Here is a 56131-nt window from a genome sequence, read left to right on the forward strand (position 1 = left end):
TCCACCATCATCAGTGACGAACGGGGACGCCTGTTGTGGTGCGGGGCCACCCGCCCGGGACGGATGCACGACGTCACCGCGCTGCGCACCGAAGGTGTGGAAGACCTGCTGCGGCAGTACCCGAAGGTCAAGGCCCAGGTGGACTCCGGCTACCAGGGCCTGGCCCGGGACTTCCCCGACCAGGTCAGCGCCCCACCGAAGCGACCACGCAAGGACGCCGACGAAACCCAACACGCCGAGTACAACATCGCCCGGCACGCCCAGTCATCACAACGGATCTGCGTGGAACACGCCATCGCGGAACCGAAGCAGTGGCGACCGCTGCAACGCTACATCGGACGCCGAGAACACTTCGAAGACACCATCCTCGCCATCGCGGGACTGGTATCCGACCGCTGCGCGGAGCGGTGACCCCAACCAACCGAACCGCCCAGACAAGCACGCCCCGGCCTCAATCGTGCATCACGTCGTAACCGGTCGGCCCCGACGCTAACCGGTCGGCCGGCGGCCGGCCCGCCCGGCACGTCCCGCGTACGGATCCGCGGCGGGACCGCCCGGCGGGTTCGCTCCCGGCCCGTCCGCGTGCCACGATCTCTTCCATGGGTCAGGTGCTGCTCCTGCTGGTCGTCGCCCTCACGGTCGCGGCGGTGGTGTTCGGGGTGACGGTGCTGGTCACCGGCCGTGATCCCGGCCTCGTGCCGGCCGAGCCCGACGGGCGGGCGGTTCCCCTGCCGGCCAGCCGACCGTTGCACGAGTCGGACATCGGGGGCGTTCGTTTCGACACGACGCTGCGCGGGTACCGGATGGCCCAGGTCGACCAGGCGCTGCGCCGGGCGGCCTACGACATCGGGTACAAGTCGGAGCTGATCGGCGTGCTGGAGGCGGAGGTCACCGCGTTGCGCGAGGGGCGTGTCGCGGACGCCGACGCGCTGCGCCGCACCCGCGAGCAGGCGGCAGCCGTCGCCGAACCCGCCGCCCCCGCCCCCGCCCCCGCCCCCGCCCCCGCCCCCGCCGCCGTGGCGGACGCGGCCGGGGCCGACCGGCGGGACGCCGGGTTGGCCGCCGAGACATCCGCGGACCGGGAGGCGAACGCCGCCGACGTGCCCGCCGGGGCCGAGACGCCGCCGGGTGCGGAGGCGAACGCCGTGGCCGAGGCGCGGCCGGCTGCGGAGGCGACCGCCGTCGCCGAGACGCGGCCGGGTGCGGAAGCCGACGTGCCCGCCGGGACCGAGGCGCGGCCGGGTGCGGAGGCGAACCCCGTGGCCGAGGCGCCGCCGGGTGCGGAGACGAGGGTTGCGACCGGGACGCCCGCCGAGGCGGAGGCGCCTGCCGTGACCGAGACGGCCGCCGGTGCGGAGGCGCCAGCCGAGGGCGTGTCCGACGCGGCGGGCGGGCGCGGGCCGGCGGTCCGGCCGGAGCCGGCGTGACGGGGCCGGCCGACGCCGACGGCCTCGGCGAGGCCGCCCATCCCGGGGCCGGCGAGGTCACCGCCACGGTGATCGTCAACGCCCCGGCAGACCGGGTCTTCGCCGCCCTCACGGCCTGGGAGCGGCAGTCCGACTGGATCCCGTTCACCACCGTCCGAGTGGTCGAGGGGGACGGCGGTGAGGGCAGCATCGTGGAGGCGGTCACCGCGATCGGTCCCGCCGTCCTGCGGGACGAGATGCGGGTGGTCCGCGTCGACGTGCCCTACGAGGTCGGCGTGGTGCACTGCGGCAAGCTGCTGCGCGGGCCCGGCGTGCTGCGCTGCACCCCGATCGAGGGCGGTCGCACCCAGGTGGTCTGGCACGAGTGGTTCCACCTGCCAGGGGGCACGGCCGGGCGGGTGGCCTGGCCGGTGCTGTGGCCCGGCTCCAAGATCAGCCTGAACCAGGCGCTGCGGAAGTTCGGCCGGCTCGTCGAACAGGGCCGCCTGCCCTGACGGGCGGGCCGCCGGCCGGCGGACGGGGCGCCAGCCGGCGGATCACCCCGGTCCGGCGACGTGGCGGTGTCCCGGCGGGTCGGACACCCCCACATGACCGCCACGGCGACCCGCTGTCGGTGTCCCGCACTAGCGTGTACGCCGTGACTGACCTGGTGATCGGCGCCGACGGGCTGTCCCGCTGCGCCTGGGGGGCGAGCACCCCCGACTACGCCGTCTACCACGACAGCGAGTGGGGCCGGCCGTTGCACGGCGACGACGCGCTCTACGAGCGGATGACCCTGGAGGCGTTCCAGTCGGGGCTGTCCTGGCTGACCATCCTGCGCAAGCGCCCCGCCTTCCGGCTGGCCTTCGACGAGTTCCGGATCGAGAAGGTGGCCGGCTACGGCGAGGCCGACGTGGCCCGGCTGCTCGCCGACGCCGGGATCGTCCGCAACCGATCCAAGATCGAGGCGGCGATCGCCAACGCCCGGGTCGCGCGGGAGTTGCCCGACGGTCTCTCCGCCCTGCTCTGGTCGTACGCGCCGCCGCCCCGCGCCGCCCGGCCGGAGTCGTTCGCCGACGTGCCGGCGCTGACCCCTGAGTCCACCGCCATGGCCAAGGCGCTGAAGAAGCGCGGCTTCCGGTTCGTGGGTCCCACGACGGCGTACGCGCTGATGCAGGCCACGGGGATGGTCGACGACCACCTGGCCGGCTGCCACGTCGCCGCCGCCGGGCCGGCGTGATGGGATTGGGTGCATGACGGACACCGACCACCGCGTGAGCGGCGCGAGCCCCGCCCGGGGCGACGGTGGGCGGGGCGACGGCGCCTGGGCCGTGCTCCTCCCCCCGGGCCGGTACGACGCCGAGCAGCTCGTCCACCACGACACGCTGGAGCTGACCGGGATCGAGGCGCCGGGCGGGCCGTCCGGCCCGGGCCCCCGCCCTGGTGACCCGGTGGCGGTGCTGGTCGAGGAGCCGCTGCGGCTGGTGGCCCTCGGGCGGGTCGCCCGGCCCACCGTCGAGCGCCGGGAGGACCCGGACGACCCGCAGTCCGACCCGGCCCCCGGGGCACTCGTGGTGACGTACACCCGGCGGGTCTTCGACGAGCCGGTGTCGGCCGAGGGGCTGGCGCCCGAGGGGCCCGTCTCCCCGCTGCCCGCCGCCGCGTACCGGGAGTTGGCCGAGCGGCTCGGCCCGCCACCGGCCCGCCGGTCCTGGCTGGTCAGCGTGGACATCCCGGTCGAGGCGGCCACCCGGGCGGAGGCGGTCCGGCTGTTCTGGTCGTACGTGCGGGATCTCGGCCCGCGGGAACTGCCCGCGTTCGTCTCACCGGCCGGGGACGAGCTGGCCATGCAGGCGTACGTGCTGGGCGAGGAGGCGAACCAGGACCCGGAGGAGGACAACTAGCCGGGTGGCCGCCGACATGAGGCGGCCGAGCAGACCATCCCGTGCGGCAAGCAGCGCCTCAGTCTCAGGCCAATCGATCGGCTTTCCGGCCTCAGCCCGCGCTACGGCCCGCGCGATCGCCTTCTCAGTTGGCTCGTCGGTGACTGTCACACCTCGACACGCAGACCCGAGACGGACACACCCGAGTTCACCTTGTAGTACTTGTTGATGTTGATCAGAACCGCGGTCAGTGGCTCGAGCTGGTGGGTCAGGCGAAGGGCGCCCGCACGGATCCCGACCTTGCCGGTGACCGATGCGGCAAGCACCATCACGGCCTCGACAGCTTCGGCATCGTTGCCAGCGACGAGGATGTCGTCGTGCCGGAGAGGACCGTCGTGGTGCCAGAGCAGTCTGGCCGAAACGTGATGGAAGGCGCCAACGACGCGAGCGGTCGGTGCCAGGCGCTGGAGCTGTTCCGCGGCCGATTCAGGCATCGGTAGGCCGTAGGCGCCGGCCTTGTCAAACCCGAGCGGGTTCACGCAACTGACCACGATCTTCCCGGCCAGCGCGGGCGCGATTGCCGCGATGGCATCTTCGTGGCCGTCCCAGGGAACGGCTACCTGCACAAGCTCGGCGCGGGTAGCCACGTCCAGGTTCCCGCCGCCCGTCGCAGCCGGGACGCCGAGTCGATCATTGATCTCGTCCGCGGTCCTCTGGGCGTTCTCCGGTTTCCTCGAGCCGATCAGCACCTTGTGGCCGGCGAGCGCGAAGCGGTACGCCAGCCCCTTGCCCTGCGCGCCGGTTCCGCCGATCACGCCGATCTCCAACGCAGTCATTCACACCTCGCATGTTAGATATCAGATGCGAAGCTGATCCTACGACGGGATGCGGGTTCCGCACAGCCCTGGAGCTGAAGACCGGTGGGAGCCGGTCACGTGGGCACCCGGCTCGCCGTGTGAGTGCACGGCAGGTCACGCATCAGATCGAAATTTTGTGTCCATGGGTAGCGCTCGGCTGTGAAGCTCGCTACATTGAATATCAGATCTCAAACTTAGGTCTACCCCCCGCCTTCGGGGCAGAAGGGACCACCCACATGACTGACGCCATCGACGCCGCGGCCCGGAAGGCTGTGGACGCGATCGACTATGAGCGGCTGAACGAGCTCGTACAGGAGGTGTGCCGCATCCCGAGCATCCTCGGAGATGAAGGCCCCCTTGCGAACTTCCTCGCCGACTACATGAAGAACGCCGGCTTCGAGAACGCCGGCCTCCAGGACGTCATCGACGACCGGCCCAACGCCATCGGCGAGCTCAGCTTCGGCAAGGGCAAGCGCATCGTGATGACCGGCCACATGGACACCAAGCCGGTCTCCATCGGCTGGAGCAAGACCGACCCGTTCTCTGGCGAGATCATCGACAACGCGATCTACGGCCACGGCATCATGGACATGAAGGCCGCGCTCGTCTGCCAGATCGTCGCCATGGAGGCACTGCGCGACTCCGGTGTCGCGCTCAACGGCACCGTCGGCATGGCGGCCGTCTCCGATCACATGGGCGACCAGCTGGGCTCCATCAAGTACTTCGACGAGTACGACGCCGACCTCGCCGTCCTCGGCGAGCTGTCGGGCAACGAGATCTTCCTCGGCCACCGCGGTCGCTACTACTTCGACATCACCGTGCAGGGCAAGTCGGCGCACACCTGCCACAAGCCGCTTGCGGTGAACGCCAACATGCTCGCCGCGCACGCGATCATCGAGCTGGACCAGTCGCGTCTGACCCCGGCTATCGAGGGCTGGGTCACCGACCTGTTCGGCGAGGAGACCTACATGGCGCCCGGCCGGGTGTATGGCGGCCTCCCACCGGGCGGCCCGTCGATGATCCCCGACGAGTGCGTCATCCGCGTCGACTGCCGTCCACAGCCCGGCGTCACCGTTGACGAGGTCCAGGCCGAGATCGAGCGCTGCTTGGCGGCCGCCCACAAGCGCGAGCCGCGCTTCCAGGCCAAGCTCGAACTGGTCGACGTCAAGAGCGGCTACCTGGCCAAGCCGGGCGACGAGGTCGTCGAGCTCATGCGCGCCTCGGTCAAGTCAGTCCGCAACGGCGCCGAGCCTCCGCTGCAGGCCGCCGGCTGGCTCGGCGACACCGCGAGCTTCGGCCACAAGGTCCCGACCGTCATCTTCGGTCCCGGTGGCGAGCCGGTGTACTGCCCCGACGAGCACCTGTCGATCGACGACATCGTCGAGGCGACCCGGGTCTACGCCGAGTTCGCCGTCCGGGCGCTGGGCCCTCAGGCCTGACCATGAGCAAGGCCGACGGAACTCGCCCCAGGGTCATTCTCGCGAAGCCGGGCCTCGACGGGCACGACCGCGGCGTGAAGGTCGTGGGAATGGCGTTACGTGATGCTGGAGCCGAGGTGATCTACCTCGGTCTCCAGCAGACGCCGAAGCAGATCGTCGCCGCAGCCGTTGCCGAGGATGTCGACGTCATCGGGCTCTCGGTTCTCTCCGGAGTCCACGTCGATGCGTCCCGGCAACTGCTCGCGGCGTGCAAGGAAGCGCACCTCGGCGACGTCGCAATCGTCGTCGGCGGGACCATCCCGCCGAGCGACGTCGTCCGCCTCCGCGAGATGGGCGTCCGCGATGTGTTCCCGGTTGGAACCTCCATCGACGATCTCGTCTCCCGCATCTTCGCCATCGCATCGGAGGACTGACCAGTCATGACCGACGAAGCCGGCATCGTCACCACCGACTCCGGAATTCCGCTCGACCCGATCTACTTCCCGGACTCGGTGCGACCCGGGCTTGAGGATCGGCTCGGGCTGCCTGGACAGGCGCCCTACACCCGCGGCCCTTATCCGACGATGTACCGCGAGCGCCTGTGGAGCATGCGGCAGTACGCCGGATACGGATCGGCCGAGGACACCAACGAGCGCTACCGGTTCCTGCTCTCGCAGGGCCAGACCGCGCTGTCAGTGGCGTTCGACCTGCCGACTCAGCTCGGCTACGACTCCAGCAACGAACAGGTGGCAGCGGAAGTCGGCCGAGTCGGCGTCGCGATCGACACCGTCGAGGACATGGAGACGGTCTTCAACGGCCTCCCCATCGACAAACTGTCAGTCAACTTCACGATCAACGGAACCGCGCCCATCATCCTCGCGTTCTACCTTGTCGCCGCTGAACGTCAGGGCGCAGACATGAAAGACGTTGCCGGCACGCTCCAGAACGACATCCTCAAGGAGTTCCTGGCGCGCAAGACGTTCATCTTCCCACCCGAGCACTCCGTCCGCCTCGTGGCCGACGTCGTCGAGTACGCGTCCGAGCACCTGCCGCGGTTCAACGGCATCTCAATCACCGGCTACCACGCCCGCGAGGCCGGCTGCGACGCCATCCAGGAACTCGGCCTCACGATGGCCTCCGCGATCGCCTACACCGAGGCGTTCATGGCACGCGGCCTCGACTTCGACTTCTTCGCGCCTCGCCTGTCGTTCCACTTCTCCAGTCAGCTCGACCTGTTCGAGGAGGCGTCGAAGGTCCGCGCAGCCCGCCGCATGTGGCACCATCTCGCCACCACCAGGTTCGGTGCGACGAAGGAGAACTCGGCCCGACTGCGGTTCTTCTCCGGCTGCTCCGGCGCTACGTTGACCGCGCAGCAACCGCTGAACAACGTGGTCCGCTCGACCCTCCAGTGTCTGGCTGCGGTACTCGGGGGTGCGCAGTCGATCCACGTCATGGGGTACGACGAAGCGCTGGAGATCCCGACCGAGGAATCGGTGACGCTGGCGCTGCGAACCCAGCAGATCATCGCCCACGAGTCAGGTGTCTCGAAGGTCATCGACCCACTCGCCGGCTCGTACTTCGTCGAGGCGCTCACCGACGAGCTCGAGGCCCGTGCTTGGGACCTAGTGAACAAGGTCGAGGAGGGCGGAGGTCTGATCGAGATGCTCGCCGAGGGCATCCCACAGCGCTGGGTCGCCGAGTCCGCTTACCAGTACGAGCGCGACATCCAGTCCGGCCGCAAGATCAAGGTCGGCGTGAACAAGTACGTCGACGACGACGAGGTCGCGCCGCCGCTGTTCGAAGTTGACGAGACAGCGGCCGACCGTCAGCGTGAGAGGCTCGCCAAGCGACTCGCGTCCCGCGACCAAGCTGAAGTCGGGGTTGCCCTCAAGGCGCTGCGCGGCTCGCTGGTCAACAACACCAACAGCATGCCGCACATCATGCAGGCCGGCCGGGTCGGTGCCACCCTCGGCGAGATCGCCGACACGATGCGCGATGTCTTCGGTGTCTACCGGGAGCCGCAGCCATGGTGAACCAGACCCGTCCCCTCGAGGGAGTCCGCGTCATCGACATGACCCGGTTCGTGTCCGGTGCTTATACCGGCACGCTCCTCGCGATGCTCGGCGCAGACGTCATCAAGATCGAAGTGCCGACCGGAGGTGACCCGTACCGCAACCAGGGCACCGCGTTCGTCGACGGCGAGAGCGGCCTGTTCACTGCGCTCAACCTCGGCAAGCGATCGGTGATGCTGGACCTCAGGTCCGTCGACGGGCTCTCGGCACTCGAAGCGCTTCTTTCCACAGCCGATGTGTTCATCGAGAACGGCAGGCCTGGATCGCTGAAGAGGCTGGGACTCGACTCGGCGAGCGTCACCGAACGATACCCGCGCCTCGTCTACGGCTCCATCTCCGGCTACGGCCAGCACGGTCCCGACGCCGGGCGCGGCGGCTTCGACCTCATTCTCCAGGCCGAGGGCGGTCTGATGAGCGTCACCGGCGAACCCGACAGCGGACCCGTCAAGGTCGGTGTGCCCGCTCTCGACATCGGCAGCGCAGTCTCGTGTGCCCTTGCGATCGTCGCTGCCCTGTACCGGCGTACGTCCAACGACGGCACTGGGGCGGTCGTCAGCTCCTCTCTGCTGGAGTTCGCCGTGTCCACCTTCACGAGCGTCGCACCTGCCTACTTCATCAATGGCGACGTGCCCGGGCGCATCGGCAGCCACTCGCCGACCTTCGCCCCCTACGGTGCCTACCGCGCCAACGACGGGTACGTCGTCCTGGCCGGCGCCGGTAGCGAAGACCTGTGGCACCGACTCTGCGACGCCATTGACGCACCCGAACTGATCGGGGACAGCCGGTTCGTGACCAACGCAGACCGTGTTGCGCACCTCGAGCACCTCATCGCGGAACTCGAGACCCGCTTCACGCAGAACAGCCGCGCCTACTGGATGGCGAGGCTGTCGGAGTTCGGAGTCCCCGCGGCGGAGGTGCGCGACCTCGGGCAGGTCCTCAGCTCGCCGCAGGTCGAAGCGCTGGGCCAGGTTCAGGTCGACCCGGCCAACCCCAACGGTCAGAAGATCATCGGCGCGCCGATCCAGATCGACGGCCCGCTGCCATTCCCGGGACCGGCACCACGTCTGGGTGAGCACACCAGTCAGGTTCTCGCCGAACTCCACGTCGTCAGGAGGGCCGGACGATGACCGCCGAACCTCACCAGCCCGACCGCGACCTGCTCGCCGCCTGCGAGAAGATCGCGCCCAAGGTCCTCGAGCGCACCTTCGAGCTTTCCGAGATTCCGGCACCCCCGTTGGACGAGGTAGACCGTATCCGCCGCGTCAAGGAGTGGTGGCACGCTGACGGCCTGACCGTCTCCGAGCACGCCGTCGGGAACCTGTGGACCCGGCTACGCCCCGGTCGCGTCGGCTCCGGGCCGGCCATCGTCGTCGCCGCCCACCTGGACACGGTCTTCAGCCGCGACGTGCGGCACGGGCTTCGCCACGAGGCTGACGGTCGTGTCGTCGGCCCCGGCTGTGGCGACGACACCGTCGCTGTGGCCGCGCTGTCAGCACTGGACGAACTCCTTCCGGTGGAGATCCCGGTTCCGGTATGGGTCGTTGCGACCGTCGGCGAAGAGGGCCTCGGGGACCTCGCCGGTGCCCGGGCCGCTCTGGCGAACCCACCGTCCGAGGTCGGCACGTTCATCGCTCTGGAGGGCAACTATCTTGGCCGCGTGAACACCATCGGGGTCGGTTCCGAACGACGCCGCATCCGGCTGACCAGCCAAGGCGGGCACGCCTGGGAGGAGTCGACTGCCCCCAGCGCCGTGCACGCCGCCGCCGCGATGGTCCACGCGATCGAGCAGATCCAGATCGACCACCCCGCCAAGACGTCCCGCAACGTCGGTATCCTCCACGGGGGCGAGTCGATCAACTCGCGCGCGATCAACGCCAGCTTCGACCTCGATCTGCGCTCGGAGGACCCCGACGCGCTCGCCGAGCTCGTCACCAAAGCCGAAGGCATCCTCAACGCCACGTACGACGGCATCGAGGTCGGCATCGAGCAGCTCGGGTCCCGACCCGCCGGCCGCATCGACAACGACCACAATCTGGCTGTTGTCGCGGCCGAATCGCTCGCCGAACTCGGGATCGAGACCCGCTTCACCGCCGCCAGCACCGACGCCAACGTCGCCTACGCAGCCGGCATCCCCGCAGTCACCCTGGGCATCACCTACGGCGACGGCACCCACACCGAGGACGAGTGGATCGACCCCGACGCCATCGGCTTTGGTCTGTACGCGCTCGTTCGCACCCTCATCAAGCGATCTGCCTGACCACCAGAAGGAGAAACAGTGCTCAGTGGCGTTGCGCTCCAGCCGGTCGACCCCCCAGTCGAGTTCGAGAACGTGGTCGAGGAGATCGAACAGTCGGGCTTCGACGAGCTCTGGCTCACTGACTCCTCCCTTCACGCCCGGTACGTCTACTCCTACCTGACCCTGGCGGCTCGCCGTAGCAGCCGGCTGCTGCTCGGCACGGCGGTGACCAATCCGATCACCCGTCACCCCGCTGTCACGGCCACCGCTGCCACGACCATCGACGAGGTCAGCGAAGGCCGCTTCCGCCTCGGCATCGGCGCCGGCGACCGGCCCCTCCTTGCTCTGGGTTCGAAGCCCGCCACCCTGGCCAGGCTGGAGTCCGCCATTGACGTGATGCGGCAGCTGTGGACCGGCAAGCACGTGACGATGGAGGGCCCGGGATTCGTCGTCGACGACGCGCACATGCGCGAGCCCGCCGAGCGCGAGGTACCGATCTACATGTCGTGCAGCGGCCCGAAGACGCTGCAACTCGCTGGACGGGTCGCCGACGGCGTCATCCTGCTGGCCGGCCTTCACCCCGAGGGTCTCCAGTGGGCCATCGACCACATCGACCGCGGCGTCGAGGCTGCTGGCAAGAGCGAACGGCCCAAGATCACCGTGTTTGCCTACGGCGCCGTCGATGAGGACGAAGAGGCAGCGTTCGCGGCTGGCCGTACGATCGCCGCCTGGTTCCCGCAGACTGCGCCCGGGTACTGCGAGATGGCCGGTCTGTCGCCCGAGCTCGTCGCTCAGGTTCGCAAGATGTACGAAGGAGGCGAGTTCCAGGAGGCCGAGGAGGCAGCCAAGTTGTTGCCCGACGAGTTCGTCCATCGCATGGCGCTGGCCGGCGGACCCGACCGGGCGCGTCAGCACATCGAGAACATGATGGACCTCGGCATCGACTGCATCTCTGTCTTCCCGCTCGGCGACGACCGGTTCACGACAATGCGGAACTTCAAGAACGTGTTCGACGACGTTGCCAAGGCGAAAAATGCTTCCTGAGCAGACCCTCGCCACCGTCCTCGACCAGTGCCTCGGTGTGTCGAAGACCGAGGAGGTCGTCCTCCTGATCGACGACGAGACCGATACCGACGTCATCGAAGGCCTGGTACGCGGGTTGGACGACCGGGGCTGCATCCCGGTCGTCACCCGCATGCCGCGCTACGAGGTGCCGGGCAGCGAGCCGCCGGCCGCCGTCGCCCGAATCCTCGACGGTTCCAGCGCCGCGATCGAACTCACGTCGACCTTCATCGGGTCCAGCAGGGCGCGTCAGAACGCGACCGCGCACGGCAGCCGCTACCTGTGCATGCCAGGTGTGGTCGCCGACACGTTCCGGATCGGCGGTCCTCTCGATGTCGATTTCGACGAGCTTCGAGCGGTGACCGAGGCTTTGTCTGCCGCCTGGGAACGCGCTGACATCTACCGGCTGACGACCCCGGCCGGCACCGATCTCTCGGGGTCCGTTCGTGGCCGCAAGGGACGGGCGCTTTTCGGAATCGCTCGCGAACCCGGCTCCTACATGTGCCCACCCGATGTCGAGTCCGGCACGGCACCCGTTGAGGGCAGCACCAGTGGCGTCGTCGTCATCGACGGTGACTTCCTGTTCATGGGACCCGGGCCGGTCACCGAACCCGTCGTGCTCCACATCAAGAACGGAGAGTTCAATGCTGCTGAGGGGGACGAGTCGGCACGACTGCTGGAGATGATGAGACGCTGCGGCGATCCCCGCATGTCGAATCTCGCCGAGGTCTCCATGGGGCTCAACCCCAACGGACGAGTGTGCGGAGTTCCGATGGAGACCGAGTCCACCCTCGGCAGCGCGCACATCGCGTTCGGCAACTCCATCGCCTACGGGGGCTCTGTCGACGCGGTCGCGCACCTGGACTGCGTCATGCAGCACGCCACGTTGGAACTCGACGGACGCCCGGTCCTCGCGGACGGCGAACTTGTACTCAATCGACACCGGGTCGACGCAAAACATCCCGGCTACCCGTCAGGCGGTTGAGTCTGGAATATAGTATGCGATCTGAACCTGGGCGGGTCGTGCCGATACGCGGCCGATCCGAAATGAAACGAGGGGCCGGGATGAGTTCGGACGTCCAGCCGGGTGGGGAGTTCCAGCATCTCCAACTCAAGGACCGCGTGTACGAGTACCTCCGTCGAGGCATCATCAACGGAGACTTCAAGGTCGGTACAGCACTGCGAGAGGTCGACATCTCGACGTCGCTGAACGTCAGCAAGACGCCGGTCCGAGAAGCCTTCGTCCGCCTGCAGAAGGACCGCTTCGTCGAACTCATCCCGTACCGCGGCGCGATCGTCGCCGGCTATACCAGGCGTGACCTGCGCGAGGTGTACGAGGTCCGCGAACTCGTCGAGGGGCGGTGCGCAGCGCGTGCTGCAGAGTCGCGCAACGACGAGCTCTACGAGGCTCTCCAACGCAACGTCCGCGAGACCCGAAAGGCCATCGACGAGGGCAAGATCGACGAGGTCATCTCCCTGTTCGAGAACTTCGACCGGCTCATCTACTCGCAGTGCGACAACAAGTGGATGAACGACATCATCAACGATCTGGAGGGCCACCAGCGCCGGATCGGCCGACTGACCGTCGACATCCCAGGGCGCATCGAGCACTCCCTCGAGGAGCACGAAAGGATCTGGACCGCCATCGTCCGCCAGGACGCGGCGGCCGCCGAGAAGCACATGCGCGCGCACGTCAGGTCCGTGATGGGTGACCAACTGGAGAACTTCGTCGGCGACGAACAGAACTCCTGACTCACACCGATCGGAGACGGGGGCCAACCAGCCCGTTACGCAACCTGGGCCGGCACGCACCGCCGGCGCGATCCCGACTACCGGCTGGGTCGCGCCGGCCGTCGTGCCGGCCCTCTGGCTAGCAGCAACAACTTGTTGAGAAACCTTCGAAGAAGTCATTGACCGTGGCCCTCGACACGGTGCTAGATTCCACACATCCGACATCAGATATCAAATCTGAAAGTTGAGAGGCGGCGGAGAAGTGACCCAGGACAACGTCGAGCCGATCGAAGTAGACGTCGTCATCGACGGCGGCTGGATCGTCACCGTGGACCCGGAGCGCAGGATCTTCCGGGACGGATTCGTCGCAATCGACGGCACGAAGATCGTGGCGGTAGGACAGCGAGCTGACCTTGCGCACCAGTACCGCGGTCGCAGGACCGTCGACGGTCGCAACAAGGTGACCATCCCCGGCATGTCGAACGGCCACCGCCACCTCCTGTGCTGTGCCAAGGGCGCGATGCCCGAGGGTGGCACCACCCTCCAGGCGCTTCGCAGCTTCATCTACCCGTCCTTCTCCCGGCTCACGGAGGAGGACATGCACACCTATGCCCTCCACGCCACCGCGGAGATGATCCGGTTCGGCACCACCAGCTTCCAGGAGCCGGGCTGCAACCACCTCGAGGCCGTCCTCGAGGCCATTGCCGCCTCCGGTATGCGCTGCCGGACCGGACCCTGGACCTGGGACCAGGCCGGCTCCGCGGGCGACGCGGACCTGCCGAACTGGCTTCGGTTCACGGCCCCGGAGGCAGTCAAGCGGCTGGAGTGGGGCGTCGAGACCGTCCGGAAGTTCAACAACCCCCGCATCCGGGACGCCGTCACCATCGAGGGGGTCGGCACCTGCTCCGACGAGCTGACCGTCGCCGCGGCCAACCTTGCTGTGGAAGCGGACTCGCTGATGGTCCTCCACAAGTCCACCAGCGAGCGCGAGGTGGCGCTCGAGCAGCAGGCATTCGGTCACCGGCCGATCGAGCACATGCACAAGATCGGCGCGCTCAACGATCGCGTGTTCATGAATCACGTGACCAGCGTCGCCGATTGGGAGGTGCGATTGATCGCCGACAGCGGAGCCCGGATCTCGAAGAACCCGAGCACCGCACTGAAGCTCGCCAAGGGCACGACCCAGTTCGGCAAGTGGCCCGAACTCCTCGCCGCGGGCGTCCCGGTCATGCTCGGGACCGACGCCGAGAACTGCTCGAACCACCAGGACATCACGCGGGCCATCTACTTGGCTGCCCTGCTCCCGCGTGACGCTCGGCAGGACCCGAACGCGGTCTCTGCTGAGCAGGCCGTCGAGATGGGCACGATCAACGGCTCCCGTGCGCTCGGGTGGGACGACGTTGTCGGTGGCATCGAGGTCGGTAAGGAAGCCGACATCACCATTTTCGAGGCCGAGGACTTCGACTGGCGCCCGCTGCACAACCCGATCGCGAACCTCGTCTACGGCGCGACCGGCCACTCCGTGCACACGGTCCTCATCGCCGGCGAGGTCGTGCTCGACAACAAGCAGCTGACCAGGGTCGACGAGCAGTCACTGCGCGAGGAGGTCGAGGCCATCGATCGCCGCGTGCTCAAGGAGATCGGAATCGACCCAGTCCCTGCCTGGCCAGTTCTCTGAGCCAACCCTGAGCCTCTGCCGAGAACCAACCTCGGCATCGGAGAAATGGAGACGTCAGATGAGAATGCTCTCCCTGGTCGCCGCCACTACGGTTGCGACCCTGACCCTGCTCGGAACTGCCGCGTGCGGCAGCTCCGACGACAACTCGCCCGGCGGCAGCGACGGCGACGTGATCAAGGTGGGCGTCGCGCTCGCGGGTCCGCGGAACGACGGCGCCTTCTACCAGACGTACCTCAAGGGGGTGCAGGCGCTGGAGGAGGAACTCAACCTCAAGATCTCCGTCGTCGACAACCTCACCGACCCGTCCGACATCTCCGACGCGCTCAACAACCTCGCTGCCGACAACGACATCATCATCGGCGGCGGCAGCGCCCTCGTCGCCGGTGCCAACAGCGTCGCGCCGAACCATCCGGACACCACCTTCGTGATGAGCGGTGTCGTCAAGGAGGGCATCGACAACCTCCACGCCTACATGATGCTGCAGGGCGTTCCCGCGTACGTCGCGGGCACCATCGCGGCCCAGGAGTCGAAGACCGGTCACGTCGGATTCATCGGCGGCGCGGCCATTCCCCCGACCAGCCAGTCGGACATCGACTTCGAGGCGGGCGCGAAGGCCACCAACGGCAACATCAAGTACGCCCACGTCACCGTCGGTGACTTCAGTGACGCAGCGAAGGCCAAACAGGCGGCCGCCGCCCAGATCGCAGATGGTGTCGACATCATCTACGCCTTCGTCGACGCCGGCCTCCCGGGTGTGCTGCAGGCCATCAAGGACTCCGGCAAGGACGTCAAGGTGTTCAACCCGACCACCGACCGATGCGAAGAGAGCGACCAGATCATCGGGTACGACTACCAGAACAACCAGAAGCTGGTGGAGACGATCCTGAACGACTACGTGAACGAGCAGCTGCCGGCGGGCACCAAGAAGTACGCCCTCGAAGATCCGGCGATCCAGAAGCTCACCATGTGCCCGAACAGCACTCACCTCCAGCCCCTTGCGGACCAGGTCACCGAGAAGATCAACTCGGGCAAGATCACAATGCCGGAGGGTGGCTGACCCATGATTGATCCCGCGTCCGTCGACAACCGACGAGCCACGCCGTGCGTTGAGCTCGTCGGCATCCACAAGACCTACCCGGGCGTTGTCGCAAACAACGACGTCAGCCTCCAGATCTTCGAGGGCGAGGTTCTCGCCCTGCTCGGTGAGAACGGTGCCGGAAAGTCCACCCTGATGAAGATCGTGGGTGGTGTCGTTTCGGCGGACGCGGGATCTATCCACGTCCGGGGGCGGGAGGTGAGGATCCGCCGCCCCCGGGACGCCCAGAGCCTCGGCATCGGCATGGTCCACCAGCACTTCATGCTGGTCCCGGACATGACCGTCGCCGAGAACGTCGCTCTCAGCATTCCCGGAAAGCTGGCTGCGAGTTCGCAACTCGATCAGGTAAGGGACCGTATCCGGGAACTTGCAGAATCCTACCAGTTCGGAGTGGACCCCGATGCACTGGTCGAGGACCTGTCTGTGGGCGAGCGTCAGCGGGTCGAGATCCTCAAGCTGCTGTATACCGACACCGGCATCCTCATTTTCGACGAGCCGACCGCAGTTCTCACCAAGGGCGAGTGGCAACACCTTTCCAAAGTGCTCCGCTCGATGGCGGACGTTGGCCGCACGGTCGTCCTGATCACCCACAAGCTCGACGAGGTCTTCGACGTCGCCGATCGCTGCACCGTCCTCCGGGACGGCCGGCTCATCGGTACTGTCGCGACGCGAGAGACCACGCCCGCGGAAGTAATCAACATGATGGTTGGGCGTGAGGTCCGTCTTCGCCAGGACCGCGCACCTGCGGCTCTCGGAGCCCCGGCACTCACCTTCACCGACGTGTGCGTCAACGACCGCGACGGCCGACCGCGGCTGGAGGACGTGTCACTCGAGGTGCGAGACGGTGAGATCCTCGGAATCGCCGGGATCGAAGGCAATGGTCAGTCGTACCTGGTGGACCTCGCCTGCGGTGTCCGAGCCGCCGACTCGGGGAGCGTCGTGTTCGCCGGCCATGAGGTCGGCCACCCGACACCAGCCGACCTGGCAGCCCGTGGCGTCGCCGTCATTCCCGAGGATCGACACCGCAATGCGGTCGCGCTCACCCTTTCCGTATCGGAAAACCTTCTGGTGAAGGAGCTCAACAACCCCAGCCTGTTCCGCCGTGGGCTTCGACGCCGTCGAGCCATCCATGAGCGCGACGAGAAGCTGGTCGCTGAGTACGACATCCGGGTACCGAACGCCGATGTTCGAATGCGGCAGCTGTCCGGCGGGAATCAGCAGAAGGCCGTCATCGCTCGCGAACTCAGCCGCCAGCCGCGCCTGGTCATCGCCGCCCAACCGACTCGTGGCCTCGACGTCGGAGCGATGGAGTACGTCTACCGCGCGCTCAACGCGCACAGGGCGAGAGGCGGGGCAACGCTTCTCGTCTCATCCGAAATGGAGGAGCTCCTAATGCTCTCCGACCGTATCGCTGTGCTGGTGCGAGGTCGCATCGTCGCTGTTCTCGACGCGGCAGAGGCGACGGTCGAGCGCCTTGGACACCTGATGATCTCTCACCCCAACGAGGTGCCGGCGTGAGCCCCCGAGTCCGGGAGGCACTGACCTCCATCGCGATCTCGGCCGCCGCCGTCGTCGCCGCCCTCATCGTCTCGATGACCATCGTCGCCGCGGCGGGCAAGGCGCCCGGTGACGCCATCAACGCGATGATCGACGCAAGCTTCGGTAGCGAACGACAGTTCGGCGCGATGCTCGCCAAGGCTGTGCCGCTCACGCTTGCCTCGCTCGGCTGGGTGCTCGCGTTCTCGGTGCGACGAATCAACGTGGGCTTGGAGGGACAGATCCTGGCCGGTGGAGCGGTCGCCACGATCATCGGTCTCAAGCTCACCGGCCTCCCCGCCGTTGTGCACCTCTCCCTGCTGGTCATCGGCGGCATCGTCGGCGGCGCAGCCTGGGCTGGGATCGCGGCTTGGCTCTGGGCCAAGCGACACGTCAACGAGATCATCTCGACCCTGCTGCTGAACTTCGTGATGATCCAGATCATCAGCTGGCTCGTCACTGGTCCGCTGGAGGAGCCAACTCACACCCTCGGACAGACCTCACCGGTCGAACAGTCGGCACGGTGGCCTCTGATCGAGGCGATGAGGCTCCACTGGGACATCGTCCTGATTCCACTGGCAACGATCGTCGTCGCGTGGGTGCTCTCCAGCACCCGCATCGGATACCGTCTCCGGTTTACCGGCGCGAACAAGGACTTCGCGGCGTACTCCGGAATCTCGACCACCAAGGTTGCAGCCCTGGCGCTGGTTGCCTCAGGGGGGCTTGCAGGTCTCGCCGGCTCCTCGTTGATCTCCTCGAGCCCGGCCGGGAACATGGCGGACAACTTCTCGGCGAACTACGGCTTCGAGGGCATTGTCGTCGCGCTTCTGGCAAGGAACAGCCCACTCGGCTGTGTTCCGGCGGCTCTGCTGTTCGCCTTTCTCAAGCAGGGCGGCGGACTGATGGAAGCCCGCGTCGGGGTCCCGTCCGGTCTCGTGCTGGTGACCCAGGGTCTCGTCATCGTGCTGGTCGCAGGCTCGACCTTCTTGCTTCAGAAGTCCCATTGGCGTCGAGTCGACGCGACCAAGCAACCCGCGGCCAGGCTCACCGCGGCGGAGGTAGCCTGAAGATGAGTCCCTTTGACGCAGCACTCCTCGGCGCCGCCGTCGCGCTCGCAGTGCCAATCCTTCTCCCCGCACTCGGAGAGCTGATCTCCCAACGCGCCGGAGTGATGAACGTCGGACTCGAAGGGATGATGCTCTTCGGCGCGTTCTTCGGTTTCCTCTTCGTCGAGCGAACCGGATCTCCGTGGCTTGGCCTGCTCGCCGGTACAGCAGGTGGCATGTCCCTTGCACTTGTGATGGCGATTCTCTCTGTGACGTTCCGTGCCGACCAGATTGTTGTCGGCGTCGGCATCAACCTCATCGGCGCCGGCGTCACCATCTTCCTCAACCGCGAACTGTTCCTCGACCGGGGGCAGGTGTCGATCGACCGCATGGGTCTGGTCTCCATACCCGTGCTCTCCGACATTCCAGGCGTTGGCAAGCCCCTGTTCGACCAGACGATCGTCACGTACCTGACGTATCTGCTGATCCCGGCCATCGCATGGGCTCTGTACCGCAGTCGTTGGGGACTTGCCGTCCGTGGATCCGGTGAATTGCCGGAGGCGGTCGAGACTGCTGGCATCAATGTCAACGTGGTCCGCTACTCGGCCGTCTTGACCGCAGGTCTTCTCGCTGGCCTTGCCGGCGCCTTCCTGACCGTGGTACAGGTCGGCATTTTTGTCGAGGGAATGACCGGTGGACGCGGATTCCTCGCGCTCGCCGCCGTCGTTTTCGGGAAATGGACGCTGCGTGGAACCATCGGCGCCGCGATGCTCTTCGGCGCGGCGGACGCCCTTCAGCTACGCCTCCAGAACGCATCGGAGGTACCCGGAAGCGTCTGGTACGTCCTGGCCACGATCATCCTTGCGATCGCGCTGGTCCTGGCGAGCCGCCGCGGGTTCATCGTCAAGAAGGCGGTGCCACCGATCGTGATCGCGCTCATCATCGCGGCCATCGGAGTCTCTGGCGCAAGCCTCACGGTCCCTGCGCAGCTCTGGCTGGCGCTTCCTTACCTGCTCAGTCTCGCTGCGCTAGCGGGCCTCGTCGGTCACGCACGCGTCCCGACCGCCCTCGCGGATCCGTTCGACCGGAAGGCCATCTGACGTGCTGAACCCGACCCGGGTGAAGGGGCTTCACCATGTCGCCTTTGCCGAAGGCCAAGGTGCCGAACTCGCCGAGACATTCCAGCGCACCCTTGGTTTGCCGGTGACCAGTGTCGAGCGTGTACCTGGCTTCAACGAGCGAATGCTGGATCTCGGTAATTGCTCTCTTCAGGGACTCGAAGTGACTGGGGAAGGCGTGGTCAAGCGTTCCGTCGACCGCCGCGGGCCCGGACTGCACCACATCGCCTTCGAGGTCGACGACATCGCCGCCACCATGAGCGAACTGCGCGATCACGGCATCGACTTCATAGATCCGGAGCCCCGGACAGGCGGCGGCGGACATCTCATCGCCTTCGCGTACCCGAAGTCTTTCGGCGGCGTTCTCGTGGAGTTCGTCGAAGTGAGGAGCGAGTTCTGACAGGAGAGCTGTCTCGCCCTTTTTCGGTCTCCTGACGTTGCCGGGCATCCCCACCCCGGACGACGTGGCCGGAGTCGTGCTCTTCCTCGCCTCCGACGACGCGGCCTGGATCACCGGCCACACCATTCCGGTCGACGGCGGCTACGTGGCCCGCTGACGGCGCCCGCCCGCGAGAGCCGCGTCCGCCGACAGACGAATGCCGCTGACCGGCCGCATACCGACGAGGGTGGCCGCGTGCCGCTGACCGACCGGGTGCCAGCGACGGTGGCCGTGGCCGCTGACCGGCCGCGCGCCGGAGCCTGCAACGGCTGGGCGACGGGCCTCAGTGGCCGGCGAAGGTCGGCTTCTGCTTGTTGACGAAGGCCATCGTCGCGTCGCGGTGATCCGCCGTGGCGCCGCAGATGGACTGGGCCTGCGCCTCGGCGGCCAGCGCGTCGGCGAGGGTGCCCGCGTCGGCGATGGAGAGCTGCCGCTTGATCGCCCCGTACGCGACGGTGGGGCCCGCGGCGAGCCGGGCGGCCAACTCCTGCGCGGTCGGCAGCACCTGCTCGTCGTCGTCGACCAGCCTGGTCAGCAGGCCGAGCCGGTTGGCCTCCTCGGCGCGCACCGGCTCGGCGAGCATCAGCAGTTCGACGGCCTTGGCGTGACCGACCAGCCGGGGCAGCGTCCAGGAGGCGCCGGTGTCGGCGGCGAGTCCCACCCCGGCGAAGGCCATCAGGAAGCGCGTGCCCGGCCCGCCGATGCGGAAGTCGGCCAGGAAGGCCAGCGACGCGCCGGCCCCGGCGGCCATGCCCCGGACCGCGGCGACCACCGGCTTGGGCAGGTTGGCCAGCCGGGCGGCGATCGGGTTGTAGTGGGCCCGCACCGTCCCCAGCGGGTCCGGCGTCCCCGATTCGAGGGTCTGCACGTGCTCACGCAGGTCCTGGCCGGCGCTGAACGAGCCGCCCGCGCCGGCGAGCACCACGGCCCGGCAGGCCCGGTCGGCCTCCAGTTCGGCCAGGGTGTCCCGCAGCGCCGCCTTCAGCGCCACGTCGAGCGAGTTCATCGCCGTCGGGCGGTTCAGCGTCAGGGTGACGACGGCGTCGGTGCGGTCGACCAGCAGCGGCTCGGTCACTCTCTAACGACCCTTCTGTCGGGCGATGCGGTTCGTGGCGTCGAGGCACCGCTCGACGTACCGGTCGGCGGCCGGACGTAGCCGGGCCGCGTGCCGGTCGAAGAAGCTGGCCGCGGCGGTGCCGGGCCAGCGGTCGGGCAGCAGCGCCGGCGGCAGCTGCGGATCCCGGAACAGGAAGGTACGCCACGCGTGCACGAGCCGGAACCGGGCGGCGTACGCCTCCTCGTCGCTGCTCCGGGCGGTCACCCCGGCCAGCAGCGGGCGCTGCTCGTCGACGAACCGTTCGTAGGCGTGTCCGATCTGGGCGAGGTCCCAGGCCCGGCGGACCACCCCCATCGCGCCGGGGGTGCCCGCGGCGTGCGCCGCGGTGAACCGCTCGTACCGCACGCCCGCCTCCTCCAGCAGGACGTCGATGTCCTCGGCGGGGCGGGTGCCCACCCAGGTCTGCTCGTCGAGGGCGCCGTAGCCGAGGAAGCTCAGCATGGCGGCGAGCCGCTGCCGGTCCCGCCGCGGGGTGGGGGCCTCCAGGACGAGCAGATCGAACCGACCGTCCCAGCTGATCCGGCCGGTGCGGTAGACGCGGGCGGCCGCCTCGTCGAGCCGCCGGGCCGCCTTCGCCGTGATCGAATATCCCGGTCCGGAGGGCAGGCGGAGGGGGTCCAGCCAACCCTGGCGGACCATCCGGCTGACCGCCGTCCGCACCGCCGGGGGTGCGATCCCGAGCGGCGCGAGCAGCTTGACCAGGGCCGCGACCGGCGCGCGGCCACCCCGCGCCCGGAGGTGGTCGCCGTACAGGTCGAAGAGTGCCGACCGTGCCTGCATGACCGCACATTGTGACAGGCCTTCTCAAGATATGCTAGGTGCTGTTACATCAATGCTGCTTCGGTTTGGGTCCGGCGGTGTTCATCAGGGAAAATCGTTGGTCGGCGCCCCCGCACGTTGCGGCGGGTGTTGCGAAGAGGCTGTGGGGCAACCCACCGACCCTGGTGTAGGTCTGAGGGGAGACAACATGGCGGCGATGAAGCCGCGGACGGGCGACGGTCCGCTGGAAGTCACCAAGGAGGGCCGGGGCATCGTCATGCGGGTCCCGCTGGAGGGTGGTGGCCGGCTCGTCGTCGAGATGACTCCCGACGAGGCCAACGCGCTCGGTGACGCGCTGAAGGCAGCCGCCGGCTGACCGAGAAGCGGTCCGGGCGGCGTTCGTCGAGCGGACGGTCCATACATCCCTGAGCCACCGGCCCGGCCGGTGGCTCAGGGCCTTCACCGCCGCGGGCGGCCGGCCTGGTGGGCGAGCCCCCGCTTTTTTCGACTTTTCTGGAGGTACGGTCCAGCGTGTTGGCCATCCGTCTGGTGACCGCGCCCGAGCGGCCCGATGCTCTGGTCCTGCCCATCCGGCCCGCCGGGGACGCCGAGGGCGACGGTCCCCGGGCCACGCTGGAGTCGAGCCTGCCGGCCGTCGCCGACGAGCTGCTGGCCGAGGCGGCCGCCCTGGTTCCCGCCGCCCGGGCCACGGGGCGGGCCGGCGAGGTGCACGTACACCTGCGACCGGGGCGCACCCCTGGCCGGCTGCTGCTGGCCGGGGTGGGCGAGGCGGACGAGCGCGGCTGGCGGGCGGCGGGCGCGGCGCTGGCCCGGTCGGCCGCGGATGAGACGCACGTCACTGTCGCGGTGCCGGGCGGCGCCCCGGCCGCCTCGGTGCGCGGCCTCGTCGAGGGGCTGCTGCTGGCGTCGTACCGGTTCCGGCTGGGGGCGGCCGACGAGGCGCCGACGCTGACCGGCGTCGACCTCGTGGTGACCGACCCCGCCGCGTACGACGAGGCGGTCGAGGCCGCCGTGGTCACGGCCCGGATGACGCGTCTGGCCCGGGACCTGACCAACACCCCGTCGTCCGTGAAGAACCCGCAGTGGTTCGCCGAGCAGGTCGAGGCGGCCGCGGCCGGCGAGCCCGACCTGCACCTGCGGGTCCGGCAGCCGGACGAGTTGGCGGCCGAGGGCTTCGGCGGCATCCTCGCCGTCGGCGGCGGCTCGGCCAGCGGGCCGCGGCTGGTCGAGCTGGACTGGCGGCCGGTGGGGGCGCGCACGCACGTGGTCCTGGTCGGCAAGGGGATCACGTTCGACACCGGCGGCATCTCCATCAAGCCCAGCGACGCGATGAAGCTGATGCGCAAGGACATGGCCGGCGCCGCCGCCGTGGTCGCCGCGACGCTGGGCGCCGCCGCGCTGCGGCTGCCGGTCCGGGTCACCACCCTGACGCCGCTCGCGGAGAACATGGTCAGCGGGTCGGCGTTCCGCCCCGGCGACGTCGTCCGGCACTACGGCGGCGTCACGAGCGAGACCACCAACTCCGACGCCGAGGGGCGGCTGGTGCTCGCCGACGCGCTCGCGTACGCCGTCGCCGACCTCAAGCCGGACCTGCTGATCGACCTGGCCACCCTCACCGGCGCGAACGCGATCGCGTTGGGCACGCGGACGGGCGCCCTGTACAGCGAGAACGACCAGTTGGCCGCCGATCTGCTGGCCGCCATCGACGCGGCCGGCGAGACGGCGTGGCGGATGCCGCTGCCGGCCGACTACGTCCAGTACCTGCGCAGCGACATCGCCGACCTGTACAGCGCCCCCACTCAGGGAGCGGGGTCGGTGGTGGCCGCGCTGTACCTGCGCGAGTTCACCGGCGACCTGCGGCAGCGCTGGCTGCACGTCGACATGTCCGCGCCGTCCTGGGCCGAGCGTGACGACGCGGAGCTGAGCCGGGGCGCCACGGGCTGGGGGGTCCGCGGCCTGCTCCGCTGGCTCGCCACGCTCACCTGACCAGGAGCATTCCGGGGCGGGTCAGCACTTGACGGCGGCCAGGAGGCCGTGCCCGAGGGGGAGTAGCGCGGGGATCCAGTGCTCGGACTCCCGGATCGCCTTGATGGCCTCCCGGACGGTGACCGTCTCCACGTCCCGCGCCGCCGGGTCGCCGATCCGGCCCCCGGCCAGGGCGCCGTTGAGGACGAGCACCCCGCCCGGGCGCAGCAGCCGCAGCGCCGCGTCCTCGCAGGCGTTGAAGTTGGTCGACTCCGCGTCGACGAAGACCAGGTCGTACGCGCCGTCGGCCAGCCGGGGCAGGACGTCCAGCGCCCGGCCGGTGATGATCCGGGTACGCCCGGCGGGGAAACCGGCCTCCGTGAAGATCCGGCGGGCGATCCGCTGGTGCTCCACCTCGACGTCGATGGTGGTGAGGACGCCGTCCGGGCGCATCCCGCGCAGCAGCCAGACACCGCTGACGCCGGTGCCGGTGCCGATCTCCACCACCGCCCGCGCGCTACCGGCGGCGGCGAGCAGCCGCAGCGCGGCGCCCGCGCCGGGGGTCACCGCGTCGAGGCCGACCTCGTGGGCGAGGCTGCGGGCGGTCCGCAGCACGAGGTCCTCGGTGACGTACGACTCGGCGAACTGCAACGCCTGCGTCGGCGAACTACCGGAACTGGCGGCCGTGGCGATGGGACACCTCCGTCAGGGGCGGGCTGGCGCTATGAGCCTAGAGGCGGGGCCGGACGCACGCCGCCGCGAGTCCGGTGCCCGACGATCATCGGCGGAACGAGCCCGGCCGGGGTGGTTTGCGGCCCAACGATCATGCGGACAAGCGCTGACTGCGCTCGGGGCATTCGTGCAATCCTGGAGGCGGCATCCCCGTCGTCGGGACCGGCCACCCGGGCCGGGCGCGTGGCGAGGGATGCGGGGACGACTGGGAGGCACGACGTGACCGACGGCTGGGACTGGCGCCAGCCAGGGGGAAGCCCGACGCCGCCGGCGTCGGGCGCGGCGCCGGCCGAACGGCCGACGGCGTTCCCGGGCGCCCCGAGCGGACCGACCTCGCCCTGGTGGTCCGACGCGCTCACCGATCCGTGGCGGGACCCGCGCTCCCCGGCGGCGGTGATCGTCCCGGGCCCGGTCGGTGCCCCCGGTACGGAGCCCGAGCCGGTCACCGACCCGGACGCGCCGGGCCGGCCGCGGCTGCGGCAACTGCTGCTGATCCCGCTGGTCACCGCGCTGCTCGCCGGCGCCCTCGGCGGTGCCCTGGGGTACGCGTTCGCGGTGCGCGGCGGCGTGACCGGGCAGCCGGTGCTCGGCGCCGACCCGGCGGACCCGCCCGCGCTCGCCCAGCGCCGGCCGGAGTCGCTGGCCGGGGTCGCCGAGAAGGTGCTGCCCAGCGTGGTCACCGTCCGGGTGGCGAGCCTGGGCGGCACGAGCGAGGGTTCCGGCTTCATCGTCAGCGCCGAGGGGCACGTGGTCACCAACGACCACGTCGTCGCCGGCGGCACCGGCAAGGCGACGGTGGTGTTCACCGACGGCAGCACCGCCTCGGCCAGCGTCGTGGGGCAGGACCCGGAGTCCGACCTCGCGGTGATCAAGGTGACCCGGACGGGCCTGCGGCCGGTGGAGTTCGGCGACTCCGAGGCCCTGGCCGTGGGCGACCCGGTGCTGGCGATCGGCTCGCCGCTGTCGCTGGCGAACACGGTGACGGCGGGCATCGTGAGCGCTCTCGACCGGACGATGCAGGCCGGCGAGCCGGGCGGCCCCACGCGCTACTACGCGGCCATCCAGACCGACGCCGCGGTGAACCACGGCAACTCCGGCGGCCCGCTCGTCGACTCGGCCGGCCGCGTGATCGGCGTGAACTCGACGATCAAGTCGCTGGTGGCCGACGGGCAGGAGGCCGGCAACATCGGGCTCGCCTTCGCCATCCCGATCAACCAGGCCAAGCGGGTCACCCAGGACATCATCGGCACCGGCAAGGCCCGCCGTACGGTGATCGGCGCGCAGGTGGGCGGCACCGGCTCGGCCACGGGCGCCGGCGGCGTACGCCTGGCGGCGGTGGAACCGTCGGGGCCCGCGGCCGGGGCCGGGCTCAAGGCCGGGGACGTGATCCTGCGGCTCAACGGCCGCCCGATGACCGATCCCACCGACCTGATCGCCCTGGTCCGCAAGTTCGCGCCGGGCTCGGTGGTGACCGTGGAGTATCGGCGGGGTTCCGCCCGGCTGAACGCCTCCGTGACCCTCGCCGCAGACGCCAAGTAGGGAGCCGGCCACCCCTCCCCGACCGGCTCCGACGTGCGTAGTCTTGGCGTGACGGCGACGAGGAGGCCAGCGGCGTGTTCGAGAACCTGAACTGGTGGGAGATCGGCGCGCTGCTGCTCCTGGCGCTGCTGATCTTCGGCGACCGGCTGCCCAAGGTGATCGGTGACGGGCTGCGGCTGGTGAGCAACCTGCGCAACATGGCGCGCAACGCCACCAGCGACCTGAGCCGGGAGCTGGGCACCGACATCCAGCTGGAGGACCTGCACCCGAAGGCGTTCATCCGCAAGCACCTGCTCAGCGAGGAGGACGAGCAGGCGATCCGGAAACCGCTCCAGGGGGTCTACGACACCCTGAAGGCCGATGTCGGCGGCGTGCACAACGACCTGAAGGACGTGGCCAGGGCGGCGGACATCCGCAGGCCGACCGGCGGCCCGACGACCACGGCCACCTCGGGCGGCGGCGCGCCCGCTCCCGCCCCCCGGACCGCCGGCTACGACGACATCACCTGAGCCCAACCCCAGCCGGGACCCAGCAGGGGGTCCGCTCCGGACGGAGCGGACCCCCTCCTCGTACGCGAATGGGGTAGGGGTCGCCCCCAGAACCGCGACGGACCGACGGACAGCGCCCGGCACGAACCGGGTGGGGCCCGCCGTGACCGGCGGAGGGATCAAGCCTGACCGCCCGGAGCCGGTCACGGCGGGCCCCACCCCACCGTAACGACCCGCCGTCAGCGACCCACCCGTCAGCGGCCGGCCGGCTTGAGACCCAGCGGCTTGCCGAGCAGCGACTCGCGGCGCACCGCCAGCCGGTCGGCGACCTGGTCCAGGGCCTTCGCCGCCGGCGACTCCGGCTCGGCGAGCACGACCGGGTTGCCGGCGTCGCCGGCCTCCCGGACCCGGGTGTCCAGCGGGACCTGGCCGAGCAGCGGCACCTCGGCGCCGATGGTCCGGGTCAGCGACTCGGCGACGGCCCGGCCGCCGCCGGCGCCGAAGATCTCCATCCGGGAGCCGTCCGGCAGCTCCAGCCAGGACATGTTCTCGATGACACCGACGACGCGCTGGTGAGTCTGGAGCGCGATCGCACCGGCCCGCTCGGCCACCTCCGCGGCGGCAGCCTGGGGCGTGGTGACCACCAGGATCTCGGCGTTCGGCAGCAGTTGGGCCAGCGAGATGGCCACGTCGCCGGTGCCCGGGGGCAGGTCGAGCAGCAGCACGTCCAGGTCGCCCCAGTACACGTCGGCGAGGAACTGCTGCAACGCCCGGTGCAGCATCGGGCCGCGCCAGACCACCGCCGCGTTGCCGGCGGTGAACATGCCGATCGAGATGACCTTCACGCCGTGCGACTGCGGCGGCATGATCATGTCCTCGACGCGGGTGGGGCGGCCGTCCGCGCCGAGCATCCGGGGCACGGAGTGGCCGTAGATGTCGGCGTCGACCACGCCGACGGAGAGCCCCCGGGCGGCCAGCGCGGCGGCCAGGTTGACCGTGACGCTGGACTTGCCGACGCCGCCCTTGCCGCTGGCCACGGCGTACACGCGGGTGCGGGAACCGGGCTGGGCGAACGGGATGACGGGCTCCTCCGTGGCGCCGCCGCCGCGCAGCTTCGACTGGAGCGCCTGGCGCTGCTCCGGGCTCATCACCCCGAACTCGATCTCGACCCCGGTCACCCCGGGCACCGCGCCGACGGCGGCGGTGATGTCCGTGCGCAGCTTCTCCTTCAGCGGGCAGCCCGCGACGGTGAGCAGCAGCTCGACCCGGACCACGCCGTCGTCGCCGACCTGGGCGGAGCGGACCATGCCGAGGTCGGTGATGGGCCGGCGGATCTCCGGGTCGTCGACGGTGGCCAGGGCGGCCTGGACGGCGTCCGCGACGGTGCTGACGGGTGCTGACATGCCCGCAATGCTACGTCGGGGCTGGTCCGTGCCGGCCGCTGGCGGGGCCCGGTGTGAGCGAGTCGATCGGCAAGGTGCCGGGCGGCTCAGTGCTCCCGGACCGGCCCCTCCGGGCGACCGTCGCGGGGGAGGTCGCCGTCCAGCTCGTCGCGCGGCTCGTCGAGCGGCTGCCCCCCGCCGCGCGGCGGCGTCCGGTCCGGCTGCCGGCGCTCCAGCCGCTGCCGCCGCTGGTTCGCCTCGTCCAGCTCCTCGGCCAGCCGGGCCAGCTCGGAGCGGAGGAAGTCGCGGGTCGCCACCTCGCCCATCGCGATCCGCAGCGCGGCGATCTCCCGGGCCAGGTACTCGGTGTCGGCCTTCTGCATGGTCGCCCGGCGCCGGTCCTCCTCCAGCGCCACCCGGTCCCGGTCGGCCTGCCGGTTCTGCGCGAGCAGGATCAGCGGGGCCGCGTACGACGCCTGCAACGACAGCACCAGGGTCAGGAACGTGAAGGTGTACGGGTCGAACCGCCAGCTCGCCGGGGCCAGGGTGTTCCAGGCGAACCAGATCGCGATCACCAGCGTCATGTAGACGATGAACATGGCCGTGCCCATGTTCCGGGCGATCCCCTCGGACCAGCGGCCGAACGCCTCATGGTCGATCCGGGGCAGCTTCAGGCCCCGGGGCTCGCGCGGCTGGTCCAGCCGTTCGGCCCGGCGCGGCTCACTCATTCCCACCGTCCAGCAGCTCGTCGCCGGGGGCGGGGGCGGTCGCGGTGTCCCGCTCCCGCCAGTCCGGCGGCAGCGAGTGGTCCAGCACGTCGTCCACCGTCACGGCGCCGACCAGCCGGTTGTTCCGGTCCACCACCGGCATGGCGACCAGGTCGTAGGTGGCCATCCGGCGGGTGATCTCCGGCAGCGGGGTGGTCGGGCGCAGCGGGTCGATGTCGTTGACCACCACCCCGCCGAGCAGGTCCGCCGGGGGTTCGCGGAGCAGCCGCTGGAAGTGCACCATGCCGAGGTACCGGCCGGTCGGGGTGGTCATCGGCGCGCGGGTCACGAAGACCTGCGCGGCCACCGCCGGGGAGAGCTGCTCCTCGCGGATCCGCGCGAGCGCCTCGGCCACCGTGGCGTCCGGGGGCAGGATCACGGGCTCCGAGGTCATCACGCTGCCGGCCGTGCCCGAGCTGTACTTCAGCAGCTGCCGCACCGGGTCGGCCTCGTCCGGCTCCATCAGGTCGAGCAGCACGTCCTGCTCGGGCGGGGGCAGCTCGTTGAGCAGGTCGGCCGCGTCGTCCGGGTCCATCTCCTCCAGTACGTCGGCGGCGCGTTCCCGGTCCAGTGCGGCGAGGATCTCCACCTGGTCGTGTTCGGGCAGCTCGCTGAGCACGTCGGCCAGCCGCTCGTCGTCCAGCGCCGCCGCGACCTCGTTGCGCCGGGCGTCCGGCAGGTCCTGCAGGGCGTTCGCCAGGTCCGCCGGGCGCATGTCCTCTAGTACGGCGAGCAGGTTGGCCGTACCCCGGTCCTCGCTGATGCCGCTCAGGCCGCGCACCCGGTCCCAGGTCACCTGGTGCAGGTGGCCCCGGCGGGTGAGCCGGCCGGTCTGCTCGCGAACCGCGACCCGGGCCAGCGACCACTCGCCGCCCCGGCTGCACTCCATCGCCACGTCGACCACCGTGCCCGGCTGGCCGGCCGGCTCCAGCTGCACCCGCCGGTCCAGCAGCTCCTGCAGCACCAGCAGCTCGTTCGGCCGCTTCTCGAACCGCCGCAGGTTGAGCGTGCCGCTGCCGAGCACGACCGCGCCGGGGTCGATCGAGGTGACCCGGTTGATGGACAGGAAGATCCGCCGACGCATCGGCATCTCCGCGACCAGGCCCACCACCTCCGGCGGACCCGGGGTCGCCCGGAGCCGGGCCACCGCGTCCCGCACCCGTCCCACCTGGTCGCCGTTGGGATCGAAGACGGCGACTCCGGCGAGTCTGGCGATGTAGACCCGGTTCGGCGTGCTCACGGCCACCAGCCTAAGCGCCTACTGTTTATCAACATGTCGACCTTGGCCTACGAGATCGTGGACGTCTTCACCGACCGCCCCTTCGCCGGAAACCCGCTGGCGGTGGTGTTCGGCGCCGAAGGGCTGGCCACCGAACAGATGCAGGCGCTCGCGCTGGAGTTCAACCTGTCCGAGACGGTGTTCGTGCTGCCGCCCACGCAGGTCGGGGCCACCTACCGCGCGCGGATCTTCACCCCGGCCGAGGAACTGCCGTTCGCCGGTCACCCCAGCGTCGGCGCGGCGGTGACCGCGTGCCGGCGCGGGATGTTCGGCGTGGGGCAGGTCAGCCAGGAGTGCGGCGCCGGGGTCCTGCCGATCGAGGTGGCCGCCACCGGTGCCACGCTGACCGGCGGCGTCCCCACCCTCGGCCCGGAGCTGGACCCGGAGCCGCTGCTGGAAATGGCCGGCCTCACCGCCGGGGACCACGCCGGCCCGGCCCCCCGGGTGGCCGGCTGCGGACTCGAGTTCCCGTACCTGCCGGTGCGCCCGGACGCGGTGGCCCGTGCCCGGGTGGACGCGGCGGCGGCGGAGCGGTACGGCATCGAGCACATCAGCGTCTTCTCCTGGGATCCGGCGGCGCAAACCGCGCACGCCCGCGTGTTCGTGCCCGGCCTCGGCGTGCCGGAGGACCCGGCCACCGGGTCGGCCGCCCTCGGGCTCGGCGTGTGGCTGGTCGCCAGCGGCCTGCTCCCCGGCGACGGCCGCGCGGAGTACGCCGTCCGGCAGGGCGTCGAGATGGGCCGCCCCTCCTTCCTGGCCTGCGCCGTCACCGCCGTCGACGGGGTCGCCGTCGGCGCCACGGTCAGCGGCGGCGTCATGCCGGTGGCCCGCGGCGAGATCGCCGTCCCGCCGTTCGTCGGCTGACGGGGTGTGCGGGAGGGACGCTGACGGGGTGTGCGGGAGGGACGCTGACGGGGTGTGCGGGACGGGCGGAATGCGGGAGGATGCCGAGGTGACTGACGAGGTGCGGGATCGGGTCAGCACGCCCCTGGTCGACGAGGCGGTGAAGAAGGCCGCCGTCGCCTGGGTGAGCGTCGCGGGCGGGCCGGCGCGGGCGCTGTGGTGCGTGCCGGCGGAGGGGTCACTCCTGATCGTCAGCGGCCCCGGGGAGCAGGCCGCGCCCGGACTGGCCGAGGCCGCCGGCGCGGACGTCACCCTGCGCGGCGACCACGCCGGCCGGATCGTGACCTGGCCGGCCCGGGTGACCCGGATCCAGCCGGGCACCGAGGAGTGGACGACGCTGGCCCCGACGGTGGCCGTCAAGCGGCTGAACGCCCCCGGCCCCACCGCCGAGCTGGTCGACCGCTGGGCCGCGAGCGGCTGCGCCCTCAGCCGGCTGACCCCGGCCGGCGAGCCGGCGGCGGGCGACCGACTGCCGGACGGCTCGCTCGCCGAGCCGCCCCGGGACGCCCCGGTCGTCCGGGTCACCCGCAAGCCGTTCCGGCTGCACCGCGTCCGCCCGCGCTGAGGCCCTCTGCCCGCGCCGAGACCGGCCGGCCGGCCTGCGCTGGCCGGTCGCGCTGCGGCCCTCTGCCCGCGCCGAGACCGGCCGTCGGGCCTGCGCCGGCCGGCCGCGCCGGGGCCGTGGTCAGCGGCAGCCGGCCGGTACGTCGGCCCGGTCCACCACGTCGAGGACCTCGTCGAGCGAGCGCAGCGCCGGCCCGCCCCAGGCCGGCTCGGCGTCGAAGACCATGTGCCCGCTGAGGTCCGGGGCGGCCAGCCGCACCGCCGTCATGCCGGCCCGCTCGGCGCCGGTCAGCTCCCGGCTGCCGCCGTCCCCGACGTACAGGCAGTCGGCCGGTGTCAGACCGAGCCGCCCGCACGCCGCCAGGTAGAGCGCCGGGTCGGGCTTGCACCGCCCCACCTGCACCGAGAACACCCGGACGTCGAGCAGCGGCGCCACGGCCAGCTCCGGCAGGAACGCCGGCAGCTCATGCGTGCAGTCGCTGATCAAACCCGTGCGTACGCCCCGCCGGCGCAGCCCCGTCAGGACCGGTACCGCCTCGTCGCGCAGCCGGGTGTCCGCCCGTACCGCCGAGTGCCGGGAGGCCACCGCCGCGCGCAGCACGCCCTCCGGTGGGTGTACGCCGGCCTGTTCGCACACCCAGCGCATGGTCGCCTCGGCGGTGCCGTACCGCCCGCTGGCCCGCTCGTAGTAGCTGCGGTCGAGTACGGCGGCGAGCGCGTCGACCGGGCAGCCGAGCAGCTCGGCGGTGAGCCGGTGCGCGCTGCCCCGCTGCACGGGACACGTGAGCGTGCCGAAGAAGTCGAACAGCACCGCTTGGAAGACGGGCATGCGGAAGCGCCTCCGGACGGTCGAGGAGGTTGCCGGCGGGATATCCATGATCGTAATGGAATGCTGACGGTGTGTGTTGGCCTGTTCGTGCCAGGATTCCGTCCCGTGGCCGTACCCGTACCTCACCATTCGCCCGACCTGCTGACCGCCGGCATCGTGGTCCTGGCCGTCGCGGCGGTCTCCTCGTCCGCACCGCTGGTCGCCTTCGCCGCCGCGCCGGCCCTGGCGATCGCGTTCTGGCGGAACCTGCTCTCGGCCGCCGCGCTCGGCCCGTTCGCGCTGGCCCGGCGGCGGGCCGAGTTCCGGGCGCTGACGGTGGGCGCGGGCCGGCGCGAGGGCTGGTACTGCGTGCTGTCCGGGGTGGCGCTCGCCGCCCATTTCGCCACCTGGATGCCGAGCACCAAGCTGACCTCGGTGGCCGCCGCCACCGCCCTGGTGGCCACCCAGCCGGTCTGGCAGGGGCTCATCGCCCGGGCCCAGGGACGGCGGCTGCCGGCGGCGGTGTGGGCTGGCATCGGGGTGGCGGTCGCCGGGGCGGTGCTCGCCTCCGGGGCCGACTTCGCCGTCTCCGGGCGGGCGTTCGCCGGCGACCTGCTCGCGGTGGCCGGCGGCGCGTTCGCCGCGGTCTACACCGCGCTCGGCGAGCGGGCCCGGACCACGGTCAGCACGACCACGTACACCACCGTCTGCTACGGGGTCTGCGCGCTGATCCTGCTGGTCGTCTGCCTGGTCGCCGGGGTGCCGCTGGCCGGGTACGACGCGGGCACCTGGCTGGCGATCCTGGGGCTGGTGGGCGGCGCCCAACTGCTCGGCCACTCGATGTTCAACCACCTGCTGCGGCGGATCCCCGCGACGACGGTGAGCGTGCTGGCCCTGCTGGAGGCGCCCGGGGCGGCCCTGGTCGCCTGGGTGTGGCTCGGGCAGCTGCCCCCGGCCGTCGCACTGCCCGGCCTGGCGGTGCTCCTGCTCGGGGTCGTCGTGGTCGTGCTCGGCGCGGCCCGCGCCGCCCGGCCGGCCGCGCCGCTTCCCACCCCGCTGCCGGCCGACGCCACCCCACTGTCGGAGCGCCCCCCGGCCTGAGCCCGCCGCCAGCCGCTTCCGGGCGCCCGCTGCCGCCCACCCGCTCCCGGACCGCCCACCACCTGAACCCGCGTTGCCGCCGGCCGGCCCGACGCCGCGCGCACTTTTCCGGTAAGACTCGGCATTCCGCCGCCGGACCGGGCGCTTTCGGTGAGAGTGCGAAGGGAGAGGGGTGGTGGTGGCGGGTGGGCGAGGGGCGCGGTGAGGGGACCGTCGTCACGCCCTCCGCGGAGTTCCCGCCGCTGACCCCGGCTGAACTCGACGCGCTGCGGCGCATCGGGGCGCAGTGGCGGACGGCCCCGGGGCGTCCGGGCTGGTCCCGGGAGCTGCCGGTCGATCCGACGCTCGGCCGGTACCGGGGTCGTCCCACGCCCAGCCGGTTCGGCCGGCTGACGCCGATCGAGATGTTCCGGGCCAACGCGGCGGGCGGAGAGCCGCCGGGGAAGGCCGCGGCAGGCGGGGAACGACCGGAGGAGAACGAGCCGGAGGAACTGGTCGCCACCGAGGGGGCCACCCTGCCCGGGTCCCGCCTCGGCCGGGGCCTGGCCCGGCTGCGCCGCGCGGTGTTCGGCCCGCCCCTGCGGAGCTCCGCCGTGCTGTACGAGCGCATGCGCAAGCTGGTCGCCCTCCCGGTGCTCTCGTCCGACCTGCTCAGCTCGGTGGCGTACGGGCCGGAGGCGATGCTGTCCGTGCTTCTGCTGGCCGGCGGCGGCGCGCTGGGGCTGTCGCTGCCGCTGGCCGCCCTGCTGGTGGTGCTGATGGTCGTGGTCGGCGTCTCGTACCGGCAGACCATCCCGGCCTACCCGCACGGCGCCGGCTCGTACATCGTGGCCAGCGACAACCTGGGTTCCATGGCAGGGCTGGCCGCCGCGGCCGGGCTGATGATGGACTACGTGCTGACCGTGTCGGTGTCGATCGCCGCGGGCGTCAACGCCGTCACCTCGGCGCTGCCGGGGCTCGCCCGGTTCACCGTCCCGCTCGGCATCCTGGTCATCGCGGTGCTGCTCGCCGGCAACCTGCGCGGCGTACGCACCGCCGGGAACATCTTCGCGATTCCCACGTACGCCTTCGTGCTCGCGCTGGTGGCGGTGCTCGGTGCCGGCTTCGTCCAGGCGGCCGGGCGGGGGTTCGCGCCGCTGCCGCCGCCGCCCGTGCCGGTCGTCGAGGGGCTGGGCCTGCTGCTGGTGCTGCGGGCGTTCTCCTCCGGGGCGGTGTCGATGACCGGCATCGAGGCGGTGTCCAACGCGGTGCCGGCGTTCCGGCCGACGGAGTGGCGCAACGCCCGCGCCACGCTCAGCTTCATGGTGGGCATGCTGGTGGCCCTCTTCGCCGGCATCGTCGTCCTGATCCACCTGAACGGCGTGGTGCCGGCACCGGGGCAGACGGTGCTGTCCCAGTTGGCCCGGCACAGCTTCCCGACCGGTCCCTGGTACGCGCTGGTGCAGGCGGCCACCGCGCTGATCCTGCTGCTGGCGGCGAACACCGCGTACAACGGGTTTCCGCGCCTGCTGTTCTTCATGGCCCGGGCCGGGCACGCGCCCCGCCGGTTCCTGCACCTGGGCGACCGGCTGGCGTTCAGCGACGGCCTGGTGGTGCTGTCGGTGACGGCGGCGGTGGTGTTCGTGGCGTTCGGCGGGCACACCCAGTCGCTGATCCCGCTGTACGCGGTCGGGGTGTTCCTGGCGTTCACCCTGTCCCAGGCGGGGATGGTGGTGCACTGGCGCCGTCACCGGGGGGCGGGCTGGCGACGCCGGCTGGCCGTCAACGCGCTCGGCGCGGCGCTGTCCGGGCTGGTGTTGCTGACCGCCGCGTCCGCCAAGTTCACCGAGGGCGCCTGGGTGGTCGTCGTCGCCGTGCCGCTGCTGGTGCTGCTGTTCCACCGGGTGCAGGTGCACTACCGGCGGCTGAACCACGCGCTGGCCCTGCGACCACCGGGGGCGGCGCCGGCCGCCGGTCCCGCCCCCGCCGACCGGGGACCCGGTCCGCCGGAGGGGGAGGAGTCGCCGCAGCAGGTACGACACCTGGTGATCGTGCCGGTGGCCCGGCTGAACCTGGCCTCGCTGCGCGCCCTGGCGTACGCGGCGTCGCTCGGGCAGCCGACCCTGGCGGTGCACCTCGCCCCCGAGGAGGGGGAGGCGGACCAGTTCCGCGAGCAGTGGGAGGCGTGGGGGGACCACGTGCGGCTGGAGACGGTCGTCTCGCCGTACCGGGCGGTGATCGGGCCGCTGGCGCACTACCTGGAGGCGCTGCACGCCTCCCGGCCCGACCTCGTGTTCACCGTGATCGTGCCGGAGGTGGTGCTGCGCCGCAGCTGGTACCGCCCGCTGCACAGCCAGGCGGAGCAGCGGCTGCGCCGGGCGCTGCGCAGACTGCCCGGGGTGGTGGTGACCAGCGTCCCGGTGCACCTGCCCGGCTGACGGCGAAGGCGACCGGCGAGCGGCGCAGGGGGACCGGGTGTGGAACCCGCGACAGCGGGAAGGCGGCGCCCGTGCGCGACCCGTCGAACGCCGCGGCGGCCGGAGACCCGGCTGTGCGCACCTTCGTGGTCGCCGGCGGCACCAGCGGGCTCGGGCTGGCCGTCGCCCGGCTGCTCGTCGAGGAGCAGCGCGTGGTCGTGCTCAGCGACCAGCAGGAGGAGGTCGACAGGGCGAGCGACGAACTCGGCTGCGCCGGCGCCGTCTGCGACGTCTCGTCCTACGACCAGGTGCGCGCGGTCTTCGCCGAGGTGGCCGACCGGTACGGCGTGATCGACGGCGTCGCGGCCTGCGCCTCGGTGTGGGCGGGCGGCGACCTGGAGCAGCTCACCCCGGGCCACATCCGCCGGGCGGTGGAGGTGAACGCGCTCGGCACGACGTACGTGCTCAAGGAGGCGCTGCACCACCTGCGCCGGCAGGGCTACGGCAACGTGGTGTACGTCGGCGCCATGGCGGTGGTGCAGCCGCGCCCCGGCATCCCCGTCTACCGGGCCACCAAGAGCTACGGCAGCAGCCTGGTCGAGTCCCTGGCGGAGGCCCAGCACAGCAACCGGATCAAGGTGATGCAGCTGCACCCGGGGCCGATGCCGACGCGGCTGCAGGAGCGGGTGGGCGACCACTTCCTCGACGAGATCTACGCGCTGCCCGAGCAGGTCGCCGAGGAGGTCGTACGACTGCTGTTGCTGGACCCCGACGACCTCTACGTCTCCGGGGAGCGCGTGCTGCGCGCTGACGGACGGTGGTGACGCCGGGCGGCGGCGCCGAGCCGACGGCCTCCGCGTGGGCGCCGCTGCGGACCGCCGTCTACCGCAACCTGTGGCTGGCCCTGCTGGCCGCCAACATCGGCACCTGGATGCAGACGGTCGGCGCGCAGTGGCTGCTGGTCAACCAGTCGAACGCCTCGACGCTGGTGGCGCTGGTCCAGACCGCGAGCCTGCTGCCGGTGCTGCTGCTGGCGCTGCCGGCCGGCGCGCTGGCCGACGCCTTCGACCGCCGGCACCTGCTGATCTCGGTGCAGCTGTTCCTGGTGGGGGTGGCGGCGGCGCTCGCCCTGCTCACCGCGGCCGGCCGGATGCCGCCCGCGTTGCTGCTCACGCTCACCTTCGCGTTCGGCGTGGGGCAGGCGCTCACCCTGCCGGCCTGGGCGTCGGTGATCCCGGAGCTGGTGTCCCGGGAGCACCTGCGGGCGGCCTCCGCGCTCGGCTCGATCAGCGTGAATCTGGCCCGGGCCGTCGGGCCGGCCGTGGCCGGCGTGCTGATCGCCCGGCTGGGCGTCGCGCCCGTGTTCGCCCTCAACGGCGTGGCGTTCCTGGTCTTCGCGTACGCGCTGCTGCGCTGGCGGCCCGGCGACGCCCGCGCCGTCGAGGTCCCGGAGCGCTTCACGGCGGCGCTGCGCGCCGGCGGCCGGTACGTCCGGCACTCGCCGATCGTCCGCCGCCTGCTGCGGCGGGCCCTGGTGTTCGTGCTGCCGGCGAGCGCGCTGTGGGCGTTGCTGCCGCTGGTGGCCAGCCGCCGGCTCGGCATGAACTCCAGCGGGTACGGCCTGCTCCTGGCCGCCCTCGGCGTGGGCGCGATCGTGGGCGGCGTGCTGCTGCCGTGGATCCGGACCCGGCTGACGGCCAACCAGTTCCTGCTGCTGGCCGGGGTGCTCTACGGCGCGACGCTGCTCGTGGTGGCGTCCGTCCGGATCGTCCCGGTGGTGCTGGTCGCCCTGCTGCCGGCCGGGTTGGCGTGGGTCGTCGTGCTCGCCAACGTCAACGCCGAGATCCAGTTGTTCCTGCCCGGCTGGGTCCGCGCCCGGGGGCTGGCCGTCTTCCAGGTGGTGCAGGGCGGCGGGCAGGCCGTCGGGGCGTTCGCCTGGGGCGTGGTCGCGGACGTCGCCGGGCTGGTCGCCGCGTTCGCCGGGGCGGGCGCGCTGATGCTGCTGAGCGCGGTGACGTCCCAGATCTGGCCGCTGCCCGAGCTGCGCGGGGTGAAACGGGACCCGGCGACCTACTGGCCGCGCCTGCAACTCGCGCTCCAACCGGATCCCCGGGTCGGGCCGGTGCTGATCGAGGTCACCTACACCGTGCGGCCGGAGCGGAGGGCGGACTTCCTGACCGCGATGGAACTGGTCCGGGGGTCGCGGCAGCGTACGGGGGCGATGCGCTGGGGGCTGTTCCACGAGGCGGAGTGCCGGGACCGGTACGTGGAGGTCTACCTGGTGCCGTCCTGGGACGAGCACCTGCGCCAGCACGGGGGCCGGCTCACCGAGGCCGACCAGGAGGCCGAGCAGCGGGTCCGGGGGATCGCCGACGGCGAGCCCGACGTACGCCACATGTTCCCGGCCGCCGCCGGGCCGGTGACCGAGGAGCGCACGGTCTGAGCGGCCCGCACCTCATGTGCGGGCCGCTCGGGTACGGGTCCGGCACCCGCTCACCCCGAACCCTGGCGGTGGATCCGCCCCTCGTGCGCGAGCTTGGACCGGCCGTGGTCGCGTTCGCTGCCGGAGGTGCCCGTCGCCGCCCGCTCGTGCCGGCGCTTCGGCGAGTGCTCGACCTCCGAACCCTGTCGGCCCCGGGCGCCGCTGCCCGGACTCCGACCGGCCCGCGCCGATTCACCGCCGCTGTCGTGTTTGTTTGGTTTGTGGCTACCCATGTCGGACGCGTACCCGGTGAGGCCGCGGCTAGTCACCGCCCCGCCCGGCCCCGCGGGCTACGCCTCCGGGATGCCGACCGCCTGCGCGCTGGCCGCCCAGAGGCGGGCGGCGACCTGGGGGTCGGCCGCCTTCCGCAGCGGTCGCCGCGGCCGACGGTCGAAGTAGTAGCCGCCGTCCGCCAGCCGCGCCGGGTCCTGGTTGGCCAGCCAGACCAGGGTCTCCGCGCCCTGCTCCGGGCTGCGGAACGGCAGCAGCCGCATGCCGAGGGCCACCAGCCGGCTGTCCGCGCCGAACCGGGTCCGCACCACGCCGGGGTGGAAGCAGTACGCCGGGATCTCCGGCCAGCGCCGGGCCGCCTCGGCGGTGAACAGGATGTTCGCCTGCTTGCTGGTGCCGTACGCGCGCATCGGCCGGTAGCCGCGCAGCGTCGCGTTCAAGTCGCCCGGGTCCAGCACCCCGCTGCGGTGCGCCCCCGAGGCGGTGACCACGATCCGGCCCACCCGGTCCCGCAGCAGGTTGCTGAGCAGGAACGGGGCCAGGTGGTTGGCCTGGATCGACAGCTCGAAGCCGTCCACGGTGGTGACCGGCCGCAGCACGATCGCGCCGGCGTTGTTGGCCAGCACGTCGATCCGGTCGTACGCCGCGCGCAGCCGCTCCGCCAGCCCGCGTACGTCGTCGAGGACCGCGAAGTCGGCGCGGAACAGTTCGGGACGCTCGCCGGACGCCTCGCGTACCCGGTCGCCCGCCGACTGGAGGCGGGCCGGGTCCCGACCGACCAATACCACCTGGTCGCCGCGGCGCGCCAGGTCGACGGCGGCGGCCAGTCCGATGCCGGAGCTGGCGCCCGTCACCACCACGATCCGACGCCCAGTGAGATCTTCCACAGGTCCATTCACCCCGGTCATGGCGCGAGGTTACCGTGACGTCACAAACACCTTTGGGATCGTTGAGTCCGCCCGGTGCGGCGGCATCCGTCTGCCCGTCGGCCCGTCCGCCGACGCGGGAAGGAGCGCACTCGATGGCCGCTGTCGGTCGCCCCCGCCGGTCCTGCCTCGCCGTGCCGGGTTCCAGTGTGAAGATGCTCGGCAGGGCCCAGGGCCTCCCCGCCGACCAGGTGTTCCTCGACCTGGAGGACGCGGTCGCCCCGCTCGCCAAGCCGGACGCCCGCAAGAACATCGTGGCCGCCCTCAACGAGGGCGACTGGGCCGGCAAGACCCGGGTGGTCCGGGTCAACGACCTCACCACCCCGTGGACGTACCGGGACGTGATCGAGGTCGTCGAGGGCGCCGGCGCCAACCTGGACTGCGTCATGCTGCCGAAGGTGCAGAACGCGGCCCAGGTGCAGTGGCTGGACCTGACGCTCACCCAGCTGGAGAAGACCCTCGGGCTGGAGGTCGGCCGGATCGGCATCGAGGCGCAGATCGAGAACGCCGCCGGCCTGGTGAACGTCGACTCCATCGCCGCCGCCTCGCCCCGGGTGGAGACCATCATCTTCGGCCCGGCCGACTTCATGGCCTCGATCAACATGAGGTCCCTGGCGGTCGGCGCGCTGATCCCCGACTACCCGGGCGACCCGTACCACTACATCCTGATGCGCATCCTGATGGCCGCCCGGATGCACGACAAGCAGGCGATCGACGGCCCGTTCCTGCAGATCCGCGACGTGGACGCGTTCCGCGAGGTGGCGAAGCGCTCGGCCGCGCTGGGGTTCGACGGCAAGTGGGTGCTGCACCCGGGCCAGATCGACGCCGCGAACGAGGTCTACTCGCCGAGCCAGGCCGATTACGACCACGCCGAGCTGATCCTCGACGCGTACGAGCACTACACCTCGGAGGCGGGCGGCAGGCTCGGCGCCGTGATGCTGGGCGACGAGATGATCGACGAGGCGTCCCGGAAGATGGCGCTGGTGATCGCGGCGAAGGGCCGCGCGGCCGGGCTGACCCGCACGTCGAGGTTCACCCCGCCGGCCGGCTGAGCCCCGTCGGCCGGCTGAGCCCCGTCGGCCGGCTGAGCCCCGTCGGCCGGCTGAGCCCCGTCGCCGGTGCCGCCCCGGGCCCCGGGGCGGCACCGCGCGTCAGAAGGTGGGGGTGCTGCCGCCGGTGTCGGCGGTGGCGATCGCCAGCACGATGACCACGACGTAGAAGATGATCAGCAGCACCAGCAGGCCGGTGAGGATCCAGCCGACGATGATGGCCGCCTTCGCCATCCCCTCGCCGCCCTCGCCGCTCTCCCGGATCTGCTTGCGGGCCACATGCCCGAGGATCGCGCCGATCGGCGCGGTGATGCAGGACGCGATGCCGACCAGGGAGAGCACCAGGGCGGCGATGGCCATCCCGTTGGTCTTCTGCGGCGGCGCGTAGCCGTAACCGGGGTAACCCGGCGTGGGGTAACCGGGCGGGTAGCCGGGCTGCCCGTAGCCCGGCGCGGCGTACGGGTCGGGATTGGCCGCCGGGCCCTGGTCCGACTTCGCCACGGCGTACGGGTCGGCCGGGGCGTACGGGTCGGGGTTGGCCGGCTGGGCGGGGATCGGCTGCCCGCCCATCGCCAGTGTCGGGTCGGCCGGCGGGGCCGACGGCTGCGCCCAGGGATCGTTCGGGCCGCCGGACGGCGGAGGATATGTCATCGGTTCGTCTCCGTCTGGTCGAGGGTGCGCCGTCAGGGTAGCCAGACCGACGCAAAACCGGGTGCTCGCGTCGCCGGGCGGCGCATTGCCCCGTGCGCCGGAAGCGGGCAGGATCGCGGCATGGCAATCGACGTGCGGACGGGGCAGGACGCGCCGGCGCCGCTGGCCGAGCCGGTCACCATGCGGCTCGACGGCCGGGTCGCCCTGGTCACCGGAGCCGGCAGCCCGGACGGCATCGGGTACGCCACCGCCCGCCGGCTGGCCGACCTCGGCGCCCGGGTGGCGATCGTCTCCACCACCCGCCGCATCCACGAGCGCGCGGGGGAGTTGGGCGTGACCGGCTTCGTCGCGGACCTGACCGACGAGTCCGAGGTCGGCGCGCTCGCCGACGCGGTCGTCGAGCAGCTCGGCGACGTCGAGGTCCTGGTCAACAACGCCGGCCTGGCGAGCCGGGCCAGCCCCGAGGTGCTGCGCCCGGTGGCCCAGCTGAGCTACGACGAGTGGCGCGGCGAGATCGACCGGAACCTGACCACGGCGTTCCTGTGCAGCCGGGCGTTCATCGGCGGGATGGCCGAGCGGGGCTGGGGGCGCATCGTCAACGTCGCGGCCACCGCCGGCCCGGTCAACGCCCTGCCCACCGAGGCTGCGTACGCCGCCGCGAAGGCGGGCGTGGTGGGGCTGACCCGGGCGCTGGCCATGGAGATGATCGCCGACGGGGTGACGGTGAACGCCGTGGCCCCCGGCATCATCCACACCGCCGCGTCCACCGTGGCGGAGCTGCGGCAGGGCCTCGGCACGCCGGTGGGCCGCCCCGGCACCCCCGACGAGGTGGCCGCCGCGGTCGCCTTCCTCTGCTCGCCGGCGGCGTCCTACATCACCGGCCAGATGCTGGTGGTGGACGGCGGCAACAGCGTCCGGGAGGCGCAGTTCCGCTGAGCCGCCCCTTCGCGTCGCTGATCCCGTGGGCAGCGGGCGGGCGGCGCCCGGGCTCAGCCGAGCCGGCGCGGGCGGTCGCCGGACGGCCGGGCCGGCTCAGCGGTACATGCCGCCGTCGTGGTTCGCCCAGATGGCGAGGGCGATCCAGCCGCAGCAGGCGAGCACCCCGAGCACGGTGAAGACGTAGCTGAGGATCAGCCCCCAGGTGGCGAGCTGGTCGCCCTCCTCGCCGGTGCGCCGGATCTGCCGCTTGGCCACATGCCCGAGCACGATCCCGGCCGGGGCGAAGACGAACGCGAACACCAGGGACAGCACCGCGAGCACGTTCGTCCGCCGGCCCGGAGCCGGCTGGCCGTACCCGCCGGGCGGGCCGTATCCCGGCGGTGGTCCGTACCCGATCGGCTGGCCGGGCGCGTCGTGGCCCGGCGGCTCGTACGGGGATGGCGGCTGCTCCGGCTCCTGCGGTGGACGACTCACCCGCCGCACCTCCCGTCGCATCCGTCGTGACCTGGCCTGTATTGCGGACGCTACCCGCACCGGTGAACCTTTTCACCTGATCCTCCGGAGGATGCTCCGGCCTTCAGGCCAGGGAGGGATGTGGACTCCGGTCAGGAGCGGCCCGCCGTAGCCGGGACGGGTCCGCAAACGAAGTTCGCTGGTCCACACGGCCTGCCTTCTCACACCACCGAATCCCCCGCGTAAAGTTGCTGCTGTGCGGACGGCGTACAAGTGCCGGGCGTATCCGACGCCCGAACAGGCGGTAACGTTCAGCCGTACGTTCGGTTGCGTACGCCTCGTATGGAACCGGACCCTCGCCGAACGCCACGCCGCCTACCGTCAGCGCGGCGAGAAGACCTCGTACCGGCAGACGGACGCCGCGCTCACCGCATGGAAGAAGACCACCGAACTGGCGTTCCTGTCGGAGGTGTCGTCGGTGCCGTTGCAGCAGGCCCTGCGGCACCAGCACACCGCGTTCGCGAACTTCTTCGCCGGTCGCGCCCGATACCCGCGCTACAAAAGCCGCAACGGTCGCCAGTCGGCGCACTACACCCGCTCCGCGTTCCGCATCAGAACCGGTTCCCTGCACGTGGCGAAGACCCACGACCCGCTGCGTTTCGTGTGGTCGTTCGACGACGTCGACGTCACCACACTCGACCCGACCATGGTCGTGATCTCCCGGGAGCCGGACGGCCGCTGGTACGTGACGTTCGCCGTCGACACCGACGACCTTGAACCGCGCGAGCCGACCGGGCACGAGATCGGTGTCGATCTCGGCATCACCGACTTCGCCGTGACCAGCGACGGGCAGCGCATCGCCAACCCCCGCCATCTGCAACGCAAGGCCCGCAACCTTGCCCGCTACCAGCGGCGCATGGCCCGATGCCAGCGCGGCAGCGCGAACCGGTGCAAGGCCAGGGCGAAGGTGGCCCGTGCGCATCGCAAGGTCCGCAACGCTCGTGCGGACTTCCTCCACCGCACCAGCACCCACCTGATCCGGGCTGCGGACACGATCGTGATCGAAGACCTCGCCGTCGCGAACATGGTCCGCAACCGCCGTCTCGCCAGAGCGATCTCCGACTGCGGCTGGGGTGAGTTCCGCCGCCAACTGGAGTACAAGGCCGAACGCGCCGGCCGTACCCTCGTGGTGATCGACCGCTGGTATCCCAGCAGCAAGACCTGCTCGGCGTGCGGGCATCTGCTTGCTGCGCTGAATTTGTCCACCCGGCACTGGACGTGCCCGACCTGCCGCACCCGCCACGACCGGGACGTGAACGCGGCGAAGAACATCCTTGCGGCTGGTCGAGCCGTAGCCAGGCACACCCCTGGCGATGCCTGTGGAGCTGATGTCAGACGGCAAGGGTCCTCCCTTCCGCAATCGGCGGTGAAACAGGAACCCCGCGCCGCGAGGCGCCCGGCGTAAACCGGACCGGCCGCAAGGCCGACGGGACTCCCCTCATTCAGAGGGGAGGAAGTCAAAGGGGTTGTGTGGACTGGTCACCTTGGCCTTGCCGGCCAGGCGGGTCGATACTGACCGCGCGTTCAGTTACCTGCGAGTAATGCGTCGATCCCCGGAGGTTGAGATGGCCCGACTCGCCCAGACGCCCGGCCTGACCGATGTGCAGCGGTCGATCCTGGAGACCGTCCGGGAGTTCGCCGACAAGGAGATCATCCCGCACGCCCAGCGGCTGGAGCACGCCGACGAGTACCCCGCCGACATCCTCGACGGGATGCGCGAGATGGGCCTGTTCGGCCTCACCATCGCCGAGGAGTACGGCGGGCTCGGCGAGTCCCTGCTGACGTACGCCCTCGTGGTGGAGGAGCTGTCCCGGGGCTGGATGTCCATCTCCGGCATCGTCAACACGCACTTCATCGTGGCGTACCTGATCTCCCAGCACGGCTCCGCGGAGCAGAAGGCCCGGCTGCTGCCGAGGATGGCCACCGGCGAGGTGCGCGGCGCGTTCTCCATGTCCGAGCCGGAGTGCGGCTCCGACGTCTCGGCCATCAAGTCCAGGGCGGTCCGCGACGGCGACCGGTACGTCCTCAACGGGCAGAAGATGTGGCTGACCAACGGCGCGTACTCATCGGTCGTCGCCACCCTGGTCAAGACCGACACCGGCGCCGACTCGGTGTACGGCAACATGAGCACCTTCCTGCTGGAGAAGGAGCCCGGCTTCGGCGAGACCGCGCCCGGCCTCACCATCCCCGGCAGGATCGAGAAGATGGGCTACAAGGGCGTCGAGACCACCGAGATGGTGCTCGACGGCGTCACCGTCCCCGAGACCGCGATCCTCGGCGGCCCGGAGCGCCTCGGCCGCGGCTTCTACCAGATGATGGACGGCATCGAGGTCGGGCGGGTCAACGTCGCCGCCCGCGCCTGCGGCATCTCCATCCGGGCCTTCGAGCTGGCCGTCGCGTACGCCCAGCAGCGCAGGACGTTCGGCCAGCCGCTTGCCAAGCACCAGGCTGTGGCGTTCAAGCTCGCCGAGATGGGCACCAAGATCGAGGCGGCGCACGCCCTCATGGTCAACGCCGCGCGGCTCAAGGACGCCGGCCAGCGCAACGACGTCGAGGCGGGCATGGCCAAGCTGCTCGCCTCCGAGTACTGCGCCGAGGTCGTCCAGGAGGCGTTCCGCATCCACGGCGGCTACGGCTACTCCAAGGAGTACGAGATCGAGCGGCTGATGCGGGAGGCGCCGTTCCTGCTCATCGGCGAGGGCACCTCGGAGATCCAGAAGACCATCATCTCCCGCGGCCTGCTCAAGGAGTACAAGCTTTGACAGCCGTTCCAGGACGGCATGACGGCGACATGGGGGTATCCGACCGCCTCGGACACCCCCATGTCGGCGGCATCGGTGCGGATCAGCCCAGCCGGGTCAGGCCGGCGGCGGCGCGCTCGATGATGAGGCACGCGTCCTCGACGTAGTCGATGCCGGCCTCCTCGGCGATCCGCCGTGCCTCCGGCGAGACGATCCCGAGCTGCAACCACACCGCGGGCGCGCCGATCGCCACCGCCTGGCGGACCACCTCGACGGCGTCGGCCGGCCGGCGGAACACGTTGACCAGGTCGACCGGGTGCGGGATGTCGGCCAGCGACCGGTACGCCCGCTCGCCGAACAGCTCGCCCTCCAGCCACGGGTTGACCGGGATGATCCGCCAGCCGTACCGCTGCATCTGCGCCGGCACGGTGTGCGCCGGCTTGCTGGGGTCGCTGGACGCGCCCACGACGGCGATCACGGCGGCGTCGGCGAGGATCTGCTGAGCGGTACGCACCCCGCGACTCTAATCGACAGGCGACCTCACAGCAGGGTGAGCTGCTCGGCCGGCGGCGCCTTCGGCGGTGGCTCCGGCAGCCGGCGGTTCTCGCCGGCCTCCGCGCGGTGCAGGCCGTGCCGGCGCGCGGCCATCCGCACCCGGGCGGTCAGCTCCCGCTGGTACGCCTGCGGCGCGTACGCCCCGGCCCCGTACAGCTCCCGGTAGCGGGGGACCAGCCGGGGGTGCTCCCGGCCGAGCCAGCCCGCGTACCACTCCCGGGCGCCGGGGCGCAGGTGCAGGGCGAGCGGCGTCACGCTGGTGGCGCCGGCGGCGGCGATCGCCGCCACGGTGGCGTCGATCGACTCGTCGGTGTCGGTGAACCCCGGCAGGATGGGCGCCATCAGCACCCCGACGGCGAACCCCGCGTCGGCGAGCGCCCGGACGGCGTCCAGCCGGCGGCGCGGGCTCGGCGTGCCCGGCTCGACCGAGCGCCACAGCGCCTCGTCCACGAACCCCACGGAGAACGACACGCCCACCCGGGTCACCTCGGCCGCCTGACGCAGCAGCGGCAGGTCCCGCAGGATCAGCGTGCCCTTGGTGAGGATCGAGAACGGGTTGGCGAAGTCGCGCAGCGCCTCGATGATCTGCGGCATGAGCCGGTAGCGCCCCTCGGCACGCTGGTAGCAGTCCACGTTGGTGCCCATCGCGACGTGCGCGCCGCGCCACCCGGGCGCGGCCAACTCCCGCCGGACCAGCTCGCCCGCGTTGACCTTGACGATCACCTTCCGGTCGAAGTCCGCCCCGGCGTCCAGGTCCAGGTAGGTGTGCGTGTGCCTCGCGTAGCAGTATAGACATGCATGACTGTATCCGCGGTACGGGTTGATCGTCCACTCGAACGGGACGCGCGACGCGCCCGGCACCCGGTTGATGATCGACTTTGCCCGCACCTCGTAGAAGGTCATCCCGGCGAAGCCGGGGGTGTCGAAGGTGCGGGCGATCGCGCCGGGCAGCGCCAGCGGCAGGGGTGGAGCCGCCGGCGCTGCCCGCTCGGGAACCCCCTCGTCCGGGGGAGCGGAGAGGTTGTCCCAGCGCATGGCCATCATTCGAACATGCGTACGAGAGAAGTGCAAGTGACCTGCCGGACACCGGCGCCCGGCGCGTCGCCCCGCGGGGGAGGATGGGGGAATGGAGACGTCGACCTTCGTCTACGACGGCGACTGCGCGTTCTGCACCAGCTGCGCCGAGTTCATCGAGCGCCGGATCCCCACGAAGGCGCGCGTGGTGCCCTGGCAGTTCGCCGACCTCGACGCGCTGGGTCTCACCGCCGCCGAGTGCGAGGAGGCCGTGCAGTGGGTCGGCGCGGACGGTTCCCGCGCCGCCGGGCCGGACGCGATCGCGAAGCTGCTGGGCGGCAGCGGCCCGCTCTGGCGGGTCGCCGGGGCCGGGCTCCGCCTGGCGCCGGCGCTGGCCTGGCCCGCGTACCGGTGGGTGGCCCGCAACCGGCACCGGCTGCCCGGTGGCACGACTGCTTGCGCGCTGCCCCAGGAGGCCCGCGAGCGCCTCTACGGCGCGGCCGGACGCCCCACCGCCGGCGCCTGACCGGTCCCCTGTCGCCGACATGAAGTCGATCGCCACCTGGACCGTCCGGCCCGAAAGCGGGCGCAGTTGGGCGGGGCTGATCCACCTCATGTCGCCGACATGGCGGGCATTCCGCGGCTCGGACACCGCCATGTCGCCGACATGGCGGGCAATCCGGGCGCACCGACGGCCGGACCCCGGTGGGGCCCGGCCGTCGGAGGGCTCGGCTCAGTGCTTCTGCTCGGCCAGCTTCTTGCGGACGTCGTCCATGTCGAGGGCCTCGACCTGCTGGATCAGGTTCTCCAGGGCCGACTCGGGCAGGGCGCCGGGCTGCGCGAACACGATCACGCCGTCCCGCACCGCCATCACCGTCGGGATGGACCGGATGTCGAACTTCGCGGCCAGCGCCTGCTGCGCCTCGGTGTCGACCTTGCCGAAGACGATGTCCGGGTGCTTCTCCGAGGAGCGCTCGTAGACCGGGGCGAACCGCTTGCAGGGGCCGCACCACTCGGCCCAGAAGTCGACGAGGACGATACCGTCGCTGCCGGTCACCTCGTCGAAGTTCGCCGTGGTCAGCTCAACGGTTGCCATTTGCAGTCTCCGATCACCGCGGAATCACCTACGCCTCCTGCAACCAGGACAGGTTCCGTCGAATTCCCGGGTGGTCGCCACCGAAACCCCGCCGGGCCGCCGGCCTGAGCCAGGATATCGACCCAGATCTGTGGGGCAAGGGTTGCAGGGCGCACATGCAGGAAGCACTTGCGTGACGAGGAGTGATGAGAGCGCTTCCAAGGAGGTCCGTACGTGCGGCCGTTACGGATCGGTGATCTGACGCCTGACAGGCATCGATCCAACCTGGGGAGGCATCGATCCAACCTGGGGAGGCCGCTTGAGGGGCGACCTTCGGCTACTCATCGTGATGTTACAGAAGTGTAAATGTGACGCCCGTCTCTATGCGTCCGTCGTTGCCTGGGGCAGAATCTTCCTCATCAAAGCGTGGGCGGCGGGTGCCGGGGAGGGCCCCGCCGCTCATTGCGTCTCCCCAGGTCGCGGTCGATGTGACATTTCTCGACGCCCGCCCGGCCGCCACCTTAACCCCCGGTAAGGCATCCTGGGTCGAACTCCGTCGCCCGCCCTGAAGGGGACACCGATGCAGTTCGGCCGCTACTACGAGGAGTTCGAGGTCGGCGCGGTCTACCGGCACTGGCCGGGCAAGACCGTCACCGAGTACGACGACCACCTCTTCTGCCTGCTCACCATGAACCACCACCCCCTGCACATGGACGCCCACTACGCGGAGTCGGCGAGTCAGTTCAAGCGCAACGTGGTGGTGGGCAACTACATCTACTCCCTCCTGCTCGGCATGTCCGTGCCGGACGTCAGCGGCAAGGCCATCGCCAACCTGGAGGTCGAGTCACTGCGGCACGTGGCCCCGACCTTCCACGGCGACACCATCTACGGCGAGACGACGGTGCTGGACAAGCGCGAGTCGGAGTCGAAGCCGGACCGGGGCGTCGTGTCGGTCGAGACCCGTGGCTACAAGCAGGACGGCACCATGGTCTGCGTCTTCCGCCGCCGGGTGATGGTGCCCAAGCGGGAGTACGCCGCGCCGGCCGTCGCGGAGGGTGTCGACCCGGAGCGGCCCAGCTTCCCCGCGCCGCGCTGACCCCACCGCCGTACGCGCTGGGGCCCGCCCGCCGGGTTCTCCGCGGGCGGGGTCCGGCGCGCGATCCGGGGCATATGCTGGCGCCGGAGGTTCCCATGAGCCACTCCGTCGCCGGAGAGCCGCCGGCCGCCGGCCGCCGCGCCGCACCGCTGACCACCGCCGTCTACTCCGCCGCCGAGTGGGCGCTGCTGACCGGCCTTCCCGGGCGGGTGCTCGTCGCCGCCGCCACCCCCGCCCCCGGGCACCCACCGCGCGGCGTGGCCGCCGGGCTCGCCGGCCTCGACGCGGTGGCGGCCGGCCGGGCCTTCGACAGCGATCTGGTCCGCGCCGTGGTGGCCGCCATCTACTCCCGGCACGACGGCTCGACGCCCCCGGCCGACCGGCTCACCGACCTGGTCGACCTGCTGGCCGCGTGCCGGGCCGCCGTCGGCGTACTGCGCCGCCGCGCCGACCCCGCCGACTCGGCCGCGTACCGGCAGTGGGTGCTGTCGGTGGCCGCCCGGGTCTGCCGCGCCGCCCCCGCCGGCGGGCCGGCCGCCCCGGCCGACCGGCGCTTCCTGGACCGGCTCGGCGGGGCGCTCGACCTGGGCTGAGCCGGGTCACCCGACGGCCCCGGGCGGCCGGTCGGGCCGTACCCTCTGCAGACCGTGACCGGTGACCAGCTCGACGTCGGCGTGGGACCGTGGCCCGGCGACCCCCCGGACGACCCCCGGTACGACCCGGAACTGCTCGCCACCGGCGACCGGCGCAACGTGGTGGACCGGTACCGGTACTGGCGGCGCGAGGCCGTGGTCGCGGACCTCGACCGGCGCCGGCACGACTTCCACGTGGCGATCGAGAACTGGCAGCACGACTTCAACATCGGCACGGTGGTCCGCAACGCCAACGCGTTCCTGGCCGCCGAGGTGCACGTCGTCGGGCGCCGCCGGTGGAACCGGCGGGGCGCCATGGTGACCGACCGCTACCAGCACGTGCGGCACCACCCGACGATCGAGGAGTTCGTCGCCTGGGCTGCCGAGCGCGAGCTGCCGGTGGTGGGCATCGACAACCTGCCCGGCTCCCGGCCGCTGGAGACGACGACGCTGCCGCGCCGCTGCGTGCTGCTGTTCGGCCAGGAGGGGCCGGGCCTGTCCGACCCGGCCCGGGCGGCCTGCGCGCAGCTGTTCTCCATCGCCCAGTACGGCTCCACCCGGTCGATCAACGCCGGGGTGGCCAGCGGCATCGCGATGCACGCCTGGATCCGCGCCCACGCCGGCCCGCCGCCGACGGACTGAGCGCCCCCGCACCGCACCCCCGCCGGCCCGCCGCCGACGGACTGAGCCCCCGCACCGCACCCCCGCCACCGACGGACTGAGCCCCGCACCGCGCCCGCCCGCGGCCGGGGCCGCCGCCCGGTGGCCGGAGAAAACCCCGTCTCGGCTTGACGGGCGACCACGGCGGGGTGACGGTGGGAACGTGAGTGTCGTGGTGAGTTGCCCCAGGTGCGCTGGATCCGTCCGCAAGCCGGACCTGATGCACAGCGAGTGGCGGTGTCCGTGCTGCGGCCCGGTGCCGCCGTTGCACGTGCCCGAGCACATCGGCGCGCAGATCGTGGCGAGCGTGGTGGACCGGATCGCCACCACCCTGCCCCGGGACGGCCAGGCCGCCCCGCTCTGGTGTCCCTGGCCGCTGCCGCCCGGCTGGACCCTGACCGGCGTCGCGTACGCGGGGGACGAGCGGGACGGGGTGCGGGCCACCGCGGTCGCCTGCGCGGGGCCGGAGCCGCTCGGCGGCGGCCCGGCCGACCTGGTCTTCGTGGCCGAGGAGCCGGGTGTCGGCCTGGGCACCCGGCTCGCCGGGATGCCCGGCCCCGATCCCGGCCCGCAGCTCGCCGAGGCGCTGACCGATCCCGGCCCCGGGCACCCCGGGCACGTCGGGCAGGCCAGGATCCGGGTGGCCGGCCATCCGACTCCACTGTGGTTGGTGAACTCCCTCACGGATCGAAGCGCGTACGCCGGCGAGGCTCGGGGAATGTGGCTTCATGCGATAACCTGGCCGGCGAGCGCAGGGCATCTGCTCGCCGAGGACGTCGAGTTGTGCGACCTCATCGAGTGGATGCCCACCGAGCTCGTGTACGGCGCACCGTCTCCGTATCTGCACGGGAAGGCTTGACAGCCGTCCCGAACTGTCGGGGAACGGACGCAGAGATTCACTTTACGACACCGTACTGATACTCTGGGTGCCGCTGCGGTAAGTGGACCCGGCGCCGCGCGAGAGGATGGCCCGCCATGGTCAAGAAGGTCCTCACCTGGGCCGGAATCGCATTCTTGATCTTCTTTGTCGCCTACCGGCCCAACTCCGCCGCAGACGTCTTCAAGTCCATCGGCGGCGGCATCATGGACATCGCACAGGGCTTCGGCGACTTCTTCACCAGCCTCATCGCCTAGCCGGCCATGGGAAGCCCCTCCGGTCCCCCTTTCGACCCCGACGATCCCGACCGGGAGCGCCGCGAGCGAGACACGGAACCGATTCCGAGGATCGGGCCCGAGGACGGGCCCGGCCCGGGCCGCGGCCGTCCCGACGGTCCGTCCTTCTCGGACGACTTCGGCTACGGCGACGGTCCGTACTCGGACGAGGGTCGCTCCGGGCGCGCGTGGGTCCGCGATCCCGAGGCCGGTTACCAGTCTCCGCAGATCACCGAGGACGAGCTGGCCGGCCTGCGGGTGGACGCGTCCGGCATCCCGTCCGGCTCGCGGCGGGTCCTGCCGCTGGAGGACGAGCCCAGCTCGTTGACGGCGCGCTACCTCTTCCCCACCGAGCGGTACCGGGGAGAGTGGAAGCGGCACTGGGTCCACCTCGCCACCCCGATCACGGTGGGCATCGCGGCGACGTTCGTGCTCGGCTACCTTTCCGGGTTCCTCGCCGGGCAGGACGTCGGCGCGCTGACCACCGTCGCGGTGCTGCTCTGGTTCGCCGTGATGGGCTGGGTGGCGTGGCGGGTCGCCGACTGGTGGTACGACCGTTTCATCCTGACCAACAAGCGGGTGATGGTGGTCAACGGCATCGTCACCCGCAAGGTGGCGATGATGCCGCTGGCCCGGGTCACCGACATGAAGTACGAGCAGAGCCCGGCCGGCCGCGCGCTCAACTACGGCACGTTCGTGCTGGAGTCCGCCGGTCAGGACCAGGCGCTCCGCGAGATCAAGAACCTGCCCAACCCGAACGAGCTCTACCTGCGCGTGGTCGAAGAGATGTACGAGCCGGCGGCGGTCGAAGCGCGCCTGGGCAAGGAGGCCGACGAGGCCAAGGCCGACGACGGCGCCTGAAACTTTTCGTCCGAACATCGGAGGAAAAGCGCACCGTTTGCCCTCGCTCCGACTCTTCCCGGCATGACAGCCTGCCAGCAGGCACGGGGGCGGGGAGGTGAGCGGTGGTCGACAGGGACCCGCTGGAAGAGGAGTTCCGTGAGTTCGTCGCGGCCCGCTCCGGCGCCCTGCTGCGCACCGCGTACCTGCTCGCGGGGGACTGGGCCACGGCCGAGGACCTGCTCCAGACCGCGCTGACCAAGACGTACCTGGCGTGGAAACGGCTCGGCGGGATCGAGGCGATCGAGCCGTACGCGCGACGGGTCATGGTCAACACCTCGACGAGCTGGTGGCGGCGGCGTTGGCACGGTGAGCGGCCGACCGAGGTGCTGCCCGAGCGGGCCGGCGTGGACGAGATCGAGCAGCAGCTCGACCGGGACGTGCTGTGGCGGCACCTCAGGGCGCTGCCGAGCCGGCAGCGCGCCGTACTGGTGCTGCGGTTCTACGAGGACATGTCGGAGGCGCAGACCGCCGCCCTGCTGGAGATCTCGCCCGGCACGGTGAAAAGCCAGACCTCCCGGGCGCTGGCCACCCTACGGCGCCGGCTGGGCGAGCAGGCCGCGCTGGAGCTGCCCGACGACACGGCGGGGGCGAGGAGCGCCGACCGGCCGACGCCCTCCGGCGCCGGCGGCCGTACCGGTGCCGGCGGCCGTACCGGCGCCGGCGGCCGTACCGGTGCCGCCCGGCCGGCCCCGCGCCGGGCGGCACCGACCCCGCCCGCCGTGGCTTCCACCCCGCCCGGGACGCCGCCCGTCGTGGCTCCCGCCCCGCCCGCGGAGGCCGGCGCGATGCCGCTGCCCGTCGACGTGGTCGGCGCGGAGAGCAGGTGAGCGGCGTGCCGACCCCCGCTGACAACCGGACGACCGCCCGGGAGCGTCAACTGGACGTGACACGGGACGAGCTGGAGCGAGCCGTACGGGAGACGTTCTCCCGGCAGGTCGCCGCGCCCCGACCGCTCGCCGCCGACCCGGCCGGCCTGGCCATCCGGCGGGCCGGGCGCATCCGCCGCCGCCGCGCCCTGGCCGGCACCGCCCTGGCCGGGGTGGCCACCGTGCTGATCGGCGCCGGCATGGTGAACGTCAGCGGGCAGGCGGGGCCGCCGGCCACCGACACGGTGGTGCTCGGCGACCCGCGCGGCGCCGCCGGCAGGACCTCCCCGGACCCGCTGCCCACGCCGTCGACCGGACCCGCGCGACCGGTGGTCCGGTCGACCGTCGACCTGGTCGTCGGCGACGTCCTCACCACGACCCGGGACCGGCAGATCGTCCTGACCGGGATCGCCTCGGTCGATCGGGCGCAGCGCGTCCGCGACGAGGAGGGGTGGCTGGTCGTAAGCGCGCCGAGCGCGGCGGGCCGCACCCTGATGTCCGTGCGGGCCGACGGGACCACCCAGCGGTTGCTCGTGGGGGCCCAGGCGATCGTCCTCGCCGCCGACGGACGGCAGGTCGCCTGGCGCGACGGCGACCACCTCTCCGTCGCCGGGCTCACCGGCGGCAAGTTGATCGCGGTCACCAGCACGCCGGCCCCCGCCGCGGCCGTGCCGGCCGGCTTCGTCGGCGACGCCGTCCTGGTCCGTCTCGACCCGGCCCGCCCCGGGTACGCGCTCTGGCGCCCCTTCGCCGGAGGGCTGACCACCGGGGCCGGACGGGACGTCCTCGCGGTCCACGGGACCCTACCGGACGGGCAGGCGGTCGGCCTGGTCTCGGCCGGTACGCCGCGCCGGCCCTGCCTCGCGCTGCTCGACCCCGCCCGGGGCCTCGCCGCCACCCGTACCGCCTGCGGTCCGGCGCTCGACGCCGACGGGCCCGGCGCGGTCTCCGCCGACGGCCGCTGGCTGCTGGCGAACGGCCGGGCCGGCTCGTCGGCGGCCGCGGCGCTGCTGGTCGACCTGTCCACGCTCGACCGGACGCCGGTGGCCCGGCCCGCCGGCCCGCCGCTGACCGGCGCGGTGTCCTGGACGCCGGCCCAGACCGCCTGGTACGTCGACGGGCGCGGCGGCCTGGTGCTGGTACGCCTCGACCGGGTGCTCGCGGGCGAGGCGGCCGGCTCGACCCCGGTGACCGGCGTCAAGCCGGGTACGCGGATCGTGGTCGTCGCCGACGCGGCACCCGCCGGGGGCGCCGGGTAGCGTCGGGGCGATGAGCGCGTACCCGGTGGCGGCCACCGCCCGGATCGACCTGCACGCCCACTCCACGGCCAGCGACGGCACCCTCACCCCGGCCGAGCTGGCCCGGGCCGCCGCCGACGCGGGCCTGGACGTGCTCGCGATCACCGACCACGACACCACCGCCGGCTGGGAGCCCGCGGTACGGGCGCTGCCCCCGGGGCTCACCCTGGTCCGGGGCGCGGAACTGTCCTGCCGCTGGTACGGCGTCGAACCGTCCGTGCCGCTGCACCTGCTCGCGTACCTGTTCGACCCCGCCGAGCCGGAACTGGCCGCGGAGCTGACCCGGGTGCGGGCCGCCCGCGAGGTGCGCGCCGAGCGGACCGTCGAGTTGCTGCGCGCCGACGGCGTCGACGTCAGCTGGCCCGAGATCCTGGCCGGGGCGGCCGGCGGGACGGTGGGCCGGCCGCACATCGCCCAGGCGCTGATCCGGGCGGGGCTCGTGGCGACCACCACCGAGGCGTTCGGCCCGGCGTGGCTGGGGGAGCGGTACCGGCTGCCCAAGGAGGACATCGACGTGTTCCGGGCCGTGCGGCTGGTCCGGGCCGCCGGCGGGGTGCCCGTCTTCGCCCACCCGAGGGCCACCCGGCGGGGCCGCATCGTGCCCGACCGGCTGATCGTGGAGCTGGCCGGGGCCGGGCTGGCCGGGCTGGAGGCCGACCACGAGGACCACTCCCCGGCCGAGCGGGCGCACGTCCGGGCGCTCGCCGCCGAGCTGGGCCTGCTCGTCACCGGCTCGTCGGACTTCCACGGCACGCACAAGACCGTCCGGCTCGGCGCGTTCACCACCGGCGTCGAGGCGTACGAGCGGATCGTGGCCGCCGCCACCGGGGTGACCCCCGTCGCGTCGACCTGAGCATTCCTCGTCCCGCCGCTACCGTGGCGGAGTGGATCTCAAGCTGTTCGGCGAGGTCTTCGTGACCCTGCTGGTGATCGTGGACCCGCCCGGCATGATGCCCATCTTCGTCGCGCTGACCGGGGCGCTGCCCGCCAGGGACCGGAACCGGGCGGCCTGGCAGGCCGTGGCGTTGGCGCTGGGCGTGATCGTCGTCTTCGCCGTGGCCGGGCAGACCCTGCTCGCGTACCTGCACGTGGATCTGCCGGCGCTCCAGGCCGCCGGCGGCCTGCTGCTGGTGCTGGTCGCCCTGGAGCTGCTGACCGGCAAGGCCGACGACCCCGCCCAGCAGGCCACCTCGAACGTCGCGCTGGTGCCGCTCGGCACCCCCCTGCTCGCCGGCCCCGGCGCCATCGTGGCGACCATGCTCTTCGTCCAGCAGGCCTACTCGCCCGCCGACTACACGGCGATCGCCGCGGCGATCGTCGCGGTGATGCTCACCGTCTGGGTCGTGCTGCGCTTCTCCGGCGGCATCGTCAAGATCCTCCGCCCCGGCGGGATCGAGGTGCTCACCCGGATCGCCGGCCTGCTGCTGGCCGCGATCGCCGTGCAGCTCATCGCCGACGCGATCGCCAGCTTCGTCACCCAGTACGCGAACATGGCCTGAGCCGCCCGGCGGCGCCCGTCCCCGGCGCGCGGCGACCGCCTGGGCCGGGATGTCGTACGGGCGTGGCAGGATCGCGGGGTGCGACCCCCCTCCCCGTCCGGCCGATCCGGCCGACCCGCCGCCGGGCCCGGCCGGGCCCCCCGGCCCCGCGCCGCCCAGCCCGAGCAGCTCGGCTTCGAGGGCATGCCGGAGCGGCTCTTCGTCTGCACCCCCAGCAAGCTCGGCGCGTACGCGGACTGCCCGCGTCGCTACCGCTACTCGTACGTGGACCGGCCCGCGCCGCCGAAGGGCCCGCCGTGGGCGCACAACTCGCTCGGCGCCAGCGTGCACAACGCCCTGAAGAACTGGTACGCCCTGCCCGCCGACCGCCGCCGCCCCGAGGCGCTGCCGACGCTGCTGAAGGGCACGTGGGTCCGGGAGGGCTACCGCGACGAGGAGCAGGAGCGCGAC

59 protein-coding genes and 1 pseudogene (1 of these 60 cut by a window edge) are annotated in these 56131 nt (G+C 71.7%); 46 read left to right on the forward strand and 14 right to left on the reverse strand.

Translation table 11 applies throughout. The features are described from left to right. The 5 genes and pseudogenes from ACGFIZ_RS23930 to ACGFIZ_RS23950 all read left to right on the forward strand — a co-directional run. Nucleotides 1-411, forward strand: a 411-nt coding sequence (locus ACGFIZ_RS23930) for a transposase family protein (protein WP_393422652.1), incomplete at its 5' end; no start/stop codon positions are given. A gap of 188 nt (nt 412-599) precedes the next feature. Continuing rightward, nucleotides 600-1235: pseudogene (locus ACGFIZ_RS23935) on the forward strand (DivIVA domain-containing protein); the annotation flags it as partial. Between the two features lie 188 nt (nt 1236-1423). Next, nucleotides 1424-1921, forward strand: coding sequence for an SRPBCC family protein (locus ACGFIZ_RS23940; RefSeq protein ID WP_393422654.1), 498 nt, complete (start codon nt 1424-1426; stop codon nt 1919-1921). Between the two features lie 143 nt (nt 1922-2064). Continuing rightward, nucleotides 2065-2646 (forward strand): DNA-3-methyladenine glycosylase I, encoded by a 582-nt coding sequence (locus ACGFIZ_RS23945; RefSeq protein ID WP_393422656.1) that lies wholly within the window; start codon nt 2065-2067, stop codon nt 2644-2646. A gap of 13 nt (nt 2647-2659) precedes the next feature. Continuing rightward, nucleotides 2660-3310, forward strand: coding sequence for a hypothetical protein (locus ACGFIZ_RS23950; RefSeq protein WP_393422658.1), 651 nt, complete (start codon nt 2660-2662; stop codon nt 3308-3310). 146 nt (nt 3311-3456) lie between these two features. Here ACGFIZ_RS23950 and npdG read toward each other — a convergent pair whose 3' ends face one another. Continuing rightward, nucleotides 3457-4125, reverse strand: coding sequence for an NADPH-dependent F420 reductase (gene npdG / locus ACGFIZ_RS23955; RefSeq protein WP_393422660.1), 669 nt, complete (start codon nt 4123-4125; stop codon nt 3457-3459). A gap of 119 nt (nt 4126-4244) precedes the next feature. Here npdG and ACGFIZ_RS23960 point away from each other — a divergent pair, with 119 nt between their 5' ends. From ACGFIZ_RS23960 to ACGFIZ_RS24030, 15 genes are all read left to right on the forward strand, one after another. Further along, the gene (locus ACGFIZ_RS23960) at nt 4245-5585 is read left to right on the forward strand and encodes a M20 family metallopeptidase (RefSeq protein WP_393422662.1); all 1341 of its coding nucleotides are present in this window, start codon (nt 4245-4247) and stop codon (nt 5583-5585) included. 2 nt (nt 5586-5587) lie between these two features. Further along, the gene (locus ACGFIZ_RS23965) at nt 5588-5998 is read left to right on the forward strand and encodes a cobalamin B12-binding domain-containing protein (protein WP_393422664.1); all 411 of its coding nucleotides are present in this window, start codon (nt 5588-5590) and stop codon (nt 5996-5998) included. A 6-nt stretch (nt 5999-6004) separates the two neighbouring features. After that, on the forward strand, nt 6005-7597 hold the full coding sequence (locus tag ACGFIZ_RS23970) for a methylmalonyl-CoA mutase (protein ID WP_393422666.1): 1593 nt from the start codon (nt 6005-6007) through the stop codon (nt 7595-7597). Further along, the gene (locus tag ACGFIZ_RS23975) at nt 7591-8763 is read left to right on the forward strand and encodes a CaiB/BaiF CoA transferase family protein (RefSeq protein ID WP_393422668.1); all 1173 of its coding nucleotides are present in this window, start codon (nt 7591-7593) and stop codon (nt 8761-8763) included. The genes ACGFIZ_RS23970 and ACGFIZ_RS23975 overlap by 7 nt, the downstream gene beginning before the upstream one ends. Then, the gene (locus tag ACGFIZ_RS23980; RefSeq protein ID WP_393422670.1) at nt 8760-9893 is read left to right on the forward strand and encodes a M20/M25/M40 family metallo-hydrolase; all 1134 of its coding nucleotides are present in this window, start codon (nt 8760-8762) and stop codon (nt 9891-9893) included. Before ACGFIZ_RS23975 ends, ACGFIZ_RS23980 begins: the two co-directional genes overlap by 4 nt. Before the next feature lie 18 nt (nt 9894-9911). Continuing rightward, nucleotides 9912-10916, forward strand: a complete 1005-nt coding sequence (locus ACGFIZ_RS23985; protein ID WP_393422672.1) for an LLM class flavin-dependent oxidoreductase — start codon at nt 9912-9914, stop codon at nt 10914-10916. Beyond that, nucleotides 10906-11919, forward strand: a complete 1014-nt coding sequence (locus tag ACGFIZ_RS23990; RefSeq protein ID WP_393422674.1) for an aminopeptidase — start codon at nt 10906-10908, stop codon at nt 11917-11919. The genes ACGFIZ_RS23985 and ACGFIZ_RS23990 overlap by 11 nt, the downstream gene beginning before the upstream one ends. A gap of 80 nt (nt 11920-11999) precedes the next feature. After that, a complete protein-coding gene (locus tag ACGFIZ_RS23995; RefSeq protein WP_393422676.1) occupies nt 12000-12686 on the forward strand; it encodes a GntR family transcriptional regulator in 687 nt (228 codons plus the stop codon). Between the two features lie 241 nt (nt 12687-12927). After that, complete coding sequence (locus ACGFIZ_RS24000; RefSeq protein ID WP_393422678.1) at nt 12928-14343, forward strand: amidohydrolase family protein; 1416 nt, start codon at nt 12928-12930, stop codon at nt 14341-14343. 58 nt (nt 14344-14401) lie between these two features. Then, on the forward strand, nt 14402-15400 hold the full coding sequence (locus ACGFIZ_RS24005) for a BMP family ABC transporter substrate-binding protein (protein ID WP_393422680.1): 999 nt from the start codon (nt 14402-14404) through the stop codon (nt 15398-15400). Between the two features lie 3 nt (nt 15401-15403). Continuing rightward, a complete protein-coding gene (locus tag ACGFIZ_RS24010; protein ID WP_393422682.1) occupies nt 15404-16957 on the forward strand; it encodes an ABC transporter ATP-binding protein in 1554 nt (517 codons plus the stop codon). Then, nucleotides 16954-18042, forward strand: a complete 1089-nt coding sequence (locus ACGFIZ_RS24015; protein ID WP_393422684.1) for an ABC transporter permease — start codon at nt 16954-16956, stop codon at nt 18040-18042. The genes ACGFIZ_RS24010 and ACGFIZ_RS24015 overlap by 4 nt, the downstream gene beginning before the upstream one ends. Before the next feature lie 2 nt (nt 18043-18044). Beyond that, entirely contained in the window at nt 18045-19121 is a 1077-nt protein-coding gene (locus tag ACGFIZ_RS24020; RefSeq protein ID WP_393422686.1) for an ABC transporter permease, read from the forward strand. 1 nt (nt 19122) lies between these two features. Further along, nucleotides 19123-19539, forward strand: a complete 417-nt coding sequence (locus ACGFIZ_RS24025; RefSeq protein WP_393422688.1) for a VOC family protein — start codon at nt 19123-19125, stop codon at nt 19537-19539. Between the two features lie 37 nt (nt 19540-19576). Next, the gene (locus ACGFIZ_RS24030; protein ID WP_393422690.1) at nt 19577-19696 is read left to right on the forward strand and encodes an SDR family oxidoreductase; all 120 of its coding nucleotides are present in this window, start codon (nt 19577-19579) and stop codon (nt 19694-19696) included. Between the two features lie 165 nt (nt 19697-19861). On the opposite strand, the gene ACGFIZ_RS24035 is transcribed toward ACGFIZ_RS24030, so the two are convergent. Next, a complete protein-coding gene (locus ACGFIZ_RS24035) occupies nt 19862-20653 on the reverse strand; it encodes an enoyl-CoA hydratase/isomerase family protein (RefSeq protein WP_393422692.1) in 792 nt (263 codons plus the stop codon). A 3-nt stretch (nt 20654-20656) separates the two neighbouring features. Further along, nucleotides 20657-21475, reverse strand: a complete 819-nt coding sequence (locus ACGFIZ_RS24040; protein ID WP_393422694.1) for a PaaX family transcriptional regulator C-terminal domain-containing protein — start codon at nt 21473-21475, stop codon at nt 20657-20659. Between the two features lie 187 nt (nt 21476-21662). Between ACGFIZ_RS24040 and ACGFIZ_RS24045 the strand changes: the two genes are divergently transcribed. Then, complete coding sequence (locus ACGFIZ_RS24045; RefSeq protein WP_007455245.1) at nt 21663-21830, forward strand: DUF3117 domain-containing protein; 168 nt, start codon at nt 21663-21665, stop codon at nt 21828-21830. Between the two features lie 155 nt (nt 21831-21985). Continuing rightward, nucleotides 21986-23461 (forward strand): leucyl aminopeptidase family protein, encoded by a 1476-nt coding sequence (locus ACGFIZ_RS24050; RefSeq protein ID WP_393422696.1) that lies wholly within the window; start codon nt 21986-21988, stop codon nt 23459-23461. Nucleotides 23462-23482: 21 nt separating this feature from the next. Here the strand turns inward: ACGFIZ_RS24050 and ACGFIZ_RS24055 are convergent, their stop codons facing one another. Then, nucleotides 23483-24091, reverse strand: a complete 609-nt coding sequence (locus ACGFIZ_RS24055) for an O-methyltransferase (RefSeq protein ID WP_393422698.1) — start codon at nt 24089-24091, stop codon at nt 23483-23485. A gap of 300 nt (nt 24092-24391) precedes the next feature. On the opposite strand from ACGFIZ_RS24055, the gene ACGFIZ_RS24060 reads away from it, so the two are divergent. Together ACGFIZ_RS24060 and ACGFIZ_RS24065 are read left to right on the forward strand one after the other, a co-directional pair. Then, nucleotides 24392-25711, forward strand: coding sequence for a trypsin-like peptidase domain-containing protein (locus ACGFIZ_RS24060; RefSeq protein ID WP_393422700.1), 1320 nt, complete (start codon nt 24392-24394; stop codon nt 25709-25711). A 74-nt stretch (nt 25712-25785) separates the two neighbouring features. Continuing rightward, nucleotides 25786-26220 carry a preprotein translocase subunit TatB gene (locus ACGFIZ_RS24065; protein WP_393422702.1) on the forward strand — a complete coding sequence of 145 codons (435 nt, stop codon included), beginning with the start codon at nt 25786-25788 and terminating at the stop codon, nt 26218-26220. Between the two features lie 233 nt (nt 26221-26453). Here ACGFIZ_RS24065 and ACGFIZ_RS24070 read toward each other — a convergent pair whose 3' ends face one another. The 3 genes from ACGFIZ_RS24070 to ACGFIZ_RS24080 form a co-directional block, all read right to left on the reverse strand. After that, nucleotides 26454-27602 (reverse strand): Mrp/NBP35 family ATP-binding protein, encoded by a 1149-nt coding sequence (locus ACGFIZ_RS24070; protein WP_393422704.1) that lies wholly within the window; start codon nt 27600-27602, stop codon nt 26454-26456. A gap of 86 nt (nt 27603-27688) precedes the next feature. Further along, nucleotides 27689-28309 (reverse strand): DUF1003 domain-containing protein, encoded by a 621-nt coding sequence (locus ACGFIZ_RS24075; RefSeq protein WP_393422706.1) that lies wholly within the window; start codon nt 28307-28309, stop codon nt 27689-27691. Then, nucleotides 28302-29588: a magnesium transporter MgtE N-terminal domain-containing protein gene (locus ACGFIZ_RS24080; protein ID WP_393422707.1), complete on the reverse strand. Its 1287-nt coding sequence runs from the start codon at nt 29586-29588 to the stop codon at nt 28302-28304. The genes ACGFIZ_RS24075 and ACGFIZ_RS24080 overlap by 8 nt, the downstream gene beginning before the upstream one ends. Nucleotides 29589-29621: 33 nt before the next feature. Between ACGFIZ_RS24080 and ACGFIZ_RS24085 the strand changes: the two genes are divergently transcribed. Together ACGFIZ_RS24085 and ACGFIZ_RS24090 are read left to right on the forward strand one after the other, a co-directional pair. Further along, nucleotides 29622-30491 (forward strand): PhzF family phenazine biosynthesis protein, encoded by an 870-nt coding sequence (locus tag ACGFIZ_RS24085; protein ID WP_393422708.1) that lies wholly within the window; start codon nt 29622-29624, stop codon nt 30489-30491. A 70-nt stretch (nt 30492-30561) separates the two neighbouring features. Further along, nucleotides 30562-31095, forward strand: coding sequence for a hypothetical protein (locus ACGFIZ_RS24090; protein WP_393422709.1), 534 nt, complete (start codon nt 30562-30564; stop codon nt 31093-31095). A gap of 120 nt (nt 31096-31215) precedes the next feature. Here the strand turns inward: ACGFIZ_RS24090 and ACGFIZ_RS24095 are convergent, their stop codons facing one another. Next, a complete protein-coding gene (locus ACGFIZ_RS24095; RefSeq protein WP_393422711.1) occupies nt 31216-31923 on the reverse strand; it encodes an HAD family hydrolase in 708 nt (235 codons plus the stop codon). Between the two features lie 60 nt (nt 31924-31983). Between ACGFIZ_RS24095 and ACGFIZ_RS24100 the strand changes: the two genes are divergently transcribed. From ACGFIZ_RS24100 to ACGFIZ_RS24115, 4 genes are all read left to right on the forward strand, one after another. Next, complete coding sequence (locus tag ACGFIZ_RS24100; protein ID WP_393422713.1) at nt 31984-33003, forward strand: DMT family transporter; 1020 nt, start codon at nt 31984-31986, stop codon at nt 33001-33003. Nucleotides 33004-33188: 185 nt separating this feature from the next. Further along, nucleotides 33189-35420, forward strand: a complete 2232-nt coding sequence (locus tag ACGFIZ_RS24105; RefSeq protein WP_393422715.1) for an APC family permease — start codon at nt 33189-33191, stop codon at nt 35418-35420. Between the two features lie 71 nt (nt 35421-35491). Beyond that, entirely contained in the window at nt 35492-36223 is a 732-nt protein-coding gene (locus tag ACGFIZ_RS24110; protein WP_393422717.1) for an SDR family NAD(P)-dependent oxidoreductase, read from the forward strand. Beyond that, a complete protein-coding gene (locus tag ACGFIZ_RS24115) occupies nt 36217-37842 on the forward strand; it encodes an MFS transporter (RefSeq protein ID WP_393422719.1) in 1626 nt (541 codons plus the stop codon). The genes ACGFIZ_RS24110 and ACGFIZ_RS24115 overlap by 7 nt, the downstream gene beginning before the upstream one ends. Before the next feature lie 329 nt (nt 37843-38171). On the opposite strand, the gene ACGFIZ_RS24120 is transcribed toward ACGFIZ_RS24115, so the two are convergent. Beyond that, complete coding sequence (locus ACGFIZ_RS24120; protein ID WP_393422802.1) at nt 38172-38999, reverse strand: SDR family NAD(P)-dependent oxidoreductase; 828 nt, start codon at nt 38997-38999, stop codon at nt 38172-38174. Between the two features lie 134 nt (nt 39000-39133). Between ACGFIZ_RS24120 and ACGFIZ_RS24125 the strand changes: the two genes are divergently transcribed. After that, nucleotides 39134-40090 (forward strand): HpcH/HpaI aldolase/citrate lyase family protein, encoded by a 957-nt coding sequence (locus ACGFIZ_RS24125; RefSeq protein WP_393422721.1) that lies wholly within the window; start codon nt 39134-39136, stop codon nt 40088-40090. Between the two features lie 99 nt (nt 40091-40189). Here ACGFIZ_RS24125 and ACGFIZ_RS24130 read toward each other — a convergent pair whose 3' ends face one another. Continuing rightward, nucleotides 40190-40738 (reverse strand): DUF4190 domain-containing protein, encoded by a 549-nt coding sequence (locus tag ACGFIZ_RS24130; RefSeq protein WP_393422723.1) that lies wholly within the window; start codon nt 40736-40738, stop codon nt 40190-40192. Nucleotides 40739-40858: 120 nt separating this feature from the next. Between ACGFIZ_RS24130 and ACGFIZ_RS24135 the strand changes: the two genes are divergently transcribed. After that, nucleotides 40859-41674: an SDR family NAD(P)-dependent oxidoreductase gene (locus ACGFIZ_RS24135; RefSeq protein ID WP_393422725.1), complete on the forward strand. Its 816-nt coding sequence runs from the start codon at nt 40859-40861 to the stop codon at nt 41672-41674. Between the two features lie 96 nt (nt 41675-41770). Here the strand turns inward: ACGFIZ_RS24135 and ACGFIZ_RS24140 are convergent, their stop codons facing one another. Further along, nucleotides 41771-42151: a DUF4190 domain-containing protein gene (locus tag ACGFIZ_RS24140; RefSeq protein WP_393422727.1), complete on the reverse strand. Its 381-nt coding sequence runs from the start codon at nt 42149-42151 to the stop codon at nt 41771-41773. A 235-nt stretch (nt 42152-42386) separates the two neighbouring features. Between ACGFIZ_RS24140 and ACGFIZ_RS24145 the strand changes: the two genes are divergently transcribed. Further along, on the forward strand, nt 42387-43595 hold the full coding sequence (locus ACGFIZ_RS24145; protein WP_393422728.1) for an RNA-guided endonuclease InsQ/TnpB family protein: 1209 nt from the start codon (nt 42387-42389) through the stop codon (nt 43593-43595). Nucleotides 43596-43755: 160 nt separating this feature from the next. Further along, complete coding sequence (locus ACGFIZ_RS24150) at nt 43756-44952, forward strand: acyl-CoA dehydrogenase family protein (RefSeq protein ID WP_393422730.1); 1197 nt, start codon at nt 43756-43758, stop codon at nt 44950-44952. 82 nt (nt 44953-45034) lie between these two features. Here ACGFIZ_RS24150 and ACGFIZ_RS24155 read toward each other — a convergent pair whose 3' ends face one another. Both ACGFIZ_RS24155 and ACGFIZ_RS24160 read right to left on the reverse strand, forming a co-directional pair. After that, a complete protein-coding gene (locus ACGFIZ_RS24155; protein WP_393422732.1) occupies nt 45035-45445 on the reverse strand; it encodes a CoA-binding protein in 411 nt (136 codons plus the stop codon). 26 nt (nt 45446-45471) lie between these two features. Continuing rightward, entirely contained in the window at nt 45472-46521 is a 1050-nt protein-coding gene (locus ACGFIZ_RS24160) for an Rv2578c family radical SAM protein (protein ID WP_393422804.1), read from the reverse strand. A gap of 91 nt (nt 46522-46612) precedes the next feature. Between ACGFIZ_RS24160 and ACGFIZ_RS24165 the strand changes: the two genes are divergently transcribed. After that, on the forward strand, nt 46613-47026 hold the full coding sequence (locus tag ACGFIZ_RS24165; protein ID WP_393422734.1) for a thiol-disulfide oxidoreductase DCC family protein: 414 nt from the start codon (nt 46613-46615) through the stop codon (nt 47024-47026). 207 nt (nt 47027-47233) lie between these two features. Here ACGFIZ_RS24165 and trxA read toward each other — a convergent pair whose 3' ends face one another. Next, the gene (gene trxA / locus ACGFIZ_RS24170) at nt 47234-47596 is read right to left on the reverse strand and encodes a thioredoxin (protein WP_393422736.1); all 363 of its coding nucleotides are present in this window, start codon (nt 47594-47596) and stop codon (nt 47234-47236) included. Nucleotides 47597-48155: 559 nt separating this feature from the next. Here trxA and ACGFIZ_RS24175 point away from each other — a divergent pair. The 11 genes from ACGFIZ_RS24175 to ACGFIZ_RS24225 form a co-directional block, all read left to right on the forward strand. Next, entirely contained in the window at nt 48156-48671 is a 516-nt protein-coding gene (locus ACGFIZ_RS24175) for a MaoC family dehydratase (RefSeq protein ID WP_393422738.1), read from the forward strand. 74 nt (nt 48672-48745) lie between these two features. Then, entirely contained in the window at nt 48746-49264 is a 519-nt protein-coding gene (locus ACGFIZ_RS24180; RefSeq protein ID WP_393422740.1) for a hypothetical protein, read from the forward strand. A gap of 54 nt (nt 49265-49318) precedes the next feature. Further along, complete coding sequence (locus tag ACGFIZ_RS24185; RefSeq protein WP_347669082.1) at nt 49319-49945, forward strand: RNA methyltransferase; 627 nt, start codon at nt 49319-49321, stop codon at nt 49943-49945. Nucleotides 49946-50138: 193 nt separating this feature from the next. Continuing rightward, entirely contained in the window at nt 50139-50822 is a 684-nt protein-coding gene (locus ACGFIZ_RS24190; RefSeq protein WP_393422806.1) for a DUF6758 family protein, read from the forward strand. Nucleotides 50823-50938: 116 nt separating this feature from the next. After that, entirely contained in the window at nt 50939-51097 is a 159-nt protein-coding gene (locus ACGFIZ_RS24195; RefSeq protein ID WP_165878125.1) for a hypothetical protein, read from the forward strand. A 6-nt stretch (nt 51098-51103) separates the two neighbouring features. Further along, nucleotides 51104-51976, forward strand: coding sequence for a PH domain-containing protein (locus tag ACGFIZ_RS24200; protein ID WP_393422742.1), 873 nt, complete (start codon nt 51104-51106; stop codon nt 51974-51976). A 104-nt stretch (nt 51977-52080) separates the two neighbouring features. Continuing rightward, complete coding sequence (locus ACGFIZ_RS24205; RefSeq protein WP_393422744.1) at nt 52081-52845, forward strand: SigE family RNA polymerase sigma factor; 765 nt, start codon at nt 52081-52083, stop codon at nt 52843-52845. Nucleotides 52846-52850: 5 nt separating this feature from the next. Continuing rightward, nucleotides 52851-54143 (forward strand): hypothetical protein, encoded by a 1293-nt coding sequence (locus tag ACGFIZ_RS24210; protein WP_393422746.1) that lies wholly within the window; start codon nt 52851-52853, stop codon nt 54141-54143. A gap of 10 nt (nt 54144-54153) precedes the next feature. Then, nucleotides 54154-55035: a PHP domain-containing protein gene (locus tag ACGFIZ_RS24215; RefSeq protein WP_393422748.1), complete on the forward strand. Its 882-nt coding sequence runs from the start codon at nt 54154-54156 to the stop codon at nt 55033-55035. Nucleotides 55036-55066: 31 nt separating this feature from the next. Then, on the forward strand, nt 55067-55681 hold the full coding sequence (locus ACGFIZ_RS24220; protein ID WP_347669076.1) for a MarC family protein: 615 nt from the start codon (nt 55067-55069) through the stop codon (nt 55679-55681). Nucleotides 55682-55864: 183 nt separating this feature from the next. Continuing rightward, nucleotides 55865-56131 carry the 5' end (the start) of a RecB family exonuclease gene (locus tag ACGFIZ_RS24225; protein ID WP_393422808.1) on the forward strand. It continues 576 nt past the right edge of the window, so the window shows 267 of its 843 coding nt (coding positions 1-267); it begins with the start codon at nt 55865-55867; its stop codon lies off the right edge, out of view.

The organism is Micromonospora sp. NPDC048830 (assembly GCF_043198215.1).
Classification (GTDB): domain Bacteria; phylum Actinomycetota; class Actinomycetes; order Mycobacteriales; family Micromonosporaceae; genus Micromonospora.

Bases quoted from the DNA above. Each gene is read 5' to 3' on its own strand.
- ACGFIZ_RS24160 (WP_393422804.1), bottom strand. From the start codon at position 46,521: ATGCGCTGGGACAACCTCTCCGCTCCCCCGGACGAGGGGGTTCCCGAG.
- ACGFIZ_RS24090 (WP_393422709.1), top strand. From the start codon at position 30,562: ATGCGGGAGGATGCCGAGGTGACTGACGAGGTGCGGGATCGGGTCAGC.
- ACGFIZ_RS23965 (WP_393422664.1), top strand. From the start codon at position 5,588: ATGAGCAAGGCCGACGGAACTCGCCCCAGGGTCATTCTCGCGAAGCCG.
- ACGFIZ_RS24215 (WP_393422748.1), top strand. From the start codon at position 54,154: ATGAGCGCGTACCCGGTGGCGGCCACCGCCCGGATCGACCTGCACGCC.
- ACGFIZ_RS23995 (WP_393422676.1), top strand. From the start codon at position 12,000: ATGAGTTCGGACGTCCAGCCGGGTGGGGAGTTCCAGCATCTCCAACTC.
- ACGFIZ_RS24150 (WP_393422730.1), top strand. From the start codon at position 43,756: ATGGCCCGACTCGCCCAGACGCCCGGCCTGACCGATGTGCAGCGGTCG.
- ACGFIZ_RS23970 (WP_393422666.1), top strand. From the start codon at position 6,005: ATGACCGACGAAGCCGGCATCGTCACCACCGACTCCGGAATTCCGCTC.
- ACGFIZ_RS24125 (WP_393422721.1), top strand. From the start codon at position 39,134: ATGGCCGCTGTCGGTCGCCCCCGCCGGTCCTGCCTCGCCGTGCCGGGT.
- ACGFIZ_RS24085 (WP_393422708.1), top strand. From the start codon at position 29,622: ATGTCGACCTTGGCCTACGAGATCGTGGACGTCTTCACCGACCGCCCC.
- ACGFIZ_RS23990 (WP_393422674.1), top strand. From the start codon at position 10,906: ATGCTTCCTGAGCAGACCCTCGCCACCGTCCTCGACCAGTGCCTCGGT.
- ACGFIZ_RS24200 (WP_393422742.1), top strand. From the start codon at position 51,104: ATGGGAAGCCCCTCCGGTCCCCCTTTCGACCCCGACGATCCCGACCGG.
- ACGFIZ_RS24070 (WP_393422704.1), bottom strand. From the start codon at position 27,602: ATGTCAGCACCCGTCAGCACCGTCGCGGACGCCGTCCAGGCCGCCCTG.
- ACGFIZ_RS24010 (WP_393422682.1), top strand. From the start codon at position 15,404: ATGATTGATCCCGCGTCCGTCGACAACCGACGAGCCACGCCGTGCGTT.
- ACGFIZ_RS24180 (WP_393422740.1), top strand. From the start codon at position 48,746: ATGCTGGCGCCGGAGGTTCCCATGAGCCACTCCGTCGCCGGAGAGCCG.
- ACGFIZ_RS23975 (WP_393422668.1), top strand. From the start codon at position 7,591: ATGGTGAACCAGACCCGTCCCCTCGAGGGAGTCCGCGTCATCGACATG.
- ACGFIZ_RS24175 (WP_393422738.1), top strand. From the start codon at position 48,156: ATGCAGTTCGGCCGCTACTACGAGGAGTTCGAGGTCGGCGCGGTCTAC.
- npdG (WP_393422660.1), bottom strand. From the start codon at position 4,125: ATGACTGCGTTGGAGATCGGCGTGATCGGCGGAACCGGCGCGCAGGGC.
- ACGFIZ_RS24165 (WP_393422734.1), top strand. From the start codon at position 46,613: ATGGAGACGTCGACCTTCGTCTACGACGGCGACTGCGCGTTCTGCACC.
- ACGFIZ_RS24075 (WP_393422706.1), bottom strand. From the start codon at position 28,309: ATGAGTGAGCCGCGCCGGGCCGAACGGCTGGACCAGCCGCGCGAGCCC.
- ACGFIZ_RS24020 (WP_393422686.1), top strand. From the start codon at position 18,045: ATGAGTCCCTTTGACGCAGCACTCCTCGGCGCCGCCGTCGCGCTCGCA.
- ACGFIZ_RS24040 (WP_393422694.1), bottom strand. From the start codon at position 21,475: ATGCAGGCACGGTCGGCACTCTTCGACCTGTACGGCGACCACCTCCGG.
- ACGFIZ_RS24130 (WP_393422723.1), bottom strand. From the start codon at position 40,738: ATGACATATCCTCCGCCGTCCGGCGGCCCGAACGATCCCTGGGCGCAG.
- ACGFIZ_RS24045 (WP_007455245.1), top strand. From the start codon at position 21,663: ATGGCGGCGATGAAGCCGCGGACGGGCGACGGTCCGCTGGAAGTCACC.
- trxA (WP_393422736.1), bottom strand. From the start codon at position 47,596: ATGGCAACCGTTGAGCTGACCACGGCGAACTTCGACGAGGTGACCGGC.
- ACGFIZ_RS23980 (WP_393422670.1), top strand. From the start codon at position 8,760: ATGACCGCCGAACCTCACCAGCCCGACCGCGACCTGCTCGCCGCCTGC.
- ACGFIZ_RS24005 (WP_393422680.1), top strand. From the start codon at position 14,402: ATGAGAATGCTCTCCCTGGTCGCCGCCACTACGGTTGCGACCCTGACC.
- ACGFIZ_RS24095 (WP_393422711.1), bottom strand. From the start codon at position 31,923: ATGCCCGTCTTCCAAGCGGTGCTGTTCGACTTCTTCGGCACGCTCACG.
- ACGFIZ_RS23950 (WP_393422658.1), top strand. From the start codon at position 2,660: ATGACGGACACCGACCACCGCGTGAGCGGCGCGAGCCCCGCCCGGGGC.
- ACGFIZ_RS24100 (WP_393422713.1), top strand. From the start codon at position 31,984: ATGCTGACGGTGTGTGTTGGCCTGTTCGTGCCAGGATTCCGTCCCGTG.
- ACGFIZ_RS24135 (WP_393422725.1), top strand. From the start codon at position 40,859: ATGGCAATCGACGTGCGGACGGGGCAGGACGCGCCGGCGCCGCTGGCC.
- ACGFIZ_RS24195 (WP_165878125.1), top strand. From the start codon at position 50,939: ATGGTCAAGAAGGTCCTCACCTGGGCCGGAATCGCATTCTTGATCTTC.